Source organism: Paenibacillus sp. JGP012 (assembly GCF_014203995.1).
Lineage (GTDB): Bacteria > Bacillota > Bacilli > Paenibacillales > Paenibacillaceae > Paenibacillus > Paenibacillus silvae.
On record NZ_JACHKG010000018.1, the window covers coordinates 1 to 57,671 of the forward strand.

The 57,671-nt window shown below is 47.7% G+C and carries 42 protein-coding genes; 6 read left to right on the forward strand and 36 right to left on the reverse strand.

Features of this window, described 5'->3' with window-relative positions; translation table 11 throughout:
• Positions 1–159 precede the first annotated feature (159 nt).
• From HNR77_RS19770 to HNR77_RS19785, 4 genes are all read right to left on the reverse strand, one after another.
• Complete coding sequence (locus HNR77_RS19770) at positions 160–486, reverse strand: nucleoside triphosphate pyrophosphohydrolase (RefSeq protein ID WP_184188033.1); 327 nt, start codon at positions 484–486, stop codon at positions 160–162.
• A gap of 751 nt (positions 487–1,237) precedes the next feature.
• On the reverse strand, positions 1,238–1,615 hold the full coding sequence (locus tag HNR77_RS19775) for a hypothetical protein (protein WP_184188038.1): 378 nt from the start codon (positions 1,613–1,615) through the stop codon (positions 1,238–1,240).
• A 1-nt stretch (position 1,616) separates the two neighbouring features.
• A complete protein-coding gene (locus HNR77_RS19780; RefSeq protein ID WP_184188040.1) occupies positions 1,617–2,771 on the reverse strand; it encodes a WXG100 family type VII secretion target in 1,155 nt (384 codons plus the stop codon).
• 179 nt (positions 2,772–2,950) lie between these two features.
• Positions 2,951–3,160 (reverse strand): hypothetical protein, encoded by a 210-nt coding sequence (locus HNR77_RS19785; RefSeq protein WP_184188043.1) that lies wholly within the window; start codon positions 3,158–3,160, stop codon positions 2,951–2,953.
• A 446-nt stretch (positions 3,161–3,606) separates the two neighbouring features.
• On the opposite strand from HNR77_RS19785, the gene HNR77_RS19790 reads away from it, so the two are divergent.
• Entirely contained in the window at positions 3,607–3,948 is a 342-nt protein-coding gene (locus tag HNR77_RS19790; RefSeq protein ID WP_184188046.1) for a helix-turn-helix domain-containing protein, read from the forward strand.
• 81 nt (positions 3,949–4,029) lie between these two features.
• Here the strand turns inward: HNR77_RS19790 and HNR77_RS19795 are convergent, their stop codons facing one another.
• From HNR77_RS19795 to HNR77_RS19845, 11 genes are all read right to left on the reverse strand, one after another.
• Complete coding sequence (locus HNR77_RS19795; protein WP_184188049.1) at positions 4,030–4,764, reverse strand: restriction endonuclease; 735 nt, start codon at positions 4,762–4,764, stop codon at positions 4,030–4,032.
• A gap of 66 nt (positions 4,765–4,830) precedes the next feature.
• Entirely contained in the window at positions 4,831–5,637 is an 807-nt protein-coding gene (locus HNR77_RS19800) for a hypothetical protein (protein ID WP_184188052.1), read from the reverse strand.
• A gap of 30 nt (positions 5,638–5,667) precedes the next feature.
• A complete protein-coding gene (locus HNR77_RS19805; protein ID WP_184188055.1) occupies positions 5,668–8,805 on the reverse strand; it encodes a DUF3427 domain-containing protein in 3,138 nt (1,045 codons plus the stop codon).
• Between the two features lie 552 nt (positions 8,806–9,357).
• The gene (locus HNR77_RS19810; protein WP_111270311.1) at positions 9,358–9,642 is read right to left on the reverse strand and encodes a DUF4183 domain-containing protein; all 285 of its coding nucleotides are present in this window, start codon (positions 9,640–9,642) and stop codon (positions 9,358–9,360) included.
• Positions 9,643–9,723: 81 nt separating this feature from the next.
• Positions 9,724–10,518, reverse strand: a complete 795-nt coding sequence (locus HNR77_RS19815; RefSeq protein ID WP_184188059.1) for a DUF4183 domain-containing protein — start codon at positions 10,516–10,518, stop codon at positions 9,724–9,726.
• Positions 10,519–10,955: 437 nt separating this feature from the next.
• A complete protein-coding gene (locus HNR77_RS19820; RefSeq protein ID WP_184188062.1) occupies positions 10,956–11,618 on the reverse strand; it encodes a hypothetical protein in 663 nt (220 codons plus the stop codon).
• A 140-nt stretch (positions 11,619–11,758) separates the two neighbouring features.
• A complete protein-coding gene (locus HNR77_RS19825; protein WP_184188065.1) occupies positions 11,759–12,244 on the reverse strand; it encodes a hypothetical protein in 486 nt (161 codons plus the stop codon).
• Positions 12,245–12,748: 504 nt separating this feature from the next.
• Entirely contained in the window at positions 12,749–13,225 is a 477-nt protein-coding gene (locus HNR77_RS19830; RefSeq protein ID WP_184188067.1) for a hypothetical protein, read from the reverse strand.
• A gap of 15 nt (positions 13,226–13,240) precedes the next feature.
• Positions 13,241–14,422, reverse strand: a complete 1,182-nt coding sequence (locus tag HNR77_RS19835; protein WP_184188069.1) for a WXG100 family type VII secretion target — start codon at positions 14,420–14,422, stop codon at positions 13,241–13,243.
• A 238-nt stretch (positions 14,423–14,660) separates the two neighbouring features.
• Positions 14,661–16,154, reverse strand: coding sequence for a DUF2207 domain-containing protein (locus HNR77_RS19840; protein ID WP_184188071.1), 1,494 nt, complete (start codon positions 16,152–16,154; stop codon positions 14,661–14,663).
• Between the two features lie 137 nt (positions 16,155–16,291).
• On the reverse strand, positions 16,292–16,768 hold the full coding sequence (locus tag HNR77_RS19845; protein WP_184188074.1) for a DUF4362 domain-containing protein: 477 nt from the start codon (positions 16,766–16,768) through the stop codon (positions 16,292–16,294).
• Between the two features lie 196 nt (positions 16,769–16,964).
• Here HNR77_RS19845 and HNR77_RS19850 point away from each other — a divergent pair, with 196 nt between their 5' ends.
• The gene (locus HNR77_RS19850; RefSeq protein WP_184188076.1) at positions 16,965–18,608 is read left to right on the forward strand and encodes a stalk domain-containing protein; all 1,644 of its coding nucleotides are present in this window, start codon (positions 16,965–16,967) and stop codon (positions 18,606–18,608) included.
• Between the two features lie 71 nt (positions 18,609–18,679).
• On the opposite strand, the gene HNR77_RS19855 is transcribed toward HNR77_RS19850, so the two are convergent.
• From HNR77_RS19855 to HNR77_RS19920, 13 genes are all read right to left on the reverse strand, one after another.
• Positions 18,680–22,879: a glycoside hydrolase family 2 TIM barrel-domain containing protein gene (locus HNR77_RS19855; protein ID WP_260410704.1), complete on the reverse strand. Its 4,200-nt coding sequence runs from the start codon at positions 22,877–22,879 to the stop codon at positions 18,680–18,682.
• A gap of 879 nt (positions 22,880–23,758) precedes the next feature.
• Positions 23,759–25,690 carry an IucA/IucC family protein gene (locus HNR77_RS19865; protein ID WP_184188079.1) on the reverse strand — a complete coding sequence of 644 codons (1,932 nt, stop codon included), beginning with the start codon at positions 25,688–25,690 and terminating at the stop codon, positions 23,759–23,761.
• Entirely contained in the window at positions 25,650–26,972 is a 1,323-nt protein-coding gene (locus HNR77_RS19870; protein WP_184188082.1) for a type III PLP-dependent enzyme, read from the reverse strand. Before HNR77_RS19870 ends, HNR77_RS19865 begins: the two co-directional genes overlap by 41 nt.
• Complete coding sequence (locus HNR77_RS19875; protein WP_184188085.1) at positions 26,969–27,745, reverse strand: HpcH/HpaI aldolase family protein; 777 nt, start codon at positions 27,743–27,745, stop codon at positions 26,969–26,971. Before HNR77_RS19875 ends, HNR77_RS19870 begins: the two co-directional genes overlap by 4 nt.
• Complete coding sequence (locus HNR77_RS19880; RefSeq protein ID WP_311768650.1) at positions 27,742–29,568, reverse strand: IucA/IucC family protein; 1,827 nt, start codon at positions 29,566–29,568, stop codon at positions 27,742–27,744. The genes HNR77_RS19875 and HNR77_RS19880 overlap by 4 nt, the downstream gene beginning before the upstream one ends.
• Before the next feature lie 49 nt (positions 29,569–29,617).
• Positions 29,618–31,297, reverse strand: coding sequence for an IucA/IucC family protein (locus HNR77_RS19885; protein ID WP_260410712.1), 1,680 nt, complete (start codon positions 31,295–31,297; stop codon positions 29,618–29,620).
• Positions 31,254–32,708 (reverse strand): MFS transporter, encoded by a 1,455-nt coding sequence (locus tag HNR77_RS19890; protein WP_184188093.1) that lies wholly within the window; start codon positions 32,706–32,708, stop codon positions 31,254–31,256. The genes HNR77_RS19885 and HNR77_RS19890 overlap by 44 nt, the downstream gene beginning before the upstream one ends.
• A 2-nt stretch (positions 32,709–32,710) precedes the next feature.
• Positions 32,711–34,066: a diaminobutyrate--2-oxoglutarate transaminase gene (locus HNR77_RS19895; RefSeq protein WP_184188096.1), complete on the reverse strand. Its 1,356-nt coding sequence runs from the start codon at positions 34,064–34,066 to the stop codon at positions 32,711–32,713.
• A gap of 128 nt (positions 34,067–34,194) precedes the next feature.
• Complete coding sequence (locus HNR77_RS19900; protein WP_260410705.1) at positions 34,195–35,229, reverse strand: ATP-grasp domain-containing protein; 1,035 nt, start codon at positions 35,227–35,229, stop codon at positions 34,195–34,197.
• A gap of 311 nt (positions 35,230–35,540) precedes the next feature.
• Entirely contained in the window at positions 35,541–36,368 is an 828-nt protein-coding gene (locus tag HNR77_RS19905) for an ABC transporter ATP-binding protein (protein ID WP_184188099.1), read from the reverse strand.
• A gap of 12 nt (positions 36,369–36,380) precedes the next feature.
• The gene (locus HNR77_RS19910) at positions 36,381–37,424 is read right to left on the reverse strand and encodes a FecCD family ABC transporter permease (RefSeq protein ID WP_184188102.1); all 1,044 of its coding nucleotides are present in this window, start codon (positions 37,422–37,424) and stop codon (positions 36,381–36,383) included.
• Positions 37,421–38,434, reverse strand: coding sequence for a FecCD family ABC transporter permease (locus tag HNR77_RS19915; protein ID WP_184188105.1), 1,014 nt, complete (start codon positions 38,432–38,434; stop codon positions 37,421–37,423). The genes HNR77_RS19910 and HNR77_RS19915 overlap by 4 nt, the downstream gene beginning before the upstream one ends.
• A 95-nt stretch (positions 38,435–38,529) precedes the next feature.
• Positions 38,530–39,546, reverse strand: coding sequence for an ABC transporter substrate-binding protein (locus HNR77_RS19920; RefSeq protein ID WP_184188108.1), 1,017 nt, complete (start codon positions 39,544–39,546; stop codon positions 38,530–38,532).
• A 456-nt stretch (positions 39,547–40,002) separates the two neighbouring features.
• Here HNR77_RS19920 and HNR77_RS19925 point away from each other — a divergent pair, with 456 nt between their 5' ends.
• Positions 40,003–40,578 carry a hypothetical protein gene (locus HNR77_RS19925; RefSeq protein ID WP_184188111.1) on the forward strand — a complete coding sequence of 192 codons (576 nt, stop codon included), beginning with the start codon at positions 40,003–40,005 and terminating at the stop codon, positions 40,576–40,578.
• A 221-nt stretch (positions 40,579–40,799) separates the two neighbouring features.
• Entirely contained in the window at positions 40,800–42,572 is a 1,773-nt protein-coding gene (locus HNR77_RS19930) for an alpha-glycosidase (RefSeq protein ID WP_184188113.1), read from the forward strand.
• Between the two features lie 3 nt (positions 42,573–42,575).
• On the opposite strand, the gene HNR77_RS19935 is transcribed toward HNR77_RS19930, so the two are convergent.
• From HNR77_RS19935 to HNR77_RS19950, 4 genes are all read right to left on the reverse strand, one after another.
• Complete coding sequence (locus HNR77_RS19935) at positions 42,576–42,755, reverse strand: hypothetical protein (protein ID WP_184188116.1); 180 nt, start codon at positions 42,753–42,755, stop codon at positions 42,576–42,578.
• Between the two features lie 1,114 nt (positions 42,756–43,869).
• Positions 43,870–45,237 (reverse strand): class I adenylate-forming enzyme family protein, encoded by a 1,368-nt coding sequence (locus HNR77_RS19940; protein WP_311768651.1) that lies wholly within the window; start codon positions 45,235–45,237, stop codon positions 43,870–43,872.
• Positions 45,234–46,658 carry a cysteine peptidase family C39 domain-containing protein gene (locus tag HNR77_RS19945; protein ID WP_184188119.1) on the reverse strand — a complete coding sequence of 475 codons (1,425 nt, stop codon included), beginning with the start codon at positions 46,656–46,658 and terminating at the stop codon, positions 45,234–45,236. Before HNR77_RS19945 ends, HNR77_RS19940 begins: the two co-directional genes overlap by 4 nt.
• Positions 46,655–48,046: an alpha/beta hydrolase gene (locus HNR77_RS19950; RefSeq protein WP_184188122.1), complete on the reverse strand. Its 1,392-nt coding sequence runs from the start codon at positions 48,044–48,046 to the stop codon at positions 46,655–46,657. Before HNR77_RS19950 ends, HNR77_RS19945 begins: the two co-directional genes overlap by 4 nt.
• A gap of 469 nt (positions 48,047–48,515) precedes the next feature.
• On the opposite strand from HNR77_RS19950, the gene HNR77_RS19955 reads away from it, so the two are divergent.
• Positions 48,516–50,672 (forward strand): alpha-amylase family glycosyl hydrolase, encoded by a 2,157-nt coding sequence (locus HNR77_RS19955; RefSeq protein WP_184188125.1) that lies wholly within the window; start codon positions 48,516–48,518, stop codon positions 50,670–50,672.
• 133 nt (positions 50,673–50,805) lie between these two features.
• Here the strand turns inward: HNR77_RS19955 and HNR77_RS19960 are convergent, their stop codons facing one another.
• The 4 genes from HNR77_RS19960 to HNR77_RS19975 all read right to left on the reverse strand — a co-directional run bounded on the left by HNR77_RS19960 (position 50,806) and on the right by HNR77_RS19975 (position 55,895).
• A complete protein-coding gene (locus tag HNR77_RS19960) occupies positions 50,806–52,092 on the reverse strand; it encodes an MFS transporter (protein WP_184188128.1) in 1,287 nt (428 codons plus the stop codon).
• Positions 52,093–52,325: 233 nt separating this feature from the next.
• Entirely contained in the window at positions 52,326–53,162 is an 837-nt protein-coding gene (locus tag HNR77_RS19965) for a sugar ABC transporter permease (RefSeq protein ID WP_184188131.1), read from the reverse strand.
• Positions 53,159–54,514, reverse strand: a complete 1,356-nt coding sequence (locus HNR77_RS19970) for a carbohydrate ABC transporter permease (RefSeq protein WP_184188133.1) — start codon at positions 54,512–54,514, stop codon at positions 53,159–53,161. Before HNR77_RS19970 ends, HNR77_RS19965 begins: the two co-directional genes overlap by 4 nt.
• A 91-nt stretch (positions 54,515–54,605) precedes the next feature.
• Complete coding sequence (locus tag HNR77_RS19975) at positions 54,606–55,895, reverse strand: sugar ABC transporter substrate-binding protein (RefSeq protein WP_184188136.1); 1,290 nt, start codon at positions 55,893–55,895, stop codon at positions 54,606–54,608.
• Between the two features lie 448 nt (positions 55,896–56,343).
• Between HNR77_RS19975 and HNR77_RS19980 the strand changes: the two genes are divergently transcribed.
• Positions 56,344–57,378, forward strand: coding sequence for a LacI family DNA-binding transcriptional regulator (locus HNR77_RS19980; protein WP_184188291.1), 1,035 nt, complete (start codon positions 56,344–56,346; stop codon positions 57,376–57,378).
• The last annotated feature ends 293 nt before the right edge of the window (positions 57,379–57,671 follow it).

A 57,671-nucleotide genomic window follows, 5' to 3' on the forward strand; every position in this document is an offset into this window, starting at 1 on the left:
ACGGACACCCTTGCCCTTGGCTAACAGTTCCTACTGCCAAGCCTGTAGCGGACTTTCACCGCCAAGTTATCGCCCGTGCCGGGCGCACTATAAATCCCGGACGCATGCTGCATCCGGGTAATGAGTTCATCGGCCAGATTGTCGGTAATCAGTTTTACATTAAGCTTCGTCGACATTGATCAGATACACTCTCTCCTGAAATCCTCCGCGCGCCTCGGCTTTATCTGCACGCAGCTTATCCAGTTGCGCCGCATTAGCTCCATGCACCTCTGCCAACGCCCGGATCACTTCGAGCATATCCGCCAGTTCTTCCAGCGCTTCCTGATCACTTCCAGCACTCATGTATTCTTCTGACTCTTCACTGAGCTTTGTTCTTAACTCTTGCTTATATTCCTCCGGGTCCAGAATGCGCGTCCGGCACTCCTTGCCGCTGGATGTGATAATATGCGGAATCTTGTCCCGCACCAATTTGTTGTATGTAGGCATGTGGTTTATCATCCTCTCTGCTCTGGAAGCTCTCCAGCTTCACGCCAGAATCTCCCTTTTTGTCATTATACCATTTGCTATGGATGGGGAGAGGTGGATTTTGTAAAGTGGTGGGAGCGATGAGAAATAAAAAAGACCCATAGCTACTCGTTTAGGAGTCGAAATGGGCCTACTTCGAAATTCGTGTTACCTATAAGGTGTTCGGGTTCACGTAACACCAATCAGAGAGATTAGAAGTTTTCAAAGCTTTATCCAGATCAGAAAATGTATACACCCAATCTTCCTCTATCCAAATTATCATCTGTGGGTGTCTCGCAAGAAAATAATACAGAAAGGTTAGGGTAACCTCTTCATTTTGATGAACTTCATCTATAATAAGCGTGTTAAAATATATTCTCCCATCATCTATCCATTCCAATTCTCTGTATTGATGTAGTGCAGGTTCATCGTACACATCGACTCTGATCGTATTATTTACCTCGCTAAGGTCTGACTCTTGTTGGTTTGAAAGTGAAATGCCTAAGGCACAATGTTTCATGTTCTGTTCCGAATCTAAATCTTGAATTCCATATATAAATGTAATTTTGCCTCCATACAGGCTTGCTGTATATCTCTCACCAAACGATCTATGGGTATATTACTGTTTTCTTCTACCAATACAAAAGCCGATGCCATTATTTCAGTACCTCCAACGAAAACAGCCCATAACTCCTCTGTTACAAGTAAAATGGGCTTATGATTATATTCATATTTATTTGTTGAACACGATATTCTCCTGTTCACTTTCAATAATCTTATTCTCGTATATCTGCCAGCACAAATGATAATCTCCATCATGATCATCTATCAAAAAATATCCTGTTATATCCTCAATGTTAGCCATCTCAGAAAGCTGCTTTTTCATAAAATCAAGATGGTACTCTCTGATATCTGCTCCATAAAAAACATATGCCGTCCAATTAATTTGCTTCTCCGGAAATGTCCAGCCAGACTGATACAGTTCCAATTTATCTTCTCCCAGTAAGCCTTCATTGTAATTCGCTGTGAAGTAATCCCGTATCTTTTTCACTTCATTAATTGTGCTCTCATCACACTCTAACCAACCTCTAACAGATACATACTTCCCCATCTCAATCCCCCAGTCCTGTTTTCACTACAATTCCCTTGTCTTCTAAATACTTTTGTATTTTGGGATGAACACCATACTTGAACCAATACTCCACTCTCAAACCATTCTCTTCAGCATACTGCATTGTGGCTTGTAGCTGTTTTTTCATTTTTTTATTGAGAAAATTATCTGGTTTATGAATAGCTGATGTCGAACGCTTTGCTTCAATTACAGCATCTGATGTGACACTATCTAACTCTCGTTCTTTCCCCTTCTCACCATATATAACTTCTTTACCACCCGTTTTCCTTCTAATCGTATCCTCGTAATGAACATCCAGAGCCTGACTGTGATGACCTTTTTCTTTCAGCATCCTTGCCTTATCTGATAATACTAATTTCTCAGAAGCATGACTACTACTTACACTAGCCCCTTCACCTGCACTGCTAGGCTGTACAGGAGGTGCTTGCTTTTGCTTAATTCCTAAATTTTGATTCGAAAACTTTAATCCATTTTTCGGAACCTTGTAGCCCCTATTAAACATTCCTGTAAAAGCCATCAACATATTACTGGCTTGCAGACTGGTTATAAGCACCCTGGCCCTATTCTCGGAAACGGGTTCTCCTGAGAATGGGTATACCCCGTTCTTCAATTCATTGACCTGATACTGCATGATATCCTCACCCTCAGGCTCAACATCAGGTGCAGATTTCATGTCCAGCGACCCGGTATCTCTCTCATACGCGCGAAGTGTCTCTGGTGTTACATTACCGTCTTTATCCGTTGGCATCATTTTACGGAATTGCGTATTATATACCATCGTGTACTCTGGTGTGTCCGGATTATGGTTCGAATTAGACTCCATTTTCTTTATTGGGATCAAACCAGCAACGGTCCCCAAGCTCACCTGTTCCTGATCCGCTTGTTGAAACCTCTCGGCAATAGCCACTAGTTCCTGAGAGGACTTCACCATGCTCTCCAGTGCACGATTCAGTACAGGACGAGATTGCTGAAAATCATAGAAGAACCGCTCCTGTGTGGCTCCTGCCCACTGAGACTCGATGAAGCCGATTCTTGCAGTCAGGTCATTCCGTATCGATTCGAGTTGCTGTCTTCCTTGCTCAATCTGTTTAGATACATGAAGTAGTTGCTCTGGTGTTACTTTTATTGTACTCATAGGGTTCTCTCCGAAGTAAATAAGATTTCACTATGTTAGCAGAAGTATGTGATATATACATCCGTCCAATATCCTGATTTTCCCTTATTATAAAAACGTTCTTTAAACACCTATACTCTTAGAGACCTATGTTCAAAAAAACTGAGCAATTTATTCACACATTGAATCAATAGATTATTTCAGCTCTGATAGTTATGCTTCAACCGATCCTCTAACTCCTTCAATATTTCTTCTGTTCGTTGAAGAAGCTTCTTGATGTTGTTTGCCTTTAGAGTCTGATCCTGTTTAAACTCCCCCATGGAGGACATATGTTGAATCGTACCGATGAACAAAGCAATATCCAATCCAGGTACAGTATCCGTATGCACCAAAGGTAAAATCTCATTCATAGTAAGCTCCTTCGGTGGATATACTGCACGATACTTTTGTATATATAATGCCTTAATCATTGAAGCAAGTGCCCAATCGCAGAGTATGAGGCAGGCTTGGAACTGATTGTGACTATGCATAATGCTGCCAAGTTTGATGTGATATTTCGAATGCTCGTGATAGCCCATGATTGTATTACGGAGTCTATAGTCATCTAGATTATGTCTGAACACAGATTGCATAGAGTAATAACGTTCTTGAAAAGGTGGGGTAAAATTTACTTGGTGATTACAATGCGCTTCGGTAATGGACCGATTTCTTGCCATTGTCATCCCTCCAATGAGTTAATACCAATATTATACAATAAAATGATACTCATAGTAATCAAATATTTATTTTGTATTCTTTATTTGGTGTTTACCTTTAGGAAACTTGTCTACACTTTTGAACATAGAGGTGAAATACCATGAACGAGGACAGAGAAGTTTTAAAATTGGTCGGAGCCAGAATTCGTGCACTACGCAAAGAAAGAGGGTATTCACAAGAATCCCTCGGAGAAAAAGGCGGTTTTCATTTTTCATACATAGGTCAGATTGAACGCGGTGAAAAAAACGTTTCTTTGGTGAACTTGGCGAAGATCGCTGAGTCCCTTGATGTAAATTTGATTCAATTATTTGCGTATGTGGAGGAACAATTTCATTTTACAGAGTCAGAAATAATTATCCAAGAGATTGTAGCTATGCTAAGAGAAGCTTCTCCAGATAGTATTCATTTGGTCAAAAATGTGATACGCGAGATTCTAAAGTGAACCCCGAGGTATACAGCGACAAAAGGCAGAACGATATAAGCCGTTCTGCCTTTTTTGGTTCTTCATTTCTATTAAATCTACTCAAACAGCCTTTGTTTTGCGGCAATTTGGGAAATTGCTGCAACCCCAAAATTCCGATTCAGCTTTATTTTTACGCTTTACCATTGCAGCCCCGCAACTACATTTAACATTAGATACTGCATTAGATAAAGTTTGCTCTTTCTTAGTAGTAGCTGTTTTTATCTTTTTATTAGATGGCACCCACTTTCCCCAACTGCGCAGTTTGCTGTCCACTAAACCGCCGTGCCAATAATCTACTTTAAATTGATCAGCTTCTTTTCTTGCTGGACCCGTAAGATCAGAAGTGGTTACGATTAAAGATAGGATACAATCATGATTCCTTTTCGCGCCTACCAGTTCCCGAACAGTCATCACCTGCACCTTATTATGATCAGCATAGCATTTTGCCTGAACAGCTGTTTTTTCGCCACGCTTATCAGTAATAACCAAATCTACTCCACCATCTCTGCCCCCAACACCAACTTCTCTTACAGTATAACCGTTGTCTCTAAAATACAGGGTCAGTAATCGTTCAAACTCTGCTCCTGTCATCTTATCTAATGGTAAAGCTAGAATCACATCGTCTGATCTGCAAGTAGAGGAGGAACGATTAAAGCTATTACTTGCTGGCTTTTTGATAGCTTGTTTCTTACGCGTGTTAGAGTTTCTTCGTTTTTTCTTTTTAGAAGGTTGTACTATTCCAGCAATAACTAATAATATAACAACACCAATAATGATCCATATAAACTCATTCATTTATTCACTCAATCCCCCTATTTTACAAAAAAAGCTAATACTTCTTTATTAGAATCTCCATAATAATTATTTCACTTGATAGATAAACTCTCCATCAACTGAGCTGAAAACTTTAAATTCTTTAAAATATATCCTTACTTCCTTGTTACGTGTAAAATACTTAAGAAGCTCATTAATATCTTTTCTTGCTTTCTTTATATCGAAATTAATTTGGTCAATTACCACTATTATTTCATATGCTGCTTTATCTATAGCTTCGATAACTGATAACTTATGATCATCTTTCCATTCAACATTATATTTAAGCTTCATTTTAGTATCTTCATCGTTCATACCATTAAAAAACTCAATAATTTGAGGAATTATGTGCCCCCATAAATCATGTATTCCTAGCTCGTTTTCAATCACCAGTAATTTTCCTAAATCTTGATCATAAACGAATCCATCACAAATTCTATTACCAATTTTCTTTTTAACGCTATAATAATTTGCCCCTTCTCCAAATATGAATTTATGATTTTTCTCCACTTCTTTCTCATAATCTCTCTCAAGTGAAAAAGTAACTTCATTAAACATTTTATTGTTAAAATATAGAACAGACTCTCCTACTGTATACTTTTTCTTTAAATCTACATTTTCTTTCTCATTATCATTTAATGCGAGTCTGAATTTTTTTGGTCTATAGTTATCATCTACTTCAAATAAATCAGCATAGTTTAACAAGAGTCTGTAGACAATATTGCGTTTCCCACGTTCCCCATGTTTATTAGGTCCAAACACATCTTTATTAATAAGATCATAAATTTCATTATAATTTAGCCAAATGTTTTCGTTTGTTTTATATATTTCAACAATATGGTCGATAATTCTCATATAAATTAACATCTCCCTTCAAAATATCCATCAAACAATACACTTATTCGCCACCACCACCATCTTCGCAGGCATCACTTCTCTTAATCGCCATACAAAGCTCATCGGTTTGTTCCCCTCATGACTCACATAATCCGCTTCACCCAGAAAGACAAATGGAGATGTGTAACCATGCTCCTCCTTATACTCCCGCACGAACAGTGCGATACGATTCCCCGTCTCCCGATGATGAATATACCGCTGTGCGGTAGCAGTGTGCTCCGATACCCGGCTCTGAGTTTGCCAGTGGAACAAGAGCTCATTAATCGCATAGTCCTCATATAGGGTGGATGGAGAGAAATCTTTGTCCGATTTGTTCAGTGTAATGAAGAAGATATCGGTCTGTTCATCTGCAAAATATTTCACGCCTTCCCGGAACGTTGGCGATTGCTCGGCATTCCAGTAGCCGAAGGCGGCGAGCACTTGGTCGATGGAGTACATACAGTGGATATCCAGTGGACAAGTGTACGGGAATGAATTGCTTTTATCCACAAATCGCAGATGCGCCAGATTATATTTGAAAATATCCACAAGCTCGGCCCGGAATGCTTCACAGGACAGCACTCGTGCCACGCCTTCTTCAATACTGCTTAGCCCCAGCTTCTCCGGTGCAGCCCGGTGGAACGTGTAATAGAACATGATGAGCATACGCTGTTCATCGGCGGTGGTAGGCTCTTTACTTTTTTCAACATAGTCGATCAGAAAAGTCAGCCAGCTGCGAGAGTTGATCGTCAGCACGGACGGCAGTCTGCGAATGTACTCCTCCTGCTCGTCCTCCACTGGCTCGGTTAGTCCGGCTTCGGCCAACAGGCCGTGGAAATACCTTTTGCCCGAACGCCCGCCATAGAATTCATATAGAGTCATCCCGTGATGCTCTACAAAATGGGCCAGAGTCAGCGGCAGCCCAGTGTCCTTCTGGAACGTTTGCAGCTTCTGAATCAAGGCTCTGCGATTGCGGCTCATCTGCTTCAGATTACGCATGACGTAATCCTTGGCTTGCTTTTCCAACTGAATAAACGTGCCGCGAGGCAGGTTCGAAAAGCCGTTCTCGACGTAGTACGAGATGGAATGTTTGGTCGCACCGATCAGGGCCCGGAATTTATCCTGGTATCTGTACTCCTGATGCGCTTGCCCGATGAAGTCGAGCACGGTCAGGCACTCTTTGCCCTCTGCGATCCGCAGCCCACGACCGAGCTGTTGCAGGAATACGGTTAAACTTTCAGTCGGACGCAGGAACAAAATCGTGTTCACCTCAGGAATATCCACGCCCTCATTGTACAGATCAACAACAAAGATCATGCGCAGTTCCCCGTTCACCAGCTGTCCTTTTGCAGAATGGCGCTCCTGTTCGCTCGACCCGCCATGCAAAGCGATAGATGGAATGCCGGCTTCGTTGAAAACTTTAGCCATATACAGCGCATGATCCACCCCTACGCAAAATCCTAATCCTTTAACATCACCCAGGTCGGTGACGTAACGGTTCAGACTTTGCATGATCTGATTGGCACGGATTTTGTTATGGGTGTACAGCTTCTCCAGTTCGTTCAGATCGTAGCCTTTTCGTGACCATTTCACTTGGGACAGATCAACGGTATCGGTGACACCAAAGTATTGAAACGGACTCAGCAGCTTCCGGTCGATGGCATCCGTCAGACGAATCTCGGCGGCAATCGTATGATCGAAGTAAGCGGTTATGTCTTTGCCATCCATCCGTTCAGGCGTCGCAGTAAGTCCTAGCAGAATCTGTGGCTCGTAGTGAGACAGCAGTTTCTGGTAGGAGGGTGCAGCGGCATGGTGGAATTCATCCACAATGATGTAGTCGTAGTAGTCTAGACTAGTTATCTCTGTCAGCTTCATGGAATTGAGGCTCTGTATGCTGACAAACAGATGCTCCAGCGCCTCTGCCCGATGACTCCCGACATGCAGCTCGCCAAAGTTCATATCCTTCAAAATATACCGAAAGGTGTCCCGGCTTTGCTTCAGAATCTCTTCCCGATGGGCGACAAAAAGAAGCTTGGTGCCCCCATGGCTTGCCCGGAATCGCTTGTAATCGAAGGCTGAGATGACCGTTTTGCCCACGCCTGTGGCGGCGACGATCAGGTTGCGGGTTCGACCATACAGCGTACGCTCGGCTTTAAGCTGTTCCAGCACTTCTTTTTGATAATCATAAGGCTGGATGTCGAGGTGGAAATGTCCGGTTTGGTCTTTTTTGCGGTTCAGCGCCGCTCTCAATTGTGCCTCATGCTCCTGATCCTCTGGAATATATCTCGTAAATTCACGGTCATTCCAGTAACTCTCGAAGGTTGCTTCAATCTTGCGCAGCACATCGAGTGAATCCTTCTCCGTCACCTTGAGATTCCACTCCATGCCACTGGTCAGGGCCGGGTTGGACAGGTTGGAAGAGCCGACATAGGCGGTGGTGAATCCGGTATCGCGGTGGAAAATGTACGTTTTGGCGTGCAGCCGGGTGACCTTGGTATCATACGAAATCTGGATTTCGGTGTTCGGTAGTTTGCCGAGCTCGGTAATCGCTTTGAGATCGGTAGCCTCCATATATGTGGTTGTGATAATCCGCAGCTTTCCCCCACCTGATGTGAATTGCTGGAGTTGTTCCAGCAGCAGGCGAAGCCCGCTGAATTTGATAAAAGACACCAGCCAGTCGATCCGGTCGGCGGTCACGATCTCTTTTTGCAGCTCCAGCAGCATGCTTGGTTCAGACTTCGCACCTGTAAATAATGAGCTTTGGGCAATTGGCGTATCCGGGCGAATGATTTTGGTATCGCGAACCGCACGGATGCTGTTCAGCTTGGAATACACATGGGTCAGCACCTCTCCCTGCTCGTCCAGTTGCAAATCGTTATACTCCTCTTCCCCCAACGTGTCCTTTAAGGTTGCTATAATCTCATTACAGGTTCGAATCTGCTCTAATACGGCCATCTTGTCTTCCGTCTGTTCCCGTACAATCTTGAGAGCTCGCCGTGTCACCGCGGCCAAATACGTGGACAACAGCTTGCGTGCTTCCTCTGCATCCAGCTTCTCGGTCCCAATGTGATACACATCCGGGTCCAGCGCCGAAATCTCCTGCCTGGTGATAGTGTTGATAAGCTGTTCATATATGCCTTGTTTCATAAATGTACCTCGCGAGAGTTAGAATGGTTGTGGATATGTAGTTGTGCTCCATTGATATTGCTTGGTATTGGTAAATATGGTCTCTACTCTATTATCGTCCAGCACGTGAGAAATTTCATTAGTTGTTTGGGTATAAAAAAAAGAGCCCCCATCGTCTCCGGACGACAGAAGTACTCCACTCTGGGTATATAACTATATTTGGCAACAACGTAGCCAATCTTCGTGAAGCCGAATCTGCTGTTATGATCGATTTCCATCCTACCTCACTCTCGGCATTTCAACACTCGTAATATGTATTCGGCTCGTTTGTTACGCTCTCTCTCTTGTCCACATCAGTAAAGTTAAGGTAATTAATGAAAAATCGTTTACCAAAACCCAATACAGAAGTTGTTTCTATTCCAAACAGACTGATTCCCGCATTCATCAATAGAGCCATCTTTATCATTCGAACCTTGGATTCAAAGCATCTCTCCAGATCATCAGAGTAAAAAAACGGCTCCTATCCCACGATAGAAGCCGCACAATGCCTTTCTTATAAACTTTAGCCAATCATCAGGACACTACAAATTGTACAACAATCGGAGTGCCATCGTTTAATGCATCACCGCCGGGGATGGTAATTGTAGTGGCGGTAACCGAGGATGTGTCTGCTGTTTGCATCAGACCATTAATATACAGGTTGTAGTAATTAAATGTAGCCGGGAAGGCTGTAGCAGCAGTACCCGCATCGTCTGTAAAGGCCGTAGCAGCGATCGCAAACGTTGCCCCTGTACCTGTTCCATCACCAATTGTCGCAGCAAATCGTAAACTGTTCTGAAATGGTGTAACCAGTGGCATATTTCTCACCTCCTACCTGACATAGTATATGTGGTAGATTTGAGACTCGTGAAGGCCAATTCAGTAGGAGGTTTAACCATTTTAACTATTGATAATTATTGCTGTTAGCTGAACAATTTCTACAATAATCGGTGTGCCTGCAAGCAATACACCACTCTGAGGAGGAAGAAACAAACTAGTGGCAGTTAACGTATAGGACCCGCCTGGCTGCAATATTCCATTAATGTAGAGATTATAATAACTTGTCGTACTGATTCCTGCAAATTCGGTTACACTCCCATCCTCATCATCCACAAAGTCCCCAGCAGGTATTGTAACCGAACTTGTTAAATCCAGATTAACCTCTGGAAAATAAAAATACCGTCCCGTTGCAGGAACGACCTGAACTCCTGCTACCGTTCCCGGTGGCCCTTGCTCACCTTGAGGGCCCGTTGGCCCCGGCTCTCCCTGAGGGCCTGCGGGCCCCTGTGCCCCGACTGCACCCTGCTCACCCGGAACACCCTGAGGGCCCATGGGGCCTTGCGCTCCTGGACTTCCGGCTTCCCCACGCTCTCCCTGAGGGCCTGCTGGACCTTGTGCACCCGGTGCTCCCTGCTCACCCGGAACACCCTGAGGGCCTATGGGACCTTGCGCTCCTGGACTTCCGGCTTCCCCACGCTCTCCCTGAGGGCCTGCTGGACCTTGTGCACCCGCTACTCCCTGCTCACCCGGAACACCCTGAGGACCCATGGGACCTTGCGCTCCTGGACTTCCCGCTTCTCCACGCTCTCCCTGAGCACCAACAGGCCCCTGAACTCCCGGCATTCCCTGTCTGCCTGCAGCACCTTGAGGCCCTATCATACCTTGGGCATCTTGCTGGCCTGCTGGTCCCTGCATTTCAAGCAGACCACCAACTATGGATTCCTGATGTCTTGGCAGGGCGATATGATCTATGCGATCAGGGCATGCTGGAATAGTCGGAATTTTTACAGGTCGTACAGTAACTTTTCGACGAGAAGTGATGCTTCTGTGTCTTCGTGTTGGCTTTATTGACTTGGCACATCGTTTTTTTCTGGAATCTTTACAACGTATCATGTATCGTTTGCTGCGTCTTTTAGCGATTCTTTTACTCCATCCCGCCCTGGAACGTGTCGCTCCTAATACGTTACGGCTCCTTCTGCTTTTCTTTGAAAGCTTCAAGATGGTCACTCTCCTTAGGCAAAAAAACGCGGTATATATGCCTTATACTATGTAATGAGCACATGTGGAGAGTGTGCTAATGACTATGACCCCATGAAATACAGCACTCTGCCTTTGCAAATGCCCTTTTTCCTTCATTGATATCTTGGATTCAAGGCCTCTCTCCAGATGTCTTCCTCCACGAAATCAATCTTTTTCTCTTCAAAATAAGCTCGCGTTTCTTGCTCCAGATCACTCAAGAGTTGTGGCCAATCTTTCTCGTTAATTTCTTTGGATTCAAAATCACCTACAATATTGAACCACCGCTGATTTAACTGCTGGTACTCCTGTATTCTGGTCTTCAGTTTAGGGGATACCGTACGATTAATTTGATCCAACGGATCGAACGTCATTTGCATTCGGTGAATTGTACGTGGCCATATGTCCTCCAGCCCCAAACGGTTGATGAATCGTGGTGCGGGTTTTACGAGCCAACTTGTTTCCTGACTGAAACTGAGATTCATCAAATTATACTTATCAATAATCTGTAACATATCTCTGAGGTTATAATGAAGCTGCCTTGCCTGCTCTCCGTCCTCAACCATCTCGTTTATGATTTTGCCATTCTCCAATATGCGTTTAAAAATACGATCATTAGTGATGATCGCACTTTTGATATCAACGATATCTTGACGGATATTCATGGTCAGGTACTGTTCGTACATCCTTTTTTCTTTGTAAAAACTGTAGGTTAGTACAAGTAAGATTACAAAGGCAAAGATGCTTCCAATCATAAAAAGTCGCTTTTTTAAAATCAAGGTATGGTTCCCTCCTCCTCATTTTATATAGTAAGAAACACCTCTACGTTTGTATGGTAGAAGTGCCTCTAAGTCATTCATCATTTCAATTATTAAAATCCATCTATATCGTTCCAGAATCAGTATAGTACCCTTTTAACTCAAATAACCTTTTCTCTACACCACTTAGGATTATACGGTATCTGACTTAGTTGCAAGATATCATCAGCTGTGTAATACCATTCGGCATCATCAAACCATAAGTAATCTTCTGGATTATCTTTAAAATACTCTACGACAAACCTGTAAATGAATTCATGCTCGTCATTTTTTATATTTTCAATGTCTAATGCCCAAAAGAAATTCTCATCCTGAGTAAGCCATGTAAAACTGTCGAGTGAATCTTCTTCGATCCGATTGACGTTAAAAGTGAAATACTTCAAATCACTTTTATTTTCTACACTTTTAAAAGTGAATTCATCTACCTCTGAAAGTGTGCCTTCCCCAGTTAAAAACATATCGCCATCATATTTAAGTTTCACTAAAATACAATATATGTGTGCTTTGTCGGCTGCCTTCTTAAAATCTTCGATCGCCTTCTCAGGAACATAATGCTCTATCTTTTTTAAAATAATAATTGAATTCACTTTTTCATAATCTCCTCTAATTCCAGTTTTCTATTTTTGTATTGTTAAAATCTATATCTCCGTATCGAAAATCTAATCCTATTTTCATAAATGGGAACTCTAAAGTTCCACTAAGTTTTTTATCGTCGACAGTAATTACACCATTTTTTCATAACAAAATTCGTTTATCATTTAATTCTAGAATGCAGTCTCCCTCTATTTCTTTTAGTATTTCACCTGTAAAGGTTATTAGCTCATTGGCCCAATTAGTATAGAAGGAATGATGTCAATTTAACAACAAAATTTCAAGTCAATATCGTCTCCGGCTGAATTGGATTTTTTTAAACATTCTTTTTCGTATAGTTCATTACTTAGCCTGGTTTCAGCTCTTCACGTAGGACTTGCTCACCTAACTATTTCAAAAATTAGGGAACTACTTGTGATGATCGTATGTATGCATTTGTTTTAAACAGTAAGAAACACCTCTACGCTTGCGGGGTAGAAGTGCTTGCTTTTTAGAATCAATTACTTGACTGCATATAAAACAATATATTTATCTCGAATTAAAATAGACAAAGAATCTTCTCTGTCTTCAATACTTTCATGACAATACAAGCCAATAATCTTATCTTTTACCGTCAAAAGCGAGAGTGCCGATACAAAAATATTCATCTTTTCTATGTGTAGAGTCTGATCCTCAATTTCAATCTCAATTTTATTCATATCAGGGCGCAGAATTTCTTCTAAACCGTACAGTACTTTACCTTCTCGAGTTTCTTTAATGATTTTATCTCCAAATAAACCTAAAAGAACTTGATAGTTGGGCTCATTTTCTTGGAATATATCAATCAATTCAATAAGTACATCACTTAATGAACTTCCTCTTAATTTCTCCTCCATTTTCTCTCTGGAATCATCTAGAAACCAAGAATCCAGATCAACTGGAGTATCATCAATTTCACCTGGAGTATATGGTCTTGTATAAAGAAACTCTCTATTCATTTTATTACCTGCCTTTTAATTTTTGGTATACTCTCCACCTATTTTTTCAGCAACTCTAGTGAATAGCATATCCCAAACTGCATCCTTATTCCCCGTTTTAAAGAATTCTTGAGCTTTGGGATCACTTCTTAATTCTTTTTGAACATTTGCAAAAATATTACCTATATTATCTGAGTTTTCTTTCCAACCTTCCACTCCTCGCTTCATGCTCAAATTGGTACCATTCGGTGATACGGCCCTTATTTCAGCCATATCAAAATCCACTGCAGTAGCTATATCCTCAAGGCTAAAAGGTCCATTCGTTGGATGATTATGTGTGAATATTGTATCTTTAGCAACATCTTTCTGATTCGTTATATTTATTGATTTCTCAGTTCCCACAACTGTTTCTCCTACTGACTTACCATCTTTATCAAAAAACTGACCGTGTTCAACCGGTTTATTTCGAATTTTATCTTCAAACTTGTTCACAGACTCTAAAACATGATATCTATTCGTTCGTTCTGACTCCGTTTTCCCCTCACTATTTTTCTCTTTCCCTCCTCCACCCGACGCGTGATGATCTTTCGAGCGCAAGGCTCTGCCAAAGATCAAATAAGACAAGGCCTGACCTACTATCGCACCTTTATAGTACCCCGACTCATCTTCATTAAGCTGCTTTTTCTGCTCATCTACAAACTGCTCGATGTCGGACCTCGCTGTTCCTGTGCCCCAAGCCGCATCCCAAGCAAATGCAATTCCTCGTCGAGCATCAACCACTTTCCCCAACGTCATATCATAGGCCAGATTGCCTAACGTACTGAACGGATGATAGAGGAACGCCTCTGCCATCTCACCCAACCCTGTAACGGTGTCGCCAATGGCTTTGTCCACGGCTCCAGTGAAAAAGCTTGGTTTCAACTCGTCAGGTATGTACAAGGCTACCTCGCCTGTGCTGTCTGTTGTTCTGAAATGATTTGCAATGAAGGTAAACTCCTTCTGGATCTCATCCAGCTTCCCGAGGGTCGCCGGGAAAACGTCCTTAACCTCCATAAAGTCCCAGAAGAATTGTTCACGTGTCGCACCAGACCATTCGGATTGCAAAAAATAAATGGATTTATCCAGTTCACGTACAATCCGATCCAATTCCAATTTACATTGCTGAACCAAACTTGCCTTGGCTTCCAGTTCATCCGGGTGCACCTGAATACGCAGCATGCCATCTCACCACCAAACCTGATCATAGTCGTTATCCCTAAATTTTAACAAGTGTAGCAGCGCATTGGAATTGAACAGAAGGAGCATTTTCTCTCTCAACGATTCAGTAATTTGGTAACCGCTCTATGCAGCCAAGCTTGCACATGTACGCATATCATATCTAATTTGTTGTTTTATTCTGTCTCTTCCCAATAAAAATCAGATGTTTCACGGGGACATCATGTCAATCTATGATACATTAATCCCCACCCCCACCCGAGTCCCCGCCTCCGCCGGAATCTCCGCTGTCTGATCCGTGATGATGACCGCCAGAACCGTCATGATGATCGTGTGTATGCTTATGATTCTTTCCGCTATAGCTATCCGTGTACACTGGTGAACTGCCTCCACTCCCGCCCGACTCAGGGAACACCGTTCCAAAGATATAATTAGAGCGATCATATGGAAACTCCGCAGCAGACATAGCCCGGTACACACCTCGCAGATGTAGGGCCAACACCAACAGAGGTGCTTGCTCCAACATTGTTGCTCCCGGCAAACTGTCTTCCTGCGCAGGTTCACGTTCTATCAAACGTCTAAGCTCAGAGTCAGGGTGCTGCTGAAGCATGGACCAATTGGTCTTACGCACGCAGCGTGAGCCAATGCCCAGCACCAGCGCGGTCTGGATAATCTGTTCGAGTGTCTCTGCCGATTCGCCCATTCTTTCGGCTGGAACGCCTTTTTTGTACCGCCTGCGCCAGCGACGCATAGAAGCTTCCCAATCTTTCGCGGACGGAGCAACTTCCCTGGCAGGCAAAAACAGACGAACGAACAACGACATGAAAAGAATAGCGTACAGCCATGAAGTAAATTCCGAGTTACCCGAGATTGCAAGGCTGAGGCTAATAATGAGTCCAACACAAGCGAGTTGATACAACAGGCGTACATGAATTTTGCGAATAACCAATATCCAGATCACAGCTGTAACAGTCAAACCGATTACCCCAGGCACAGAGACACGCTCTGCAAAACATACGATGCCTGTCTGCAGCATCTGAACAGGGAACATCACATAGACGAGCAGCCGCAAAAGCAGCGGCGTACGAATGAACTGCCCCCAGTCTCTTGTCTCTACTACTCGTTCCTTCCACGACCGTATGAAGTCCATGTGCATTTTTTCCTTGGTTCGATAGTGCTTCATATCTTCTCTCCGCTTAGTCTCTTCAGAGCTTGGTCCAGCCAAAGCGTCCAGCCTGAGCCGTTGTTTACCGAAACCGTAGTGCGAGAAAAGCCACTGTACCAGCTCTTGCTCATCCGCCGACGCGGAAACGGCAGCAGATTGCATGCTGTATTCCAGTGTTGTTTTTGGTGTCAGCGAAGCATTGGATACCCCTTGATCCTTGCGGTAGCGCCCTTTGCTTTTCACAATTCGCATGCACAAGATGCCTTTACGGGTTAGCTGGAACAGCGATGCCTGCGTATCCTTCAGCTTCAACTGCCCTTTACTACGCAGATATGCCAGTAACAGTGGGTCTGCTTGCTCCACCTCTTCGTCTGTGAAAGGCCCTCTGCTGAAGCGCCCCCTCACCCATAACAGCAGCTGAACCACAATGATACCCAGAAGCACCCACATCATCCATTCCTGCACCTGCTTCAGCCATACCTCCTGCAAGATTGGGGCCTGCTGTCTCTGGACAAGGAACGAGTAAACAATCTGAGATGGCATATGCCCGTTGGTGAAGCTATTTTCCATAAGATGACCCCTTTCTAAGAGAACAGAATAAAACTGCGATGACATCTACTCTATATAAACCTGTTCATAGGTTAAAAGAATCCATCATATTCACGTCTTACAGCATTGCAGGCTTATCTCTCATCTTCCCCCCTCTACTACGTGCTAGGGATAGAGAAACTACTTTCCTGCTCACAACCGGTAAGGATATAAAATGTGCGCCATCCTCCGCTTTTCATCGTACCGATCCCTGTGCAGGTGTTCGGGGTTTTATTCTGTCTGGAGCCATACATATCTCTCGTGTCATCATACGTGGTTTGAATCAGCTCTCCGTCATAGACCAGCTCATGAATGATCGGGCCACCTTCAATCGTGTACATGGTTACCCGAACTTGATCGGGCTGATGCTTTTTAACGTTTTGCACAAATGTCTTCCACTTATCCCGATTCCTCATCTCCCCCATAAGCACAACAACATCCCCACTTTCTTCTGCCTGCTCCGGGTTATGCGGTTCAATGATCGTAGGAAAGGGTGCCCTGTTCTCCTTCACTTCGAGTGTCTGCGGCTTGTCATTCGAACTACAGCCTGTAACAAGTGCGGCAGCGATAAACAGCATGAGCACATATTTCCCCATTGAAAATCACCTCATATGTACAACGTGCCTTGCAGGAGATAGGTTACGTTTTTGGAAGAGTTGGCCCGGCAATACGAATGATTCTTCTGAATTTTTTTGTAAAAATATTACTGAGTCCGTAACCTTAGTTCATTACCCTGCGTTTATTTAACAGCATATCCAGTTCCCCATTCCCTTCAAAAAAAGAGGTGATTTCATGTTTTTGAATCATTCAGCCAATCATGTAACAACAGAACAAACCCATCTCTACTCACATCTCAAGCCATTGAGCAGACCAACGGGCAAGCTCTTCCGTCGCTGTACCAAAGTAGGCTTGTCTGCTGGTATCGTTACCGGGATGATCCTAAGCACGCTGTCTTCGGTATCTCCAACGTATGCAGCCAATGACGGGCAAGCTTCCCCAGGGAGTATTTCAGATCGTACAGTCTCGATGTCTTCTGCAGCCGCTCCCTCCGAAACCTCCACTGCCACCCTACCCGCTGCAAATTCAAATACAGTTCAGAAATTGCACTACACAGAGGTAGAAGGCGGATACTACTACACGGTCGCTTTAAGAAGTGACGGTTCAGTATGGACTTGGGGACGAAATCTGCTAGGGGAACTTGGGATCAGTGACACCATAAGGTATCGCCATACATCCGGTCCCGTACGCATTCCGCAGTTATCCGATGTCACAGCCATCTCTACCGGAGGTGGAGGGTACAGTGCAGCGGTTCAAGCAGATGGAACAGCTTGGCATTGGGGAGCGGGCAGAACCCCCAGCCAGGTTCCTGGAATCACCAGTGCAGCTCGTGTTACTGTGGGCTCTGCCACAACCTTGGTTCTTCTTCAAAACGGAACCGTTCAATCCTGGCAAAATCCCGATCCGAAGCTGCCCGGGCGTTCAAGTACAGAGGCTGAATCGAAGCCTGCTTTGCATCCAATTGCCGGATTGAATAACGTCGTTCAAACCACTCTTGCTGGACTGGACGGGTATGCATTGAAGAAAGACGGTACGGTATGGACGTGGAAGGAAACAAGTGAACCAGGCAGCCAACCTTCCAAAGCCAAAATGATTAAAGGTCTAAGCGGCATCTCCTTCATTACAACTCAAGGCGGGGAATTACTAACCATTGATTCCAAAGGCAGCGTCTGGAGACGGGATGCACAAGGTAAACGAACTGCCTACCATCATGAACTCAAAGTAAAAAAGATCGATGCCAACTCGAATTATGTATTGTTGGTAACTACGAGAGGCGAGGTATACAGTTATGGCAGAACCGTAACGGGCAAACAAGGGAAAGTAACAGCTTTATCCAATATCGCTGATGTATCTGCAGGTTATTACCACAGTCTCGCTCTTTCATCCGATGGAACCGTCTGGGGATGGGGCGGAGATAAGTATGAGGAGGCAGGTGCACCTGCTACGTCTGACGGAGGGATGGTGTATAGACCCGTTCAGGCCAAGCTCGGTACAGATATTGTTGTGAAAGGCAAGCTACTTCAGTCGATCTATTCAGCCGTCGAAACATCCGACACCATACAGATCCCGATCAAGGATGTTGCCTCAGCCCTTGGAGCACAATTTCAGGTGCATACTGCGGAAGCAGGAGGACTAATAACTCACTACACATTAAAATATAAGGATCGGATCATTACCATTAAACCGAATGAATCCCGATACACGGTAACCAGCGTAAATTCGCTTGAGCCGCAGGAAAAACAGGTTGTGCAGCTGCAAGCTCCCATTGGCAATTATTCGGGAGCGACTACAGTGCCATATGAGTTGCTGCAAGGGCTTGGATTAACAGTTACCTGGGACCGCAGCGCGGCCAAAGTAACGATTGATGAAGTGAACTGAAAAAATCCTCCTGAAATCGGTGGCGTTTAAACCAGCATCTACGATTTGAGGAGGATTTTTATCTTATTTATTTACTTCTCGAAGCGGAACCAGCCAAAGTCAAACTGACTGCCCGGCAGGAAAATAAAGGTTACCTTCTGTTCTCCGCTCACCCGCTCCAGTTCAAATGTCCGTTCCTCGTACCCCTCGGAATGAGTGAACTCCACCAGTTGATTGATTTGTCCGTTCGCACCCGCAAAGCGGATATGAATCGTGTTTTTGTCGATCGGAGAAGCACCATAGATCACCAGCTTTGATGTGCCTTCGCTCGTAAAATCCATCTGCTCGAACTCCAGCGATACGTTATTGCCGATGCCTTCCACACGATCTTGCTTCACCGTGAAGGAATCCCCATACAGATGGTCACATGCTGCCGCCGCATTCTGTTCAAAAGCACGGCTCTGGCGTTCAAACGAGAAGCCCTTGATATGAAGCTTCTGTTTCACCACAAAGCAGATTGACGTTATGCCGCTCAGGCGTTTGGATAGACGGTACGTCTGCTCCTGATACACATTCCATATGGATTCCTTGTCATACACAACATCGGCAATCATCATACTGCCCTCTTCATCCGGCATGCCTTCCCAAATCTGAATGAAATATTCTTCACTGGACAGGGTGAAAATAGGAATTGTAATCGTATCGGACCCATACGGTCCGAAGTCGATGTTACGGAAGCCCACATGCGTCTCGCCATCCCGGCTTGTCGCGACTCCGCGCTCATTGCCGTTACCGACTTCACCTTTGGTGTAATCGTATAATCCGCCCGTAATGAATTCATACGGATTTTTATAGGCTGTACCCAGACCTTCTGCTTTGAATTCAAGCTGGGAGATCAGCTTGGTTTTGTCCGTACCGTTACGGCTGCTGGCACGAAGGCGGAACACTCCGTCACCCAACGCTGATACTTTCACCACATGCTGATTTTCGCTGGCACTGCGTGTACTTCCCCCGTCTACCGTTCCGGCATTTAATACTTCCACCTTGGCAATATTGGATTGAATACCCGCATCATTTACTGCAGACCATTCAATGTCCCGGTAGGAGGTAGGCTCAGGATACAGCTTGGCTGTAACGATAAGTTCCGGGGTGGACGGATCAAGCCGCTGGCCGGAATCACTGATAATCTCGATTTTCCGCAAAGGAATCTCCCGGGCGCTGCCCGTCTGCACCGGACGCTCTTCATTTTTCATAAAAACAGGCTCTTGCAGACTTCTTGCGGAAGCAGGGGCAGTCTCGCTTAGTCCAATCACATTCACCACTCTGCTCTGTTCACTTCTGTTCTTTTCACTTCTGCTCTGTTTACTTCCCGATGGAGCTCCTGTCCTGGTTGGCTTATCCCCGCTAACTTCCTGTACCGTATCTGCCGGGATCGATTCAAACGTAGATATCGCGCCTTCCAATCCCTCGGAAGATACCTCGATCCGAACCTCTCCTGACTCGTCTGTTGCTCCGATAATCGCCATCAGCTTGCCGCTGAACAGCCTTCTGCTAAGCCCTTTATATGGATCATAGTCCGTGCTGTCCCCGTTATCCAGACCGAGCAAACGCCCTGCCCCGGTAACCTTCACCTCCACACGGTTATTCGCATTGTGCACCGGATTGCCTGCTTCATCCTCTGCTGTAATCTCTACAAAAACAAGATCTTGCCCATCTGCCCGCAGCTGCTGTCGATCATGCTGTAGACAAAGCTTACTCGCATCGCCAAATGAACGCTGTACATCGGTAGCAATGACAGTACCATGCTCATCATAAGCGATCGCCTTCAGCTCCCCTGCTTCATACGGCACTTTCCACCAGCCTGACAGCTGTGTACCATGGGCATGATCAATATCATACGTTCCAACGGTTTTGCCGTTGAACTGCAGTTCAATCCGTGGCGCATTGCTGCACACACGTACATCAATGATCTGACCCGGGCTGAAATCCCAGTACGGGAACAGATGCACCATCGGACTTGTTTTGTAATCCGTCCATGCTGCCTGATAGATATAATAGGAGTCTTTCGGAAACGTAGCTGTATCCAGCTGGCCAAAATATGAGTTTTTCGTATGATACGGTGTCGGCTCCCCGATATAATCGAACCCCGTCCAGAGGAATTGCCCCAAGGAATACGGATGATCCCGTTCAGCCAAAATGCAATACTCTGGCGATTTCGCTCCCCAGCTCGTCGTACTGTTCCCCAGCGCCGAGCACTGCTCGTCATCATCATCCAGCACGGGCTGTTCATACGGGAAGTGGTAAATTCCCCGGCTCTGTACGACCGAAGAGGTCTCACTGCCATAAATAATCCAGTCCGGGTGCGCTGCATGGTGCTGGTCATAATATTTTTCCGCATAGTTGTATCCGGCCAGCTTCACGATATCCGCGCATTTCTGAGCATTTTCCCAAGGCATGTAGTTGGAACCAATCGTCACACGTGCATTGCCTTTCGGATCAAATTCCTGCACGTACTCCATCAGCATACGCGTCACTTCCTGCCCTCGCTCGTCCGCATGGGTATCATAGATTTCATTGCCGATACTCCACATGATCAAGCTGACGTGATTCCGATCACGCCTCACCCAACTTCGCACATCCCTGTATGCCCACTCCTGGAAAAACCGTGCATAGTCATACGGTGTCTTCGCCCGTTCCCACATATCAAACGCTTCTGACACCACCAGCATTCCCATCTCATCGGCAAGCTCCATAAACTCCTTCGCTGGCATGTTATGCGCGGTCCGAATGGCGTTAACCCCCATCTTTTTAAGCAAAACAAACCTTCTTCTCAGCGCTGTAACGTTAAAAGCAGCCCCGAGTGCCCCGAGATCATGGTGTTCGCACACACCATTCAGCTTCATTTTGGTTCCGTTCAGAACGAAGCCCACGTTGGCGTCCAGCCTGACATGTTTGAATCCGATCCGCTGCTGTACCGTTTCCACAATCTGTTCGTGCCGCTCCTGTTGATCCTCCGAGATCAGCCGCAGCTCCGTGACAAGATCATATAAATGTGGTGTGTCCGGGCTCCAAAGGTTCGGATGGTGAACAATCAGCTGCTGGGTATTAGTGAAATGATTAGTGCACGTCTTCGCATTTATCTCTGCGGCTACATCTCCAACTGCATTGGCATCTGTACCTGTATCTGTATCTGTATCTGTATGAATGTTTGTATCTCCGCCTGCATATGTGTCCAAATCTATACCTGTATTTACATCTTTAGCCGTACCTGCATTTGTATCCGTCCCTTTATCCTTCGTGACGTATGCCGGAACCTCTGCCTGCGATGACGCAACAACCTCGCCGTTGAACAGAATGGTATGCACCAATGCTGCTCGCTGGTTCTGCTCCGGCTCCAATTGCAGCTCCGTATCCACCTCTACCTGCCAGCCATCCGGCTGCTGTTGAATCGATACATAGATACCATCCGTGACGATGTGGTTGCTTGACCTTGTTTTCAACCACACATTCCGATAGATGCCCGCCCCGGAGTACCATCTGCTATTCGGACTTTGGTGTACAACTCTGACTACAATCTCATTATCACCTTCCACCAAAGCCTCCGTAATGTCATGCTCAAATGCAGAATAACCGTACTTCCACTCGCCAACCAGCTGTCCATTTACATACACGGACGAATCCATGTACACCCCGTCAAAGCACAAAATATACTGCTGCTCATCCTTCGTATACTTGAACGTCTTGCGATACCACCCAATACTGTTCTCATATAAGTCCAGCGTATTATAGATCAGCCAGTCATGAGGAAGCTCAATCGACTCAAAAGCAAGATCAACAAAATCTGTAAGGATACCAAGATCAGTAGCGTTAGTAAGTTCAATGGCACCAGTTGGATCGGTAGCATTAGTAAGTTCAGTAGCACTAGTTGGATCGATAGCATTAGTAAGTTCAGTAGCACCAGTTGGAGCGATAGCATTAGTAAGTTCAGTGGCACCAGTTGGATCGGTAGCATTAGTAAGTTCAGTAGCACTAGTTGGATCGATAGCATTAGTAAGTTCAGTAGCACCAGTTGGATCGATAGCATTAGTAAGTTCAGTAGCACCAGTTGGATCAGTAGCCCTAGTAAGTTCAGTAGCACCAGTAAGTTTAGCAAGGTCAGTATGGTCACTAGAGTTAGTAGGGTTCGGAGAATCCGCCAGTTTAGTAAATTCCATACGGCCAGTTGGCCACGTAACGCTCAAATCGCTTTTTGCAAACTGCCAGCCATCATTAAAAAGTACTTTCTTGTTCATCTGCTCTGCTCACTCTCTTCTGGTTGAATAATAGTTACATAAACCCAATCGTCAGTGCATCGAAAATTACATTTACAACTTCAATCCGAAAACCTTTTCGATAAAATGTATAGTTGTCTTCAACAATATACCGATTATACCATCTGTCTCCGTTTTGTAACGTAAATTCATGCCATTATTCAGAATAAATAGTGAACGTTTTCATTTTTACCCAACTTAAATCCTCCTACCTGGTAACCTGCATCCCCCACCATTACGCCAACAGCAAAAAGGCAACCCGATCACGGATCACCACCTGCTGTACTCCTACTGCACTACTACTGCTTCCACTGCGGAATTTGTGCCTATTTCTCTACAAATCTACAAGCCCAACTACCCGGACCAACCTTGTCACTTTTCTAACGAATCCCAGAAACGCTATTCAGGCCATATTCCCCGCTTTTATTTTCTAACGCTCCCAGGAAACCTTATCCGGGGAAAAACATACGAAAATCAGCGCCAAACTCGTGTTTTCAGCAAAATAAGGCTTGTGGGAATCGTTACAATTTCAACACGCCCCAAATCGCTCAAATAAGCTCATCTGGAATCGTTAGAACAAACTGGGTATCGGGGCACGCTTAATTCTTAACCTTTAAATCAATACCGCCGTACTCTACCATTCTACCAATCCTATCTATTCTATTCCCAACCGCCTCCATCCATCCCCAACTATCATCCCTAACTACTCCTGACTATTTATTTACATTCCTTACCCTTACTATCACTTTGTCTCCTACCTTCCCTTATATCATCCCCTCACTTCACTTCACTTCACTTCTCTTCTCTTCTTTTCTCTTATTTTCTCTCATCCCTCCCCACCTCTTCTTTCTTATCCTTCCTCTATCCCTTGTAAAAGGGGTTCCACCCCTGGCCTTTGCCCGATGGCATCGCGCCTGGCACCCCATCCGCCTCAAGCAGCGGACGGACAACTAACTTCACCGGCCACGTCTCGCTCTCGAAAATAACGCGAGCAAGCGCGGCCCGATCCGCTTCGGGAAGCTGCACATCGTGCAGCGCTTCCCGCCAGGCCTGCTCCGTGATATCCCACAACTCCGTTTCCGGGATGTTATACACTTCGCTCAAAGCCTCCATGATCGCAGCCAGATTCACCTGCGTCCCAAGAGACTGCACATAGAAGATCAGCTTTTCGATCGTTTCATTGTACAGGCTGTTGGAATATCCGGGGCGAATATGATATGCCGGATCGGCTATCCCATGCTTGTCCAGATACGGCTGATGCAGACGCACAGAGTCATGATCCCGGAACAGCAGCCCCTTCACCTGGTTATTCCGCAGCACGAGACAGCAATTCTGACCATGAATCTCCGGCACAACGCCCACCTTGAACAGCCGCATGACGATATCATAGAACATGGTGGCTATATCGGAATAGAAACCCAGCACATGCTCCGCGCTCAGCTCTCTGCCCACAATTTCGCTCAGCAGATGGTGCCCGTCCAGATTTACGCCAAGTGCAGCCATGGGAACAATATGGTAGGCATCGTCCAGAAGCTCAGCGGGATAAATACGAATCTGTGCCGCCAAATGCCGCGGATGATCATCGAACAGCCCCATTGACTCCGGCATGTATCCCCACCAGTTCTGCTCCTCACACATGTATACCTTGTCTCGCAATGTCTCGTCACAAGCCACCGCCTGTCTCAGCATTCGCTCCCCGGCGAGCCCGTTCAGCAGCTTAACTACCGGAAGATAACGCGCTGCACCCAGCGACAGAACGCTAACCGGCAGCTTGAGCATAAGCGCAGACTCGGCAGTTTGAGCCATGGAGCGCAGGGAAGAGGTAGCCAACACGTCGCCAATCTGTGTATCCAGCACAACAATCGTGCCCTCTACGATCTCTTTGGTGAAGCGTGGCAAAATAACATGCTCCAGCTGCCACGGATGGACTGGCATCGGCAAATACGATTCCATGCTCAGACCTCTGCGGAGGTATTCCGACTGCATCTCTTCACGCTGGGAATCATACAGTACATCCAGAATGGACATGCCGTCTTCACATCCCTGCTGCACCGCATCCCGCTTGATTGCTACCCACCGCAGACGGATCGCCTTCCCGAACTCGGCTGCATACGCGGTAACATCTTCAGCACTGAACCCGACCTTTGCTTTGGAGGAGGGATGGAACGGACGGTCCCGCAGTGCAGCAATCCGCTCTCCCTTCACAAACCACTCATACGCAGATTTTGGAGTAGATGCAGACAACGACTGCACCTGATCCCAGCCCAGTGCATACTGCTCCACAGCCATATTCACGCTTGCCAGAAAATCAGCTACACCAGGCTGTATATAAGCCTCGGGGGACAATGCCCGTTGCAGCACCGCTCGGGCCACTTCGACAGGCGTGGAAATCTCACTCCAGCTTCCATCCGCCTTCATGACAAAAACAGGTGAACCCGGAACCCACTGAATGGCCTGCCTTACCCCTTTTTCCACCAGGCACAGTACACCCTCCGTATGCAAACCCAAACTGAAATCCGCCCCAGCAGTATACCAATCCTCATTGGAGCTATACTCATTCTGGTTCTGCTCATCGACCATGTGATGGTGTGTTTGATGCTTCTCCGTGCTCTTTTTCGCTTGAGCTTCATATCCCTTATACAGATTTTGAAGCTGGGCAGGAGCATGGGCAAGCTCTACAAAGGATTGGCCTTCAAGCGGAAGCAGCTGCTCCGCCAGCAGGCAATTCATAAGATCAGACAATACCCGCAGCTCAGCAGCTTGCCGACTGGAACACTGTATTAGCGTTGACATGTTCATCCTCCTCCGTCAAATAGTAGAACAGCGGGTGCGGATGCCCCAGGAAATCGTGATGGGAGATCGTCCAGGAGTACGCACCGGATTTAACAAAAACGACAATATCGCCTACCCTTAACCTGTGCACTTCTGCGTCTGAATGCAGACGATCCTTCGGTGTACACAACTCACCTGCAATGTGGACTCGTTCTTCCTTTACTTCGGGTCTGCTGAACGTATGCTTCCATTGATCCATATATACAATCCGGAATGGATGGTTGTGTCCCCATGACGCAGGCAGACGCTGATGATGTGTACCTCCCCGTACAATGGCAAACCACTGTCCATGCGAGCGCTTCATATCCGTGACCTCTGCTGCATAATAACCGTGATCGGCAACCAACAGTCGGCCTGATTCGAAGAAGAGCTCTCCTCCGCGGCTAGCAAGACGCTTTCTGGCCTCGCTCTGCTGCAAAAGCTCCATAAATAAAGACCAGTCAAAGCCAGGACTGCCATCATACGTCACCCCGAAGCCACCACCCGCGTTCACAACTTCAACCTGCAAGTGATACCGCTGCTGCCATTGTTCCACCTTTTGCAAATAGAGCTCGATCATCTCGGCATGCAGCCCTGCGTCCATGTTGTTGGACAATGAATGGAAATGGAAGCCGCACAACCGAACCATACCCTCGCCTTCCACACGAAGCAGTTCGATGGCTTCCTCCAGATCCTCCTCATCCATACCGAATGGACTCGGACTTCCACCCATCACAATCTTTGTTTGCGGCAGCGCACTGCTTCGCAGGTTGATCCGCAGCAGCACACGAACTTCAGGCACTTCTCCCCTGCGACTTGTGTCCAATCCATGCTCCGACTGCTGCGCATGTTCATCACGTGTTACGCTGCGCTCCTTTGCAATGGCAATAATACGCCGCAGCTCCAGCAGGCTCTCCACATGGATATAGCTCACATCCTGCTCCAGTGCCTGTCGAAGCTCGCTTTCCTTCTTGCCCGGACCTCCGAACAGAATCGGAACCTCGCGGCTAACCGCCCTCACCTTCAGCAGCTCACCAATGGACGCTACCTCAAAGCCCTTCACGTATGGAAGCAGTGCCTCAATAATCCGCGGATCGGGGTTCGCCTTGATCGCATAGAACAACCTTGTGTTCATAGGCATCTTTTCCAGCATGCTTCGCACCTGTGCCCGTATTCCGGCCAGATCATAGATGTAGGCACAGACCGGGTCGTCCATGTTTGCCTGTCTTATTTCATGCAACGCTTGCTGTACCCTTGGTTTCATGTCAATCCACCTGCATTTCTGTAGTCGTTCCGTTTCTGGGCATATGCCCGAAATGCTGTATTACGGTCATCCCCCAGCACATAGATGTGCACATCCCGTTCACACCATACCTGCATGTCCTTGATTCCCCTTGTCACCGTGGCATAAGGTACGTCACACTGCTGTGCAGTATCACGGAGGGTACGCAGTGCATCCTGCACTTCAGGGTGATCCGTCTGCCAAGGCACCCCCAGCGACTGCGATAAGTCTGCCGCCCCTTCCAGCACAAAGCTCACCTGTGGATGAGACAAAATTTCCGGGCTTTGCCGCACACCCTTCACACTTTCAATCATGGGCACAATCATGACCTGCTCATTGGCTTCCACAATGTAATCTGTAAGCGGGAATTTACCGAATACGCCCGGGCGTCCGCTGTTCAGACTGCGCATGCCTAACGGATGGTAATAAGCATGATGCACAGCCTCCTTCACTTGAGCAAGCGTTTCCACATGTGGAATGACGATGCCCTGTGCCCCGCAGTCCAGCACTTTCAGAATTTCGGTCCGCTCCACCTTCGAGATGCGTACCAAGGGTGTAAGCTCAGCCAGCTCGGCCGCCCGAATTAACTCTTCTACGGATTCCATAGACGTCGTTGTATGCTCCAGATCAATAATGACAAAGTCATATGCGGCCTGACCGATCATCTCTATGATGATGGGATGCGGAATAGAGACGAAGAGGCCAAATACCTCCTGTTTGCGAGCGATCTTCTGCTTGAGTGTATTCGCTCTCATAAGCTTTCTGCTGCCTTCTGCTCCAGCATATCCTTGGCCCGTTTGAGCGGGTTGCTTGCTTTGCGGAAATACAGCTCACCATCTCCATACAGACGACGTTTGGTCATCTCTTCAATCAGAGCATCCGCTGCAAAAAGATCAAACATGTTATACCTCTCCGCATACTCGGGATGCTGCCGCTGATAATCGAGAATGACACCCGCACACAGCTGCCAGAAGCTTTCTTCGGACAGGCCAAACGGCTCCAGTGTCAGAGCGATATCCGTCATGCAGATAAAAAAGAATGCATCATACGTATAGTCGCGTACCTCCGACACATCATCAGCATAGATAAACGAATAACGGTTGAACTTACGGTGTGTTTCCGGTTCGGGATGCAGCTTGGGCGCACGTTCCGGGTGCAATAGCTGATCCGGCACGTACCGGACGCCATCATGCAAATCCTTGATGATGATACGTTTGGGCAGTTCATTTTCAAGCACCAGAATGATATTCTGGGCATGAGATTCAAGCGCAATCCCGTGCGCATACAGCAGATGAACAATCGGCAAGGTGAGTGTGCGAACCAGCGCCTCTCCCCACTCCTGCACACCATACCGCTGGATGGCCTCCTGTACAAAAGGAACTCCGTTCCGCTGCACCAGCATCAGGGCATTCAGCGGCCAGGCCGTCTCACCTGCGTTCAGGTGAACGGATACATTTTCACGCCAGATCGCACCGAGCGTGCCGTAAGCACGTCCATATTGAATGGCAGGCAGTTGTTCGTAGCGGAACGAAAGGCCCATGATTTCTTTTAAAATGGCAAACTGCTCCTGCTGCAACAGCTCATCCTCGCGCACCAATTGATCCAGCCAATCGCTGATTAAAGGGGCATTTTGCGTAGTATGCTGGGCAAGAATGCGAGTGCTCGACGTGTTCGTTATGCTCAGAGCCAGCTTGATATAAGGTGCCTTAGCATTCATCCGGCTGGAAAGGGAACGAATGGACTGCTGCGCACGATAGGAGCAGGAAGCTGCCCCCAGATACACCATGTCTCCATCCATCAGCTGCCGGGCAAATATGGACTCAAGCGCATGCTCCCACTGCCAGGGATGAACCGGGATCAAGATATAGGAACCGATATCGTGCGAACCTGTTTTGGCCAAAAGAGTCTGACAGAACTGCTGCCTGTCCTCCCCGGTCAGGTGCTGCTCCAGCAGAGCCTCACAAGTGTAACCGCCGGATACAGCTGTTTGGGCCAGTTCCTTTCTCACCGCGATCCAGTTGAGCGCAACGTCTGCATTAAACTCAGGGCCGTAGGCCAGATTGTCCCGCAACGAGAAGCCCAGCCGTGACTTGTAGCTTGGATGATACAGATGACCGTCGGTCATGTGACTTTCCAGTGCATCATAGTGCCGATCCTCGGCTGGAATGCTCAGGGGCAGTGCCGCACGACACTGACTATCCTTAGCGAGCGTTTCCTGCAACTCGTGAATAAAGGCCGATACATGCGCACCCTTGAGGTGGTTCAGCACCAGCTCCTCCAGAAACCGATCCAGATCGGTACAATGAACGCCTTCACGTTGGATGGAGCCCTTCTTCACCTTCACCCGGCCAAACGAAAACTTTTGCTCCGCTTCACAGGTGTACACCACGGATTCGCCTGATGCCGCAGTTCCGCTGGTACGCCACTCTTTGCCGTTTACCTGGCAATCCAGAATGCCCTCAAACCACATCGCCTCCAGCGTCTGCCGCATGATTCGCTCCTGAACCTCCACGTATACGGGGGCTGAACCGTCACTTGAGTTATTCCGCGCGTGATGCCACAAGATATTTGTTCTCACTGTTTCCTCTGCTCCTGTTGTGCCTGTACATTTTTCTGTTCCTTTTGTCTCAGTTCCGATATCCATGAATCTCACGCGCTTCACTCCCTAAACATTTCATGACGTTACGTACCCGCACATAAGCCGGGGTCTGACTAATGCCCGTGAGACAGCTGACCAGATTTTGCTTCGCCAGAAAAGCGTCTGCATTCAACAGATGCCGTACATAGATATTGCCTGTTCGAGCCAGCTCTGCCTTCAGCGCATCACGCACCTGCATCCAGAAATGCTCTTCCGGCACTCCCATATCCCGGGCCAGAACATGAATCAATGAGCCGAGATGATTGACGATAAAATAATACGAGGTCCGCGCCCACGCCTGTTCACGCGAATAAAATAACAGCTCATGATGAGGTCGTTCACTGACGGATTCCCGGTCAACACTTACCCCTTCAAGATCACGCACGATAAAAGCAACCGGCATGCCCTGCTTCAGCGTCACCAATGTATTCTGTAGATGGGCTTCAAAATGAATGCCTTTTTCTTCAGCCGCCCTCACCAGTGGTAGTAAAGAACAGTTCAGATAAAGCTCAAACCATTGCTCCACCTGGCTACCAGCACGGTCCTCAAGTATAGTGATCAGCCGGGATGGTGCTCCGGGAAACGGCGACTCCACCAGACTGGACAACACATACGTATTCGCAGGATCAAACTCAATCGGTCGATAAGCGATGGTGAACAGGCTTGTCAGTTGTTCATCCTCGAACCTGCATGTCGCCACGCCTGTCTCATACGCGATATGTGTCTGCGGTTCAGCAGCAAAACACTCCTGCTGCCATACATATCTGGACGCATCCAAGGTTCGCCGCATCTGCTCGGCGTTATTCGTTCGAATCATATTGGTAATCTGCATATTCAGTGAAAGCTTGATGTTGCAGCTCCAGTCTGGCACGTACACCGTACGGACCGATGACGTCGGATAGACAAGCGGTCCTGTCCTGCCGAGCAGCAGCAGCTTCTCTTCACGAATATAAGACTGAACCTCGTCCAGATGCGAGACGTGCTCATACTGCCATGGATGGACGGGCAGCAGCCTGTACATGCTCATTTTTTCGTTGGACACAGGCAGGTCATAGCTTGCCAGCAAGTGATGAAGATTTATTTTATCCGCGTGCTCCACCCATTCGTCTGTATACACATCCTGCCTTACGGCGATATAACAGAGCTGGAACGAGGTCCGAAGCTCCGGGCTGTACTGGTGCACATCCTGTGTGGTGAAGCCGCTGGAATTTTTGGGAAAAGGGTGAAATGGATGCCCGTACAGCAAAGACTGCTCGGACGTCATGTAATTATGGAAGTCGCCGCCAGCCCCCTGCTCCATATACAAGGTCAGATTGGATACACTGTTCTCCACCTTATGAGCAAAATCGTTGACCCGATCCGTAACGTGTTCTGTTTGATCGACAACCTCAGCGGAAATCCAGCGTACCAGATTATGATAATGGACCGACTCGCCGTTACAGTTCATGGTGACGTACTCATGCTCCCCCATGGCCGAATAGTAGGATAGCTTCCCTGTCACCTCTACACCGCTGCATGGAAAAGTAATTGAATAAGTCAGCATGTCCGGGTTGAGCTGTATCTGCTCGGCCCTTTCCGGCCCAAGCTCGCGGATATAACAGTTCAGCAGCAGTTTGCATGTATGTTCATCGGCCTGCTGCGCCGCCCTGGACTTGCGTTTGATTTCCATTTTGAACAAGGATGCCTACCTTCTTTCGGGTTATAAGTAATACAAGAGGCAGCGTCAGCAGGATGGCGCACCCCAGACCGATGCAGATTTCCTGAAGAGCGCCCCATTTAGCCAAATCCACAGCTCTGCCATTCCCGGCTAATGACTTCCAGCGCATATCGTAATACAGCGTCATACCCATGACTGCAAAGGATGAAGCCAGTCGTTCAATGGTCGTGCTTAACACCGATCCTTCATGCATATCTTCCTCCTGCAACGCCTGTAGTCCAAGCGAAGTGATGCTCATGCCTGACAGTCCTACACCGATCCCGCGAAATGCCATCAGCACACCGATGATCCAGATTGGAGGTCCCATGGGCAAAAAGGCAAACGTCAGGATCGACAACGATACGAGCAGCGTTCCCCACGCGATAAATCGCAACGAACGGCCACGATCCAGCAGATTACCGCCAATCCACATGAACAGACTGGTGCAGATGGACAGTGGAATGAACAATGCCCCGGAAAGTGCCGGGGATAATTGAAATACCTCCTGCAGAAGCAGCGGCACAGCAAAAATGACCCCAAACATCACACAATCCTGAATCGTGGAGATGATAACCGTGAGCGGATATATTCCTTGTCTTCGCAGCAGCTTGTAACGAATCAGCGGTTCCTCACGTCGATTCTCTACCTGGATAAAGCGAATCAGCAAGAGCAAGCCAAGTGCAATTACGGACCACGGTACCCAGAGGTATATCCCTGGACTGGCATATACCTGCACACCCAGACTGAATGCACCAATCGCCATAACAAGGCGCAGCATGCTGGAGACATGCCACTTTTTTCTGCGAGCCGGGATATAGGTTTGAATAACGCGTGCACATCCGATCAGCGAGAAAACGGCAAGAGGCACGTTAAGCCAAAACAGCATTTCAAGCCGTCCATACTGAATGATGACGCCACCCAAGGTTGGTCCGGCTGCCGGAGCAAGCATAAGCAGCAGACCCCACGCGCCCGTTATGCGTCCCCGCACTTCAGGCCCATAAACGTCAAACAGCAGCACAAGGGATAGCGGAATCATCAGGCCGGCAGCTGCACCATGCATGAACCGAACGACCAGCAACACCTCGATTGAAGTATGAAGCAGTGCCCCCAGTACGGAGAAGCCTCCATAGATGGCAATCCCCAGCATGTACGTCCGCTTGCGTCCCAGCCGATCTACGATCAGGGAGGCCAGTGGCATCGTTAATGTCATGGCGAGCATATACAGCGCAATGATCCAGCCGCCTACGGTGGTGGAGATGTGATAATGCTCGATAAAATAAGGCAGCAGCAGGTTAAAGGCACTGTTGGTAAGCACCAGGGTAAACGCTCCGAGCAGAATAGCCAGTAATACCGTATGCCGTTGAAGCAATGATATTTTTAGCATGTTCAGTGCACCGTGGAAGTGATAGCCACGGCTTCTGATACTGATTGTTCAAAAATCGCCAGCACCTCGTCCGCTTCCTTCTCTGTAATATTCAGCGGTGGCAGGAAACGCACAACTGCCGAATGACGTCCGCCAAGCTCCACAATAAGTCCATTGCGGAAGCACTGCTGCTGAATGACAGAGGCCAGCTCCCCATACTGTAGGTAATGTCCAAGACGGTCTTTACCGCCCTGCGGATTAACAATCTCTACACCGATCATCAGTCCCCGGCCGCGAACATCACCGATCTCTGCAAAACGTGCCTTCAGCGCTTGCAGCCTGGTCATAAACTGCTCGCTGCGCAGCTTCACATTATGCAGCACGTTATGCTCACGGATGTATCGCAGCGTAGCCAGCCCCGCTGCCATGCCGAGTTGATTGCCACGAAATGTACCTGTATGGGCCCCTGGCTTCCATTGATCCAGCTCTTCCTTATAGATCACAACAGACATCGGCAGGCTTCCCCCTACCGCTTTGGAGCAAATAATGACATCCGGTACAATACCTGCATGCTCAAACGAAAACATACGACCTGTTCGACCAATGCCCGTCTGCACCTCATCAATAATGAGCGGGATACGACGTTCTGCCGTGATCCGGCGCAGCTCTCTCAGCCATTCCAGATCTGCCGGAATCGCCCCGCCCTCGCCCTGTACCGTCTCCACAATCACACCGCATGGCGCTGCAATCCCGCTCTCGCAATCATGAAGCAGGTTCTCAATGTACTGTGCGCTTAACCGGGCGGTCATGCCTTCACCTATGCCAAAGGGACAGCGATACTCATACGGAAATGGCAGGAAATGTACGTCTGGCAGCAGGCTTTGCAGCTGTTCTTTTTTGCTCAGATTACCGCTCATTGACATCGTTGCCTGAGTTGAACCATGGTACCCGCCGCTAAACGCCAGAATGGACTTTCCACCTGTCGCATGTTTCACCAGCTTGATCGCTGCTTCCACAGCATCTGCCCCGGTTGGACCGCAAAACTGGATTTTGGACGTATCCCGCATCTCTTCAGGCAGCATGGAAAACAGCTCCTGCATGAACGAAACTTTTAGCGGTGTAGCCAGATCCAGCGTATGTAACGGAATCTGCTGATCCAGCATTTCCCGAATGGCGTTTACAACCGTCTCATGGTTGTGCCCGAGCGCCAGCGTTCCCGCACCGGCCAGACAATCATAGAACTCACGGCCTTCGATGTCTGTAATGCGGATGCCTTGTGCCTTACGGATGACGAGCGGAAAATGCCGGGAATATGCTCGCGCACTTGACTCCTTCTCATGCAGCAGCTTCAGGTAATCCGTCTGTACCTCTACTGACATAACTGTTAAACGCCCCTTATCATCAATTCAGGCTAGAGAATGCCTGTTCATTTGCTTTGTACTGGTTCTTTGCTATATAAATTGAACTAAAGAATTTACACAATCCACTCCGATGACTGTCCTCTCCGTTAACTGTGACATACATATTCCAGATATTGACGTACAACGTCTCTTGTTGTCCCGCCATGCGGATAAACATGATGTGTCAGATCCGGCAAAGCGTTCACCTCCAGAATACCTCCTTGTGCGGATGTCAGAGGAACACGGATGTCCTTACAACGCACGTCTATACCGGCAACATCGATCTGGAGCGCCCTTGCAGCCTGAACCATCATGCGGGCATTATCAGGATGGATATCATGCGTACAATCACAGTAATATTCACTGATCTTCCCGGCTGCCGAATTCCGCAGATCATACAGTTCAATTTCCTTCCCCCCAGAAGGCACGTCATCAAGACTTACACCTTGCTTGTGAAGAACGTTCAACAAACGTACGTTTGTCAACTCATGATGCAGTTCAATCTCGGGAAAAGCTTCAACCCTCCCGATCTCCGTCTCCATAATCCGGCTGTTGTTCAGCATCTCGATAAGTTCCCTTACAGAAGAGTTGCCATTACCGGTAACATACACAGGTCGGTATTGGTTGACTGCCGCAACCTGCTCATTAATGATTAGCACCCGGTAATCCGTTCCAATGACATACTGCTGCAGCAGTATTCCGCTGCCGAACCCGGCGGCGAGTTGAATGGCCTGGTTCAGCTCTGCATCGGTACGCACATCCAGTGTGACCCCCTGACTGCTGCTGGCATCCAGCGGTTTGACCACGATGGAGCCATGTTGTCCCAGAAAAGCCTCCGCTTCTTGTCCCATCGCTGTTACAACGACATGTGGAGGGACTGGCATCCCTTGCTCCTGCAGCAGCAGATTACACGCCTGTTTGTTCTTGGCAAGCAGTCCGGCGATCAGCGGCAGACGATGTGTTCTTGTTTTGTTAATGATGACCTGCTTGTGTTCCAGTGACAGCTTCAGGAAATCCTCGCATCCATCCACAAGCGGTTCACAGCGAATACCCATTTCTCTCGCTTTATGCAAAATCAGACGATTCTGCAGGTTTTTCATGCCTTTCGGAAATACGGAGTCACTTGTGCTCATGAAGTTCATATCCGACCTTCCCATCGGTTGAATTTATTGATAATGATTATCAATATCATGCAAAATCTATTTTATGGCAATTCTCGATATATTGTCAATATAAAACTTTAAAGGTAAAAATAGTTCTTTTAAGAGGGGACTCTCTCACACTGAGCTGTTTGTAGGGATCAAAAAAGGCATAACAAAACGGGCGAGTTATAACTTGAATGTTCTTCTACTCGCCTGTTCTGTTATCGCCGTGATGACGAAGTTTTGTAACTGCGTGGGGGGATATGCTCGTCGCAGCTGCTCTAACAGTTAATGATGCATAAACCTGCCGCTCATCTAGCAAGCTGTGTATAATGACGCTGCTCTGCATTCAGCTTCCTTCCTCTTCCGTGCGGAATACAGGTCGGCGTACCGAATAACGGATCTACAGCGATGTCACATTCCATCTGAAAAACGTTGCGCACAAGCTCGCGTGTAATAATATCCTCCGGTTTACCTTCTGCATAGATTGACTTGTTGTGCACCGCCACAATATGGTGTGCATAGCGGCAGGCCAGATTCAGGTCGTGCAGCACCATCACGATGGTACGCCCTTCCTTCTCGTTCAACTCGAATAACAGATCCAGAATATCAATCTGATGGGTCATATCCAGATACGTTGTAGGCTCGTCCAGTAAAAGTGTTTCTGTCCCCTGGGCAAGCGTCATGGCAATCCATGCACGCTGACGCTGGCCACCCGACAGGGCATCTACCGGCCGATCAGCCAGAGCCGTCAGATGCGTGGATTCCAGAGCCAGCTCCACCATGCGCTCATCCTCACGCGACCACTGCTTCAGCCATGTCTGGTGTGGATATCGCCCCTGGCGAACCAATTGACTCACTGTAAGCCCTTCTGGCGCCGTGGGCCCCTGCGGCAAAATAGACATACGTCTTGAAATTTCTTTGGTCGGAAGCTTCGCGATCTCTTCGCCATCAAGCAGCACGGTACCCGAACTGGCTTTCAGCAATCTTGCCATTGTTCGCAGCAGTGTAGACTTGCCGCAGCCATTGCTGCCGATCAGCACCGTGATTTCTCCCTTGGGAATGGTCAGGTTCAAATTCTCAATAACAGGCTCTGCTCCATAGGAGATGGTAAGCTCCTTGGCCTTCAGAATACTCACGGCTTCTCCTCCTTAATATTGATTTCGATTTTTGAACAGCAGATACAGGAAAAACGGTGCGCCAATGCCTGCGGTAAATACCCCGGCCGGAACATCAAGCGGCAGAAATGCCGTTCTTGCAATCAGATCAGCCGCGCAGACAAGTAACGCCCCGACAAAACCAGACACGAGCAGCAGGCTGCCAAACATACGTCCGACCAGCTTTCTTGCGATATGCGGTGCAATCAGACCGACAAACCCGATTGTCCCGGCTACCGACACAGCAATCCCCGCAAGCAGCACACTGCATAACAGCAGCGCAGACCGGTGCCACTGCACCTTGACGCCAAGCCCTGTAGCCAGATCATCCCCGAATTCCTGTGCATTCAGGCTCCGGGCTAACCAGATGGCTAGCGGCACAACGATGACAACAACAGGCAGTATCGTCTTGATATCCGTCCAGGTGGCACCGTAGATGCTGCCCGTCAGCCAGATATAAGCCTGAGTGGCTGTATAGAACGGGCTCAAAATAAGCATAAAGGTTGTGCCTGCCCCGGTTATGGCCGATACGCCGATGCCAATCAGCACCAGACGGATCGGTGTAACTCCCTTTTTCCAGGCCAGCACATAAATGATGAAAGCCGTGACCAGCGCACCGATGACCGCAAATAGCGGCAACAACTTAATGCTCACCGCTCCGCCCAGCAATGATACGAACCCTACCGCAGCTACGGCAGCCCCTCCCGTTATACCGATCACATCCGGTGAAGCGAGCGGATTACGAATAATGCCCTGTAACAGTGCACCCGACATACCAAGTGCAGCACCTACAAGCAACGATAACAATACACGCGGCAAACGCAGCGTAAGCACGACAAAATCATGCTCGCCTGCGTTTAATCCCAGGATCGTTCGCAGCACATCCCACGGTGCAATAAAGTCACTGCCCAAACTTGTTCCGACAATGCCGGCAGCCAGAAGCAGAATGACACACACGGAGATAACCAGTACGGATTTGCGTTCCACCTGCATCGACACAGTATCCTTTTTATTACGATACGTCAGCATCTTTTTCATATCTTCGTTACCCCCTTACGGGCAATGTATACGAAGAAAGGTCCGCCAATCAGAGCCGTCATTACACCGAGCGGTACCTCCTGCGGCACGATAACCAGCCTTGCCACCACATCGGCAGACATGAGCAGAATGGCTCCACCTGCGAAACAGTATGGCACAAGCCAGCGATAATCATTGCCAACCAAGGCACGCATGATATGAGGAACAACCAGCCCAACCAGTCCAATAGAACCTGCTACTGCAACAGATCCACCTGCAAGCAGGACAATCGCTAAGCCCATCAGCACCTTAACCAGCAAAACATTCTGTCCCATGCCTTTGGCAATGTCATCCCCCGTCAAGAGCAGATTGATCGCCCGTCCCATAAAAAGAGACACCAGTGCGGCCGCAGCCATGTACGGCAGCACCGGATATAACATTTCCAGTGTTCGTCCGCTTACGGAACCGGCAAGCCAGAACAATACATCCTCCAGCCCTGTGCCGTTCAGCACCAGAATCGCTTGGGTAAAGGAAGCAAACAAGGCTGAGATGGCCGTCCCCGCCAGCACAATTTTGATTGGTGTCAGGCCATCGCGTCCGAGGGAGCCAAGACCATAAACAATAGCGGCGGAAATGGCTGCTCCTGCGAATCCAAACCACATCATCGTGGTCAGAGAGGACACGGACAACACAACAACGGCAATCACAATAAAGAAAATAGCACCTGAGTTAATGCCAAATACACTCGGAGATGCCAGTGGATTACGTGTCAGCGCCTGCATCAGTGCCCCGGCAGCTGCAAGGCTTGCACCTACAACAGCGGCAATGACAGTACGCGGTAAACGTTCGGTCATAAGCACCACCTGTTCAACTGAAGTTTCATCGTAGGCATGCCAGACCTGCCAGAGCATATGAAGTGTAATATGGGTGCGACCCAGCATCATACTGGCAAACGCCGCAAGCAACATGAGCAGAAATAATGCAATCAACCCGTATATTTTGGCACTCGCTTTGGTAAAAAGGGGAAACATACACTCACTCTCTCATCTGTAAAATGAAAAAGGACCCGCCTGCCCACTACTTCGCTTGCGAATGTTCTGGTGCATGGCAGGTCCTGCTGCTGTTATTACTTATTCAGGTTGAAAATCTTATATAAATCATCCAGCATCATATTGGCTGACGTGTATCCGCCGGCCATATTCCAGGCAACCTCGTCCACCTGGTAGAGCTGATTGTTTTTCACCGCATCGAGGTTTTTCCACAATGGACTGCTCGTCCAATCTTTATAGTTCTTCTCAATCGCAGCGGCATCAGTACCCGAGTTGAAGTTAAAGATCATATCTGCATTCATATCCGGAATGTTCTCTTTGGAAGCCAGCTGCACACCCCACGTATCCTGATCATGCCCTGCAGGTCTTGTGAAGCCGAGCTCTTTCAAAATTTTCCCCGCGTAGCCCATATAGAAAATGCGAACCTGATCCGCTCTAAAGTTGGTAATCGTTGCTTCGATCGGGAGCCGGTCGCCCATCTTCTCTTTGAAGTCAGCAACACGTGTTTCCCAGTCTGCGAGCAACTTGTCAGCCTCTTGCGTTTTATTCAGGGACTCCCCGACCAGCTTCAACGTTTCTTTCCAATCAAACAACGTTTCAGTCACTACGGTAGGTGCAATCTGAGACAGCTGATCGTATATCTCTTCATCTCTGATCTTCGTTGCAATAATCAGGTCCGGCTTCAGCTTGTTGATCTCCTCCAGATTCGGCTGGGATTCCTGACCGACTTGAGGTACACCGTCGAGGTCTTTACGCAGATATTCATACACCGGCTGCTGAACCCATGATTCAACGACACCTACCGGCTTCACGCCGAGAGCAACAACCACATCGTTCGCCCCCTGGAACAGCGTTACGATCCGTTGCGGAGTGCCTTTGATTGTGGCTTCACCCATCGCATGTTTGATGACCCGGGTCTCATCTGCTGCCTTGGCAGAAGTATCTTTGTCTGTGCTGCCTTCCGTGCTGTTGCCGTTTGTTGCAGAGCTTGCTGTATTGGTGCTGCCTGACCCTCCGGAAGCACAACCAGCCAGCAGCGAAATCATAAGAATAAGCGCTGCATAAATATATAATTTTCTCTTGAATTGAAACATGGAATGTCTCTCCCCTTTTCTTCCTAAATGATATTGAATCTCATTATCATTTGTATTGTAATGGAGAACTTTCATTTAGACAAGCTTTAATTTGGTAAAACATTCATGATGTTATTTAGTCATTCCATCTTATAAAACATCTCTATTAAAGGCATTTTGAATCAACCTATATAATATGAATCCATACTTTCAATTTTCGTAAAACCATATATGTAAAATTTATCTTTATTATTTTTGTTCTAATTATTCCCTTTTCTTTCGTTTCTTTTGTGAAAAATGAGATATTCATATTAACTTATGATTATGCATCATATCTCTTTTTTACATGAGTAAAATCGATTTATACAATGACTGGATAAGCTATATTTTCTAAATAATTACTGTATTTCAGCCTACTTATATGTTAGATTATCCCTTGGTATAAAATCACATTTATAGAGACAGGGGACAGTTAACATGAAAAAGAATTGGGTTCTATCGATCCTGATGAGTATCGTCTTGTTAGGCGGCGTATTTGTTCCAGCCGGGCATTATGCTTCAGCAGCGGACAGCACAACAGTAACTTCAGATGAAGAAATCAACGTAGATAATGACAGCCCGGAAGCACAGGAGCTGACGGCAGAAGAGCAGGATCTTCTGGATTATATTGATGCACTGGACGCAGCTGGTGTTTATGAAAAGAAAGCTTTGGACGCCATAGGCGGGAATACATACATCACCTCCTCGAATCGTAAATCTTTCTTTCTCACATTAAACAATACAGCTATTCCAAATTACACAAAGTATGTTTCCATGCTGAAGCAGATCAAGCCGGAAAATGCGGAGCTCAAAAAAATTCATGACAAATTGATCAGAGGCAGCTACGCACAGCTGGAAGCCTATCAATTGTTCAAAAAGGCTGTTTCCAAAACAACGGTAAACAGCACGTTCCTTAAGCAGGGCAATGACAAGGTTGCTGTGGGTAAGAAGAGCATTGAGCAGTATCTTAAAGAAGTTCAGAAATACGCAGAAAAGCTGGGGTATGAGTTTTAATCCTGTCCTCTGTATAACGGTTAATTGATAAATAAGGAAAAAAAGTGTTTTCTTTTGCAAAAACAATTCGTATAATAGCGATATAATTCAAAGGCTATGCTGCCGAAAGGTACAACCTCGTGAACGTTAGAGGCTGTGCCTTTTTTGCGTTTTCAGTAGCATTTTTAGCGGCGTTTGTAGCCTGATTTGCTTTTATATCCATGTGCCAAGGAGTGATTTTCATGATGTTGGAAGCGATCTATCACCGTCCCAAACTGAACTGGTCTTATGCCTACAACCGTAACACCATGCATCTTCGCTTGCGATCCAAACGAGGGGATCTGGAGGCCGTTATTGCGATTACAGGTGACAAATATGCCTGGGACCGTACCATAACGCACATTCCTATGCGGATTTTTGCACGTGACGAGATGTTTGACTACTGGGAGGCCGAGACATCTCCGCCCTATCGCAGACTGCGTTATGCCTTTCAGCTTATTCAAGGAGAAGAATCCGTCTGGATGACAGAGCGCGGATTTGAGCAGGCACTGCCGGATCATCCGCTGGAAATGTTTGATTTTCCATTCATGAATCCAATTGATATTTTTGAGCCACCTGCATGGGTTAAGGATGCTGTTTTTTATCAGATTTTCCCCGAACGTTTTGCGAATGGCGATCCTGCCTTGACTCCAACAGGTGCAGAGCCATGGGGCGGTGAGCCAACACCAGTCAATTTCTTTGGTGGAGACCTGCAGGGTGTGATGGATCATCTCGACCACCTGAGTCAACTCGGGATTACGGCGATCTATTTCTGCCCGCTGTTTGAAGCTACGACTAACCATAAATACAATACCGCGGATTACCTGAAGGTCGATCCTCAGTTCGGTACGAATGAGCAGCTGAGAATGCTTGTGGATGCCTGCCATGCCCGTGGTATACGGGTTGTGCTGGATGCGGTGTTTAATCATTCGGGAAGAGAGTTTCCTCCTTTTGTCGATGTCATGAAAAATGGTCCTGCTTCCCCTTATGCAGATTGGTTTTACATCAAGGATTGGCCGCCACGTGTAGAGGATGGCATTCCGACATACGACACTTTTGCATTCGAGCCGCTTATGCCAAAGCTCAACACGGAGAACCCCGACGTCAAAGCCTATCTGCTGGAGGTTGCACGCTTCTGGATTGAAGAGATGGATATCGACGGCTGGCGGCTGGATGTGGCTAATGAGGTGGATCACCAGTTCTGGCGCGAGTTCAGGCAGACGGTCAAAGCGATCAAACCCGATGCCTATCTGCTTGGCGAGATCTGGCATGATTCTTTGATGTGGCTGCAAGGAGATCAATTCGATGCGGTCATGAATTACCCTTTTACCAACTCTGTACTGGATTATACCGTGCATGGCAAGCTGGATGGGCTTGGATTCGCCAACGAGATTGGCAAACTGCTCGCCTCGTATTCAAGGTCTGTTACGGAAGCGGCCTTTAACCTGCTGGGCAGCCACGATACGCCACGCCTGTTGACTTTATGTGATGGGGATATGCGGAAAATGAAACTGGCGGTAATGTTGCTTTTCTCTTATCCGGGTGCACCTTGCGTATATTATGGGGATGAGGTTGGGCTGGACGGAGGGTACGATCCGGGCTGCCGCAAATGTATGGAGTGGGATACCAGCAAACAGAACCGCGAACTGCTCGAATTTTTCACTCGTACCATTGAGCTGCGTAAACAGCATCCCGCCTTACGTAGTGCAGAACTGAACATCGTTTATGCCGAAGCAGCCGACCCTTGTCTCGCTATGGAGCGTGTCGATTCGGAGACGGGGGAACATGTGCTGCTGGTGCTCAATGCCAGTGATGAGCCTCGTAAACTGGAACTGGCGCGGGAAAATCATAACGTCTGGCGTGATCTGCACACCTCTTCTACGGTTGAAGCCAGACAGAACAAGTTGACCCTGGATCTGGAAGCATACGGCTTCTCTTTATTGCGGCTTGAAGCGAAGCAGCCAGCGGAGGCCTGATTGTTAGCCAGAATCGGTCTTGATGCTTGCCATTTGCATCGCTTCTATTTTTTTCACCAAACAGCCCAGCGCTCCAGCAGCTAATCGTCCTCCGTCATTTTGGCAACGTATCTCGAAGGGCGTTGCTCGAAGGGCTGAACGTGATTCCCGTTCAGCCCTTCTTTTTAAAAACAAGTAAATCATGCCGTGGCCCCCCCTCTCCCCTGCTTCCCAAACTCTAACGATTCCAGATGACCTTATTTGTCCAAATTTAGCGTTGCTGGAATTCTAACGAATCTAAGAAACCTTATTTACCCAAAAAACCTCAATAATGGCATACCCCCCAGCAAAATCAGCCAAATAACGTTTCTGGGGATCGTTAGAATTTTAGAAGCCTTCATTTGCCCCAAATAAGGCTTCTGGGGATCGTTAAAAAATGGAAGTTAGATCTGGACTCTGATCTAGACTCTGAATTGAGTTGAATTCAAAATTTAAAGAACATATTTGCTGGTGTAAATGAGTCATTCCGTTTATTGAAGGTTATTGGGAGTTACTAGATTTGATGAGGATATTAGGGTTATTGGGTTATTGGATTTTTAATTGATTGGTTGATTGGTTGATAAGTTGGTTGGTTGGTTGGTGGTTCGTGGTTCGTGGTTCGTGGTTCGTGGTTGGTAGTTCGTGGTCGGTAGTTCGTAGTTGGTGTCCGTGGTTGGTGTTCCTGGTTGATAAGTTAGTAGATAAGTTACTTGATTGGAGATGTAGCTCCTTTCGTGATTGAGTGCAGCCCGATTTTGCCTTTGGTGGTTTGTTTATGGGCTTAACGGTATTCCTTTCGTGGTGTCGTTGTGTGCTCAATGTAGTTCTAGTGTGTTTAGTGGTCTCGGTGGTTTTGTTGCGATGGTCTACTGTGCTTGGTTGTTAGTTTGACAAGGACGTTAATTGAATTCATTGAATTGTTGAGTTACACAGGTGATTGATTAGATTTCTTCGCTTCCCTTTGTTTTACTTTGTTTTATTTATTATTTATTTGTTTTACTTCGTTTTCGTTGTTTTTCTTTACTCACTTCACTTCATTTTACGTTACTTCATTTTATTTTTGTCCATTTGAGTTACTTCTCTTAACTCCTATCGCTGCAGGAACCCCAATGAACGCATATCCATTTGAATTATGCGTTCTTGGGTTCATCCTTAGATTTATGGATTTTTGTTGAATTCTTAGATTTTGTAAGCTTGTTTTGATTGAATCGAGAATGGATCAGACGATTTAGTCAGGATGCCGTAGCGACTCTTCCCTACTCTCCCCTGTACAATTTACTTATCCCTGATCCACTGAGGATACTGGCTTTCTGACCTTTTTCATACGCGTACTAACCAGTTCTTCCTCGGTGACAACGATTTTCTGTGGAATTTTATATGCAGGCAGCTTATCCCGGCAATAAGCCCAAACGGCACGGCGCAGTTCGGCTAATGAACACGGCTTTGCAAGTCGAATGGCAACTTTCACCTGTTGCCCTGTGATGCCGCTCACCTCGCCAGTGACCACCGCAGCCTCAATGCAATCCATCTCTTCCAGCACACTCTCGACTTCAGCGGGGTATACCTTCCAGCCACCTACATTAATGATCTCGGAACGACGGCCCAGAATGCGGATATATCCGTCCTCCACCATAGCCTCGTCTCCCGTTCGCAGCCAACCGTCTTCTGTAAAAGGAGATGCCGCATTCAGGTAACCGATCATTGCCGTTGCGGTATGGATCTGCAATTCACCGTCCACTACCCGGCACTTCACCTCATCATCCTGAATGGAAAATAACAGAGATCCCGGCTCTTTGGAACGTGTCGGCAAAATGCCTAATTCCGACATCCCGTAGGCCTGAATGGTTCTGATCCACGGAAAGCGCCGAGTCCAGGCTGTCAGAACTGATTCGGGCATCACTTCCGAACCATAGGAGACTACTTCCAGACTCGACAGATCATACGTTTCATCTTGTTTTCCCAGAAGCAGCAGATTCATAAATGTCGGGGAGACAGGCAGTGCCTGTACGCGATGTTTCTCAATCGTTCGGCACACTTCCTCTGGAGTGCGATCCGCCACAATACACAGACATCCGCCGCTGGACAGGGATTGCAGCATTGTGTTCACCCCGCCGATATGATCAAACATCATAAAGGGTATGGTCCGCAAAGGACGCACCTGCCGTCGAAAGGACTGTAACAACCGGTCTGCCCGGTGAACCGTCGCTTTGCTCACGCCCGTAGAGCCTGAGGAGAACAGAACCAACCCACCAATCTGCTCCATTCCCAATTCAGTCAAAATGGATGGCATCGCTTCTTCATGAGACTCGCACCTTTGTCTTGCAACGAGCCTGCCAGCGTATACCCCCAAGCGCACAGCTACATGTGCCAGCTTTACATACTCGTCCCGTTTCGCTTCGACCAAATTTCGATCGATCGGAAGCACAATGCACCCTGCTCCCAGCAAGGCCAGCATTGCCGATGCTGCATAAGGAGAATAGTCCTCTTCCAGTGTGACAACCTGCCCCGATATCCCCTCTCTTCCGATCCATTCTCCCATGAGATAAATCTGGTCAACCAACCAGTCGTAGCTGTACTCTTGATCCCCCATAATGAACGCCGGGTGTTGTCCGTGAGCAGCAAATCGCTCTAGCAAAAAATCAATCACCTCACACCCTCCTCATCACTGCCACCCATCCACTGCTGTGCAATATAATTCACTAGCGAGCCTACCGTCTGATACGGGCTTTCAGGCAAGGAAGCAGCGGCAATCTCGGCGAGAGCGTTCCCCAGACCTTTTCCCCAATGCTCTTCAATGCCCTGCTCCACCACAGCTAGTAAAGACACCAGTTCCAATGAATTCAGTCGTCCATCCCGACCATATAAGGGAGCATTACCGCCCTCATCCAAGGCAATGAATGTGTTATGATACGCATTTAATTCCCGGCAGCTATCTAGTACAATGCGCAGCAGGGCTGCCTTGTGTTCATTTTCATTGTCTAAAACCACTCCGGATTGCCTTGGATATGTAGAAGCTTGAGGCAGTGCTCGTCTTAATGACTCATACCAGTGCCATTCATCAGCGACCAGCCCTTGCACGATGTCTGACAACTGTGTTTTCCACCCTTCGCGCCGCTTCATCCGCCCTACCTGAAACAGGTTATTCGCCTTTTCCCACCGGAGAATGATACTCTCATACGCTTTGGCATACTGATCGAGCGATGCACCCAGCCATTGGGCCGACTCCTTGAGCACATCCCTGAAATAATAACGACTCCACCGCATATCAAAAAGCAGACTCGAAAATCGTGCTTCGCTCTCCGTATCTCCTCCCGTGTTTCCTTCCAGCGCATCGACCAAACTCGTAGATACGGCATGTCCAAAATAAAAACGCCGCGCGCCCTCCGTGACCGTTCTGCCTGTCAAAAATTCATGCACCTGAGTAGTCAGTGCTTGAGCCAGCATCTCTTGGTAACCCTGCAAATCCAGCAGAACTTTTGCCTGAATGTCCGTCGCGCCATAGGTACGCAGAACTTCCCTCTGCTTCACACCTGCAAGTTCAGGCATCGCCGGATGGCCTCGCCAAAAATCATGAAAAGCCGCATGATCTACCTTGCCTTTAAACTTATAAAAAACCGGATCATAGACGTACATGTGATCTTCATCCATACCGTACACCGCAAGCCAATGGTCGACCAGATAATGCCGTGAGCCTGGTTTAACATGTTTGTTAATATACTCAGGGTTGTGATAATCGTCGCAATACGGCAGATGATAGCTGGTACCTGTCGCCAAAAAAAGTCTGCCCGCTTCCAGCTGCCGCTGAATCTGCATTTTTCCTTCCTCAAAGCTGCCCAGCTCCCGCTGGTCATTCATCTTCCAGATCGGTTCGTCGTAACCCAGCTTGTGAAAATACGTCTTGACCAAGCCGTTATCTTCGCATGACGGCAAGCTATATAAGCGGCTGGCAGCCAACATGGCCAGACTTGACATGGAGCCCTGCCGCTGAAGCACTTCGTGAATCAGAGGGAAGTTGCATGGATAATAATAGGGGATGTCCAGTATTGGATCGAATGAATGGATGATCATTTGGGGGAGCCTCCTGTTTCTGCTTTGGCAGACGTACTGCCCCAAGCCTGGATATGATAGTGAAGAGATCGATTTTCAGTCGCTCGAAATACTCGATTGGCTATGGGATGGCCATCCAGATCGGTCTCAAATTGCCGAAAACCACGCGTAAAACGGAAGGAGAAGCCACTGTCTCTTGGAATGCAGTAACAGCCTTCGTAGTGATCATCACCTACATGCATGAGCTTCATGCCCATTCCGCCGTAGATGAATTTCTCCTGTTGCTCCGATGCTGTGAATCCGGATGCGAGCTCAGCCTGCATACAGACCTGTACAACGGGAGTTAGTTCAGGTATAACACTGTAATCTCGTGCTGCCGCCAGCTCTCCAACTTGCAATGTGATGGTTGCACTACCTGTGGCATGAGGAATCAGCGTACCATCTGCAAGAACCTGAAGAACTTCGGGATGACTTGAAACATACTTTCCGGTTAGCAACGTCTGACTTAGACCATTATCATACTGGAGCCGTGCCTGAACCCTTACCTGCATCCCGCCTTTCAGCCCGATGACAGTTCTGCCATACAGCTCTAATGAAATCGGCTGCCCTTCTTGGCCGAACATGTATATCAATGGTACATGCACACGTGCTCCCCAATCGGCTTCCTGATGGCAAGCATCCGGCTGTTCGAAGTAAGCCAGCTTTGTCTCAACCGCTCCCCGTTCCAGCATCTCCTGTACGACCCTTCTCACCTGTTCGGGCAGGAACAATCCTTCGGTGTCTCCGATATCCACCCACATTTTCACATCTGGAATGGTATCCGGCAGTCGGTACATGTTTTTCTCCCGCAGTCCGTTCTCCGCTTGTTCATCCAGTTGTGCATCCACAAAATATGGAGACATCATAATCAGCTTGCCAAACACATCTGGGTGATGCATTCCGATATGCAAGTTGCATAAAGCGGCGGCCGAAGAACCCAACAATCCCGTGTTATCTCTATCCCTTTTTGTCCGGTATCGCCGATCAATCATCGGTTTAAGCTCTTGAATAATAAAATGCTCGTATTCCCTTCCTGACCCTCCCAAGCCGGGGAATTCTTGCTCACCGTCAACGTAATGGTAGAACTCGTTGCGGGTAACCGGACGAACGTGTGCAATGGCAACGATGATAATGGGCTCCATGCGACCAGAAGAGATGAGTTCATCTGCCACTCGATCCAATTGCCACGTCTCGTTTCCCGGAGTGGATGGCCCGAATACCCGTTGTCCGGCATGGGCGTATAACACCGGGTAATGTCGTTCCGTCTGTTCCTCGTAACCTGGCGGGAGATACACGTAGATGTTACGCCTGTTTCCAAGCTGCGATGCCTGTATGCTTTCCAGACACTCCACAACTGATTGTGTCTTCACTGCCTTCAACCGCCTCTCTTTTCCGTATCCTGCTGAAGCGTGCAGGTGACAACAAACAACCCCGCCTCAGAAGAGACGGGGTTGTCCCGGATATGTCAGTCGGACAAGCAAACTGAACCCGGGATGCATTGCCCTTTAATTGGGGTGAATATGCGAATAGTTTAAATCGAGTGGGGTACTTTTGTAAATATGAAAATAGAAAAAAAATGCTCAGAAAAAAGTTATTGACATAAAACCCAAATTTTCTTACGATAGCGATGTGATGATAACTCGAGGGCCATGCTCATTAAACCTCAGCGGTTTAAGACAACCCCGGTAACTCCCCAAGGAGATGCCGGGGCTTTTGACGTGTGCTTCTAAAAGGAGGTTTGCTCTGATTAACTAACTTAGGATACTTTTTGTAAGCGCTATAATTCATATCCTCTTCCTTATTATTCAAAAATACGATATTCACGAAGGGTGGATTACCATGTTTCAAATGGCCAAACGCGCATTCCTCAGCACTACACTGACTCTCGGCTTGCTTGCCGGCAGCGCCCTGCCGTTCTTGCCAGCTTCTGCTGTATACGCCGATCCGGACACCGCTGTAACCAACAAGCAAAGCTTCAGCACGGACGTAATTTACCAAGTGTTTACGGATCGCTTTTTGGACGGCAATCCCTCCAACAACCCTACCGGAGCCGCTTATGATGCGACATGCAGCAATTTGAAGCTGTACTGCGGCGGAGACTGGCAAGGGTTAATCAACAAAATCAATGATAACTATTTCAGTGATCTGGGTGTCACCGCATTGTGGATTTCCCAGCCTGTCGAAAATATTTTCGCCACGATCAACTATAGCGGTGTAACCAATACAGCCTACCATGGCTATTGGGCCCGGGACTTTAAAAAGACAAATCCGTACTTCGGTACGATGGCCGATTTTCAAAACCTGATTACGACCGCTCATGCCAAAGGCATCAAGATTGTCATTGACTTTGCACCGAACCATACCTCTCCAGCGATGGAAACGGACACATCTTTTGCCGAAAACGGCAAGCTGTATGATAACGGTACACTGGTAGGTGGATACACCAACGATACCAATGGCTATTTCCATCACAACGGCGGCTCCGACTTCTCTTCCCTGGAGAACGGCATCTACAAAAACCTGTACGACCTGGCTGATTTTAACCACAATAATGCGACCATCGACAAATACTTCAAAGATGCCATCAAACTGTGGCTTGATATGGGCGTTGACGGCATTCGGGTGGATGCGGTGAAGCATATGCCTCTCGGTTGGCAAAAGAGCTGGATGTCCTCCATCTACGCACATAAACCGGTGTTCACTTTTGGTGAATGGTTCCTGGGATCAGCTGCAGCTGATGCAGATAACACAGACTTTGCTAACAAATCTGGCATGAGCCTGCTCGACTTCCGCTTCAATGCGGCGGTGCGTAATGTGTTCCGTGATAACACATCCAACATGTACGCTCTGGATTCCATGATTAACAGTACGGCTACGGATTACAACCAAGTGAACGATCAGGTGACGTTCATCGATAACCATGACATGGATCGTTTCAAAACAAGTGCAGTCAACAACCGCCGCCTGGAGCAGGCTTTGGCCTTTACGTTAACTTCACGTGGTGTGCCTGCCATTTACTATGGTACAGAACAGTATTTGACGGGGAACGGCGATCCGGATAACCGGGCCAAGATGCCTTCATTCTCCAAATCCACTACAGCATTTAACGTCATCAGCAAACTCGCGCCTCTGCGCAAATCCAATCCGGCCATTGCCTACGGCTCCACGCAGCAGCGCTGGATTAACAATGATGTATACATTTATGAGCGCAAATTCGGCAAGAGTGTAGCCGTTGTTGCGGTTAACCGTAACCTCTCCACACCAGCGAACGTTACAGGGCTGAGCACTTCCCTGCCTACAGGCTCGTACACCGATGTTCTGGGCGGCGCGCTGAACGGAAACACCATTACCTCCACAAACGGCAGCATTAACAACTTCACTCTCGCTGCGGGCGCAACGGCAGTATGGCAATACACAACAGCCGAAACGACACCAACCATCGGCCATGTTGGTCCGGTCATGGGTAAACCAGATAATGTGGTGACGATTGACGGCCGCGGATTCGGTTCCACGAAAGGCACGGTGTACTTTGGCACCACAGCCGTTACCGGAGCAGCGATTACATCTTGGGAGGATACACAGATTAAAGTAACGATTCCTTCCGTAGCTGCAGGAAACTATGCTGTCAAAGTAGCTGCGAACGGAGTAAACAGCAATGCCTATAACAATTTCACCATCCTCACCGGAGATCAGGTTACCGTTCGCTTTGTTGTGAACAATGCTACCACAACGCTTGGACAGAACATCTATCTGACAGGAAACGTAGCCGAGTTGGGTAACTGGAGCACGGGTTCCACTGCCATTGGACCTGCATTTAATCAGGTCATTCAGCAGTACCCGACCTGGTACTATGATGTCAGCGTACCGGCAGGCAAACCACTGGAATTCAAGTTCTTCAAGAAAAATGGATCGACGATTACATGGGAGGGCGGCTCCAACCACACTTTCACCGCTCCAGCAAGCGGGACAGCCACCGTCACGGTGAACTGGCAGTAAGGGCTGCAAATATTTGATCCACAAGCTAACCCGGAGTACACGCATGCAGCAATGCAACGTAAGCTCCGGGTTTTGCTGTGTGTGATCATCACCATATCCATGCTGAGCCTTCACTTTAAATCTGTGTGAATATCTATGTGTACGTACGTATAGATTTTAAGGTTGTTATAGCAACGATGCCCGTCGCAAGCAACATCATACCTACGCCTTCCAAGACAGTAGCGGCACCCCATTGATCCGCAAAAATCGAGACCACCGTCAGCCCCAGAATCGGCGCTGTACTCGTAATAGTGCCAACGACACCATAAACGCTGCCCTGCATCTCATCCGGCACGGCTGTGCGCAGCATGATCTGGGTGAGCATGGTACAGCAAGCAAACATAGCACCACCGCCAATGATAAGCGGCAACGCCATAAGAGGTGAGGATACATTAGCCAGCAGCATATAGACAGGCCCTAACACAAGCAGTCCAATAAAGACCCAGCGTCCGCGATGTTTCAATCTTTTCCCCGAAGCAATCAACACCCCTGATCCAATCATGTACCCCAGCGGTATACACGTCTCGATCAAACCAAATTGAACGGCGTTTGCCCTCCATACATTAACGGCCATCACCTGTATAAGCATCATGGCTGACATAAAAAAGAGAAGAAGCAGCGGATTAAATAACACAATCGAACGAATAAGCGGGCTGCGATAGATGTAAGTAAATGAATGACGCCACTCCTGTGCAAAAGTTTTCGGTTCACTGTTAGCACGGATGACCTGTGGAAAACGCCCCGCCAGCAGCACACAGATGGCAGACAACAGGAACGTGGCCCCCGTGATCAGGATGGCGATAAAACCGCCAAAGGCAGCTACCGCAACACCAGCAGCAGCCAAACCACTAATGCGAGCCAGATTGTCCACCAGATGTATCGTACCCGTTGCTTGCTGGATGTGCTGTTTGCCGACCATACTCGCAACGGAAGCGTGAAATGCGGGTGCTTGAAACAGACTTGAAAACATGGATAAAGAAAGCAATAACAACAACACAGAAAAAGGCGCCTGCCAGTTGAATAGGCTAACCGCAATCAGCAAAGCCATCACACCGCGAAACACATCGGAAGCAAGCATCAGCTTTCTTCGGTCCAATCGATCGGCTACCGTCCCTGCCACAGATCCAAATAAAAAGCTGACTAACATATTACAAATCTGCACAGCAGCCATGCTTTTTGCACTGCCTGTTGTCTGTAACACCCACAGACTGATCGCAATGCTGTTAAAGCAGTCGCCAAAAACAGATATGCCGTAACCGTACAGAATTCTGCGAAACGTCTTGTTGCGCCACAGCGTTCGCGGAGCTTCACTGCTTTGTAGCATAGCTTGTCCGCCTGGATAGGCTGCAGCTTCAGGCTCACTGGAAGGGTTCATGCTCATACATCACGTTCCTCCTTTTTCTTCATGAGAAGTGCTGAACAAGAACGCCTTAATCGAATCCTGAATTATGAATCCTAGCATCAGCAGCTGTATGTAGAAGCAGACACTTCCGAACGTGGCCAGTCGATAAAGACATGACGTTGCGGAAGTGCCTGGTTGAGATGCCGCAAGAGTGGCTCATCTCGTCCATAATGCGGCTGATTATGCTGTTCTTGGCACGATGTAATATAATTTCACCCTTTGGACGCCCCTGTTGTCAGCCCCTGAACGAGGAAACGCTGCAGGAACACAAACAGCAGAGTAATCGGAATAGCAATCAGCACAGCGCCCGCAGCAAACATCGTGAAGTTGCTGTCCTGATATCGGTTAACCAGATCCCACATGCCCACCGCAAGGGTCCAGTTCTCCTTGGTGCGCAGCACGAGCCGGGCAAAAATAAAATCCATCCATGCCCCCGTGAAGCTGGTTAATGCAACATACGTCAGCATCGGCTTGGATAACGGCAGGATGATGCTGGTGAACACACGCAGATGGCTTGCACCATCGATTCGGGCTGCTTCATCCAGGCTGCGCGGAATGGTGTCAAAGAAACCTTTGACGATGAACCCACCCAGCACCGCGCCCGAGGAATAGACCAGAATAAGCGCAGCATGTGTGTCCAGCAATTTGATTTGCAGCAAAATAATATAAATGGCAATCATGCTCATAAAGCTTGGAAACATGCCCAGAATGAGCATCGTGGACAGAATCGTTTTGCGCCCCCGAAAACGGAACCTGGACAACGCGTACATACCCAGCGTTACCATTAATGTAGAGAAAATCATCGTGAAGAACGCGATTTTCAGTGTATTCATATACCATCTGCCGTACATAAAGGAAGGATTGTTGAACAGCTCTCCGTAATGGGACAGCGTGAAGCTTTCCGGCCATAAACGTTCACTGAACAATGCCGCGCCTGGACGCAGGGACGACAGAAAAATCCACAGAACAGGATAGATGGATACAACAGCAATGATCACTAAAAGCACGTAGCTGAGCGTCAAACGAATCGGATTGTTGCTTTTTTTCATTGAATCATGTCCTCCTCCTTGAATGATTTGGAGCGGCGGAAATTCCAGATGGAGAAGGAAGCGATAATCAGGAAGATGATGATGCCTACCGCGGAAGCCATGTTGAATTTGTTATTATCCAGCGTAAGCTTGTAGAGCCAGGTTACCAGCAAATCCGTGGCCCCCGCGTACTGATAGTCGCCGCGAAGCGGGTTCCCGTTTGTTAACAGGAAGATGACGTTGAAGTTGTTGAAGTTTCCGGCAAACTGCATGATCAGCACCGGTGTCGTGGCAAACAAAATGAACGGCATCGTGATAATTCGGAACTTCTGGAATGCAGAAGCGCCGTCTACTTCGGCTGCCTCGTACAGATCACGCGGAATAGCCGTAAGCACACCCAAAATCAGCACCATGCTGACCGGGATACCGATCCACATGTTAACCACAATGACCGTTACCTTGGCCCAGAACGGATCAGTCAGCCATGGCAATCCTTCCAGACCGAACGCTCGCATGTACGTATTGATCGGTCCAAACTGACCGTTGAACAGGTTACGCATCAGCAGCAAAGAGATAATTTGTGGAATGGCATACGGCAAAATGAAAATAGTACGCCACAGCTTTTTGAAACGGATACCCTGCTGCTCAATGAGCAAAGCTACCAACACACCGCCGAAATAGGTGGTGACCGTAGCCAAAACGGCCCAGATGACCGTCCAGGTCAGCACACCGTAAAATGTCTGGCTCCAGGATTTGAGCTGAATGAGATCGGTGAACGTTTTGAATCCGACCCAATCGACCAGCTTCGCCGGAGGAATGTGGTCTGGTGCCGAATAGTTGGTAAACGCAATCGTCACCGTAAACAGAATGGGCATGATGGTAAAAAACAGAACACCAAGGGCCGGGATCGACAGAAACAGATACGGAAAGTTTCGGTCCATCAGATTGCGCATCGTTGCCGCGGCTCCAAGCGTCGGTTTACCCTGCTCTCTTGCAAGTCCAGTCAGATAGGCGTCACGAATATTCAAAATATAAACAAGTACAAACACAAAAAAGACGAGCAACACGATGATTCCGTCAAGCAGCAAAAAGATGGAATGGTCTCCCTTTTGAAGCACTGTCGAACCATTCACTTTGACAAAACGCTGTGTATTTTCCCCCAGTGTCCATATTCCCCATACCGCATGGGACAACCGCGGAAGCAGGTACGCAAGCCCTGCTCCCTCCAGCAGCAATAGAACAATGCCTTTAATCCACTGCCGATTGTATAACTGTCCCAGACCCTGCAATATGATGGAGCATATGGCCGCTGTCATCCGGTGCTGCTTTTCCCTGCCGGGCTGAGCAGACACCGGGACATGCTGTTGTTGCATGTGCTCTCTCCTCTCTTACCATTCATTATCCAGTTGGAGTCTTTCACAGGCTGGTTAAAATTGATGTTTTGCATGAAGCGTTATTCCCTCGTTATTGCACCGTCGCCAGACTCTCCTTAATCTGCTTCACAGCATTGTCGAGAGAAGCCTTCACATCCTTACCGCTGTCCCAGATATCGGTGATGGCTGATGTTATTGGCCCCCAAACACTGTCCATCGCAGGAAGCGAAGGCATTGGTGTCGAGTTGTTGAATTGCTCAAGGAACGCTTTATTGATCGGGTCTTCCTGTACTTTGGCATCGGCTGCCACATTTTTGTTCGCTGGAAGGGTTCCGTTCATATCAAAGTTCTCCATCTGGGCTTCTTCGTTCGAGAGGAACGCGGCCAGCAGCTTGGAGGCATTCGGGTATTGGGTAAACGCATTGACGTAATAGGCTTTAACACCCGAGAAGGAGGTCATGGGCTTGCCATCAATGGCTGGAAGCGGTGCAACTCCAAAATCGATTCCGGCGGTACGATAGTCGGCAATGGTCCAAGGTCCGTTAATATCCATGGCCAGCTTGCCGCTGGAGAACAGCCCTTTTTTGATATCGTAGTTCACATCTCCCATTTTGAGCGGCAGCACTTCGGCTTTCAGCCTTTGCAGGAACTCTCCGCCCTTCTGGGCACCTTCGTTATTCAAACCGAGATCACCGCTATCCATGCCGTTGTCCCCAAAGATATAGCCGCCTTGAGAAGCCAGGAAAGCGTAGTTGTAATAGAACTGCTGAAGCTCCCACATCAGCGCATACTGATTGGACTTGGTGTTGTTGAACGTTTTGGCAAAATCGATAATTTCATTAAAATCTTTTGGAGCCTCTGGAACTAATGCTTTGTTATAAAAAAGGGCGTACGTCTCCACGCTGTACGGATATCCGTACAAAATGTCTTTGAACGTCACGGCTTTCAGCGCATTCTCGCTGGTATTGGCTGCAGTCTCAGCTTCAAAGATATCATTGGGCAGAATAAGTCCCGCTTCCGAGGCACTACCAATCTTGTCATGCGGAAAAACGACCACATCTGCGGCAAGTCCGGCTGGACCATCCGTGGTCAGTTTAGTGACCTGATCGGTTGGGGGCAGTTCCTCCATTTTGACGGTGACACCGTACTTTTCTTCGAACTTTTTGACACGCTGCTCAATGAAGCTGCTCTGATTTTTGTCCTCCCAGATCACCAGTGTTGCGCCCTCCTCCGGCTGGAGGTTCTCTGCGGTCAACTGAACTTCCTCCTCTGGATTATCACCAGGCGCTGCGGGAGAAGAACTGCCCCCTCCCCCGGTAGAGCATGCAGCCAGTGTAAACGCCATTCCGATAGACAATACTGCACCTTGCCATTTTCTCATGTAAAATTGTCCCCTTTCCCTCTGCGTGGTTCAAAAAAAATCGCGCTTTTCACCCTTTAAACGGCGTACATTGTCAGGATATGTGTCCCATGTGAACTGTTGTACAAACGTTTGCCCAAAATGGAAGACATAATCGTTTCAATATCCAATATGTAGGGGAAATCCAGTTGAAAAGTATGTAAAACCATGATGTAAGCGCTATAATATCTTCCACATCATACAACACTGAACTTTATTTGTACAAACGTTTGCACAAGCTGTATTACTTCAAATTTAACCATATCCTGAATTCTGTTCACAGTAATTTCCTGTTTGCTTGATCTAGCTCTTTCTTCCTTTATTTTGCTCTGCTTGCATTCTGGGTCATATAGTTAAGAATTGATTTCTGGTACCCTTTGCATTACCATAGGAGAATGTTGAAATGATTGAATCAGAAGGGGTTTTTGACATGATTACGATCAAGGATATTGCCAAACTGGCGGGTGTTTCCCCTTCTACAGTGTCACGGGTGATCTCAGGCCATCCCAGAATCAGTACGGAGACATCTCTTAAAGTTAAACAAATCATGAAAGAGCTGAATTACCATCCCAATATGATGGCAAAAAGCCTTGTATCCAAAACCACGCAAACGCTTGGCATTATGCTGCCCCGTCCTGCGGAGGAGCTTTTTCAAAATTATTTCTTCGGAGAGCTTCTGCGAGGCATTATTACTCATGCGACTCGTAACAACTATGAATTGCTGCTGTCTACGGAGACTTCTTCCGATGATGAATTACAGGCGATTTCCCGACTTGTGCACGGGCGCAGGGTAGATGGCATTCTGCTGCTAGGCTCCAAACGGGATGATCCGATCATTACTTTTTTGGAAGAGGAAAAATTCCCTTTTGTGCTCATTGGCCGAAGTGAAACTCACCCCAATGCACCGATGGTGGACAACGACAATGTGCAGACCGCATATGATGCAACGCAGCATCTGATCGCACAGGGGCACACACGCATTGGCTTTGTGAGCGGCCCGCCGGATATTACGTTATCGCATGATCGCATGCGTGGATACCGGAAGGCTCTTGATGAATCCGGACTGACGGCTAATAACGACTGGATCGTAGAGGGTGAATTTCTGCAGGAAAGCGGCTTCCGGGCTATGTCCCTGTTCATGTCTCTGCCCGACAGACCCACGGCCATTGTGGTCATTGATGATAATGTTGCCTTTGGTGTGTTAAGGGCGCTCGCGGAGCTTGGATATCAGGTGCCTGAGGACATCAGCGTGGTCAGCTTTAACAATATTGCTTTGTCCGAACTTGCTTCCCCTCCTCTCAGCTCCATTGATATAGGAACATATCAACTGGGTTATACCGCGGTTCAGGTCTTGCTCAAAATTCTTGGCAATGAACCTCTCACTCAGAACCCGGTGATTATCCCCCACCGCCTGATTGTGCGTGAATCTTCGCTATATTTGAAGGCAAAGCCTTCCCTGAGTTAAGCGCTCTACTCACTTTTTTGTGACAATGCAAACGTTTGTCCCAGTGTCCTTTTATCCGAACTGAAATGTTGTAAAAAGAAGCTTTGGGCACATGCCTGAGATAAAGATAATGACAATGTGAATGACAAAGAAGCCGCAATAATACGGCTTCTTTTGTTACCTTATTTTTACGACTCATGAACCCTCGTCCAATTTAGGGCATGTCTGAAAACTCTGAAGATAGCAGATTTTTCCGAATTTTCGTTCCCAGCAAGGAAGTTTCTCGCAGACGTGCCGGGGCAAGTCAAGGGAAA

Bases quoted from the DNA above. Each gene is read 5' to 3' on its own strand.
- HNR77_RS19895 (WP_184188096.1), bottom strand. From the start codon at position 34,066: ATGTCAGTAGAGGTACAGACGGATTACCTGAAGCTGCTGCATGAGAAG.
- HNR77_RS19955 (WP_184188125.1), top strand. From the start codon at position 48,516: ATGTTTCAAATGGCCAAACGCGCATTCCTCAGCACTACACTGACTCTC.
- HNR77_RS19930 (WP_184188113.1), top strand. From the start codon at position 40,800: ATGATGTTGGAAGCGATCTATCACCGTCCCAAACTGAACTGGTCTTAT.
- HNR77_RS19965 (WP_184188131.1), bottom strand. From the start codon at position 53,162: ATGAAAAAAAGCAACAATCCGATTCGTTTGACGCTCAGCTACGTGCTT.
- HNR77_RS19885 (WP_260410712.1), bottom strand. From the start codon at position 31,297: ATGGAAATCAAACGCAAGTCCAGGGCGGCGCAGCAGGCCGATGAACAT.
- HNR77_RS19865 (WP_184188079.1), bottom strand. From the start codon at position 25,690: ATGTCAACGCTAATACAGTGTTCCAGTCGGCAAGCTGCTGAGCTGCGG.
- HNR77_RS19805 (WP_184188055.1), bottom strand. From the start codon at position 8,805: ATGAAACAAGGCATATATGAACAGCTTATCAACACTATCACCAGGCAG.
- HNR77_RS19910 (WP_184188102.1), bottom strand. From the start codon at position 37,424: ATGAAAAAGATGCTGACGTATCGTAATAAAAAGGATACTGTGTCGATG.
- HNR77_RS19935 (WP_184188116.1), bottom strand. From the start codon at position 42,755: ATGATTTACTTGTTTTTAAAAAGAAGGGCTGAACGGGAATCACGTTCA.
- HNR77_RS19780 (WP_184188040.1), bottom strand. From the start codon at position 2,771: ATGAGTACAATAAAAGTAACACCAGAGCAACTACTTCATGTATCTAAA.
- HNR77_RS19915 (WP_184188105.1), bottom strand. From the start codon at position 38,434: ATGTTTCCCCTTTTTACCAAAGCGAGTGCCAAAATATACGGGTTGATT.
- HNR77_RS19920 (WP_184188108.1), bottom strand. From the start codon at position 39,546: ATGTTTCAATTCAAGAGAAAATTATATATTTATGCAGCGCTTATTCTT.
- HNR77_RS19855 (WP_260410704.1), bottom strand. From the start codon at position 22,879: ATGAACAAGAAAGTACTTTTTAATGATGGCTGGCAGTTTGCAAAAAGC.
- HNR77_RS19960 (WP_184188128.1), bottom strand. From the start codon at position 52,092: ATGAGCATGAACCCTTCCAGTGAGCCTGAAGCTGCAGCCTATCCAGGC.
- HNR77_RS19830 (WP_184188067.1), bottom strand. From the start codon at position 13,225: ATGAATAGAGAGTTTCTTTATACAAGACCATATACTCCAGGTGAAATT.
- HNR77_RS19970 (WP_184188133.1), bottom strand. From the start codon at position 54,514: ATGCAACAACAGCATGTCCCGGTGTCTGCTCAGCCCGGCAGGGAAAAG.
- HNR77_RS19870 (WP_184188082.1), bottom strand. From the start codon at position 26,972: ATGAAACCAAGGGTACAGCAAGCGTTGCATGAAATAAGACAGGCAAAC.
- HNR77_RS19975 (WP_184188136.1), bottom strand. From the start codon at position 55,895: ATGAGAAAATGGCAAGGTGCAGTATTGTCTATCGGAATGGCGTTTACA.
- HNR77_RS19900 (WP_260410705.1), bottom strand. From the start codon at position 35,229: ATGAACTTCATGAGCACAAGTGACTCCGTATTTCCGAAAGGCATGAAA.
- HNR77_RS19775 (WP_184188038.1), bottom strand. From the start codon at position 1,615: ATGGGGAAGTATGTATCTGTTAGAGGTTGGTTAGAGTGTGATGAGAGC.
- HNR77_RS19795 (WP_184188049.1), bottom strand. From the start codon at position 4,764: ATGAATGAGTTTATATGGATCATTATTGGTGTTGTTATATTATTAGTT.
- HNR77_RS19800 (WP_184188052.1), bottom strand. From the start codon at position 5,637: ATGAGAATTATCGACCATATTGTTGAAATATATAAAACAAACGAAAAC.
- HNR77_RS19875 (WP_184188085.1), bottom strand. From the start codon at position 27,745: ATGAGAGCGAATACACTCAAGCAGAAGATCGCTCGCAAACAGGAGGTA.
- HNR77_RS19980 (WP_184188291.1), top strand. From the start codon at position 56,344: ATGATTACGATCAAGGATATTGCCAAACTGGCGGGTGTTTCCCCTTCT.
- HNR77_RS19810 (WP_111270311.1), bottom strand. From the start codon at position 9,642: ATGCCACTGGTTACACCATTTCAGAACAGTTTACGATTTGCTGCGACA.
- HNR77_RS19835 (WP_184188069.1), bottom strand. From the start codon at position 14,422: ATGCTGCGTATTCAGGTGCACCCGGATGAACTGGAAGCCAAGGCAAGT.
- HNR77_RS19840 (WP_184188071.1), bottom strand. From the start codon at position 16,154: ATGGAAAATAGCTTCACCAACGGGCATATGCCATCTCAGATTGTTTAC.
- HNR77_RS19790 (WP_184188046.1), top strand. From the start codon at position 3,607: ATGAACGAGGACAGAGAAGTTTTAAAATTGGTCGGAGCCAGAATTCGT.
- HNR77_RS19785 (WP_184188043.1), bottom strand. From the start codon at position 3,160: ATGAATGAGATTTTACCTTTGGTGCATACGGATACTGTACCTGGATTG.
- HNR77_RS19945 (WP_184188119.1), bottom strand. From the start codon at position 46,658: ATGATCATCCATTCATTCGATCCAATACTGGACATCCCCTATTATTAT.
- HNR77_RS19770 (WP_184188033.1), bottom strand. From the start codon at position 486: ATGCCTACATACAACAAATTGGTGCGGGACAAGATTCCGCATATTATC.
- HNR77_RS19815 (WP_184188059.1), bottom strand. From the start codon at position 10,518: ATGCAGGGACCAGCAGGCCAGCAAGATGCCCAAGGTATGATAGGGCCT.
- HNR77_RS19845 (WP_184188074.1), bottom strand. From the start codon at position 16,768: ATGGGGAAATATGTGCTCATGCTGTTTATCGCTGCCGCACTTGTTACA.
- HNR77_RS19850 (WP_184188076.1), top strand. From the start codon at position 16,965: ATGTTTTTGAATCATTCAGCCAATCATGTAACAACAGAACAAACCCAT.
- HNR77_RS19925 (WP_184188111.1), top strand. From the start codon at position 40,003: ATGAAAAAGAATTGGGTTCTATCGATCCTGATGAGTATCGTCTTGTTA.
- HNR77_RS19890 (WP_184188093.1), bottom strand. From the start codon at position 32,708: ATGCTAAAAATATCATTGCTTCAACGGCATACGGTATTACTGGCTATT.